This is a genomic window from Haloferula rosea, from assembly GCF_016595525.1.
GTDB classification, from domain to species: Bacteria; Verrucomicrobiota; Verrucomicrobiia; order Verrucomicrobiales; family Akkermansiaceae; genus Haloferula; species Haloferula rosea.
Genome location: NZ_JAENII010000014.1, coordinates 56313 through 110315, shown reverse-complemented (window position 1 = coordinate 110315; position 54003 = coordinate 56313). Strand labels below are relative to the sequence as shown.

The window sequence follows — 54003 nt, the reverse complement described above, 5'->3', positions numbered from 1 at the left end:
ATCATGACCCGCAGGGAGACACGCTGTATGGCGCGGAGGTTTATGTGGATCCCGAGATGCGCGGCCGGGGGATCGGCAAGGCGCTGTATGAGGCGCGACGTGACCTGTGCCGCCGGCTGAATCTGCGTCGCATCCTGGCGGGGGGACGACTGGCGAACTACGTGGACCACGCGAGTCGATTGACGCCGGAGGAGTATGTCTGGCAGGTGCAGGAAGGGAAGATCAAGGACCCGGTCCTGGGCTTTCAGATCGCGCAAGGGTTCGCGGTGAGGGGGGTGATGCCGAACTACATCCGGGATCCGAGATCAAAGGACTATGCGTCACTGATCGAGTGGTTGAATCCTGACTACCAGCCTCAGGAGCAGGGTGGTGCGAAAGTGCGGATTGCTTGCGTGCAGTATCAGATGCGTCGACTGGATGGGTTCGATGATTTCGCCCAGCAGGTGCGCTATTTCGTCGAGACGGCGGGGGAGGATTATGGTGCGGAGTTCGTGCTGTTCCCCGAGTTTCTCAGTGTCCAGCTCCTGAGTGGTCTGCCGCCGATGGGTTCGCGCGAGGGGATCAGGAAATTGGCGGAATACACTGACCAATTCGTGGAACTGATGGCGACCCTGGCGAGGGAGCAGGGACTCTACCTGATCGCGGGTTCGCATCCGGTGGCGCAGTCGGATGGTCGGCTGCTCAATACGGCGATGGTCTTCCGGCCGGACGGGAGTTTCGTGTCCCAGCCGAAACTTCACATCACCCCGTCGGAACGGACGTGGTGGGGTATTTCCGGAGGGGATTCTCTGGTGGTGGTGCAGACGCCCAAGGCGCGGATCGGGATCCTCATCTGCTACGATGTCGAATTCCCGGAAGCCGCCCGCTACCTCGCGGACCGCGGGGTTGAGATCCTTTTCGTGCCGTATTGCACCGACAATCGACAGGGGCACATGCGGGTCAGCACCTGTGCGGCGGCGAGGGCCATTGAAAACCAGATCTATGTTGCTACGGCAGGCGTCGTAGGAAATCTGCCGGATGTGCCGGCGATGGACATCCACTACGGGCGGGCGTCGGTTTTCACCCCGTGTGACTTCGAGTTCGCCCGCGACGGCATCCATGCGCAGGCGGATGCGAATGTGGAAACGATGCTGGTGACGGACCTGGACATCTCGGATCTGTATCGCTCCCGCTCCAGCGGGGCGGTGACTCCGATCAGTGATCGCAGAACGGATTTGTTCGAGTTCAACCACAAGCTCTCGAACGAGATGATCGGGCGGGGAGTGGAAGAGGGAACGATCGAGGAGGAATGAGGGAGCCAGGTCAGCTTGGTTTGCGGTCCCTTACTTCAAAGATGCCGGAGGATCCTTTCCGGAGCTCGAAGAGGTGGCTTCGCTCGAGAAGGTCGCTCAGGCGGGAGAAACCGTAGTTGCGGGGAAGGAAGTCGGGCCAGGCATTCCGCACTTTGGATCCGAGGGGGCCGAGGCGAGCCCAGCCATCGTCGTCCGAGATGTCGGCGATGGTTTCACGGATGGCCTTGATCAGTCCGGCGTTGCCATTGAACTGCTTCATGAGCTCGGTCCGACGTTTCTCCAGACGTTGTTCCGGGTTTTCGGTCTTGTTCGTGGACTTGCTCGCGTTCTGGGAATCCAGATACACGAAGGTGGTGCAGGCGTTGCGGAAGGGGGCGGGCGTCTTGCGTGCGCCGAAACCGTACACGTCGAGGCCGTCTTCGCGGATGCGGGACGCGAGTCGGGTGAAGTCGCTGTCGCTGGTCACAAGGCAGAATGCATCGAAGCGACCCGTGTAGAGCAGGTCCATGGCATCGATGATCATGGCGCTGTCGGTCGAATTCTTCCGGGTCGTGTGGGCGAATTGCTGGATGGGCTGGATCGCGTATTCCGGCAGATCTTTCTTCCAGCCTTTGAGCTGGTCGGTGGTCCAGTCGCCATAAATCCGGCGAACGAAGGCGGTGCCGAATTTCGCGATCTCTCCGAACAGGTCGGCGACCTGCTTTGGAGAGGCGTTGTCGGCGTCGATGAGGACGGCAAGTTTCTGCTGATTCTCGCTCATCGGCTTCGAGGGTGGATCAGGGTGGGTTTCAATTGTCGACCAGGGCGAACTTCAGCTCGGCTTCCGAGGCGGTTTCGCCATTGACGAGGCATCGGCACTTGGCGGTGCCGATGGAGCCACGGGACTTGGTCATTTCGGCCTGAATGTAGAGCGCATCGCCGGGCAGGACCGGGCGACGCCACTTCACTTTGTCGGCGCTCATGAAGTAGCCGATCTTGCCGGCGTTCTCGGGTTTGCGAAGCATGAGGACGGACGACACCTGGGCCATCGCCTCGAGCTGCAGCACACCGGGCATGATCGGGTGATCCGGGAAGTGGCCGGGGAAGAAGGGTTCGTTCATGGTCACGTTCTTCAGTCCGGTGCACTTGTTGTCGCCCTCGAAGTCGACGATGCGGTCGACGAGCAGGAAGGGGTGACGGTGGGGAAGGAGCTTCATGATATCGTTGATATCGAGAATGGCTTCGCCTTGTGGGATTTCGAATGGCGCCGCAAGGGAGCGCATCCGCGAATATTCCTTCTTGAGGGTTGCGGCGAGCTGGGTGTTCGGGCCGTGGCCGGGTTTCACCGCGATCACGTGGCCAAGGATCCGCTTTCCGCAAAGCATCAGGTCGCCGATCAGGTCGAGCGCCTTGTGGCGGGCGAATTCGTTGTCGAACCGGACCGGCTCTTTCGACATGACCTGATCGCCTCGAACGACGACGGCATTCTCGAGTGAGCCCCCTTTGATCAGTCCCTTGTCGAGCAGGGGCTTCACGTCTTCGTAGTAGACGAAGGTGCGGGCGCGGGCGATTTCGCGTTCGTAGATCTCAGGAGTGACCTCGGATGAGAAGTATTGGGCGAAGCGGCCGTCGGGGCCGACGTTGGTCACCGAGACTCGGAAGGTCTTGCACGGGACGATGGTGAGGAGCGATCCGTCGCCGCACTCCAGGTGGATGGGTTCGCGGATCTCCCAAGTCTTTCGGGGGGCATCCTGAGCGACGATGCCGGCCTTCTTGATGAGTTCGACGAATGGCTGCGCCGAACCATCTCCGATCGGTGGTTCGTTGGCGTCCATTTCGACGATGGCGTTGTCGACGCCCATTCCGGTCAGTGCGGAGATGACGTGCTCGACGGTGTGCACTTTGACCGAGCCTTCGGCCAAGGTGGTGGCGCGTTCGACCGTCTGGACTTTTTCGACATCGGCATCGATGAAAGGTTGGTCCGGGATGTCGACCCGGCGGAATTTGAAGCCGTGGTCTTCAGGAGCTGGTTTGAGGGTCAGCGTCACCTTCTCGCCGGTGTGGAGGGAGGTTCCTTCGAGGGTGGCAGCGGCGGCCAGGGTGTGTTGCGCGTCGGCGGGCATGCGGGAAAGAGACCAGAGTTCAGAATCCGGATGCCAGACAAAAGCGTGACGAATCCTGTATGTCAGGCGACGCTCGCGGAGTGTCGACGCAACTGGACTTCACCGTGATCGATGAGACCGCGGAGTGGATCGTGGTCGAGAAGCCGGCTCCGTTGGTGGTTCATCCGACGGGGGAGAAGGATGAGCCGACCCTTCTGGGTGGATTGCAGGCATTGCTGGCTTGTGAGTTGGCGGGAGGCGGGACCTTGTCGATCCTAACGAGGCTCGACCGCGAGACGAGCGGAGTGGTGTTGGTGGCCAAAACGCGACCTGTGGCTCACGCGCTGTCCCTTCAATTCGAGAAGCGGGAGGTGAGGAAGGAGTATCTGGCCATGGTTCATGGTTGGCCTGAATGGGAGCAAACGGTCTGCAATCGACCAATCCTAAGAACCGGTGAGGTTCAAGAGTGCCCGATCTGGGTTCGGCAGCGTGTTCATCCCGAGGGAAAGCCCTGCACAACGGGATTTCGGGTCGAGGATCGTTTCCAGAGGCCGGAGGGGAGGTTCTCGAGCATTCGATGTTTTCCGGAATCTGGGCGGATGCACCAGATTCGGGTGCATCTGGAGGCGCTGGGTCACCCGATCGTCGGGGACAAGATTTATGGTGGCGGTGGGGAAGCCTACTTGGAGCAGGTGCGAGGTGAACTGAGTGAGGATTCGGTGGCGAGGATGATTTTGCCCCGACAAGCACTCCACTGCACTGAGTTGAGCGTGCGTTGGGCCGGGGAGTGGCGGGTCTGGAAGTCGCCGAGGCCTTCCGAATTCGCTCGGTTTTCGTCCGGTAGCCCCGTAGGGGTCTGGCATGGCTGACTTGGGAGCAATTTGCCAATTTCTCGAACAATCCCTGAAGACTTCTGAAATCGCGGACTACTCGGGGGCCGTCAATGGGCTTCAACTGGAGAATCCGGGTCCGGTCACCAAGGTTGCAGCAGCCGTGGACGCTTCCTTGCCTGTGATCGAAAAAGCGATCGCTGCAGGTGCGGACCTGATGCTCGTGCACCATGGGCTTTTCTGGCAGGGCGCCCAACCGATGACCGGGGCAAACTATCGAAAAATCAAGGCTGCCATGGACGCCGGGATGGCGATCTATTCGTCACACCTCCCTCTGGACGTTCATCCGGAATGGGGAAACAACGTTGGTTTGGCGCGTGCGATGGGTTTGGCCGATTGGCAGCCTTTCATGGACTGGAAGGGAATGGCCATGGGTTTGAGGGCGGAGGTGGATTGGTCGAGGGACGAGTTGGTGGAGCGGGTCAAGAATGCAGTCGGGGCCAGAGTCCATCACTGCCCGGGAGGTCCGGAGCGCATAGGATCCGTAGGAATCGTTACCGGAGGCGCGGGTTCTCAGGTGGCTGATGCGGCGGCGGCCGGCGTGGAAGCTTTCGTCACCGGTGAGGGGCCTCATTGGAGCTACCCGTTGGCTGAAGAACTGGGAATCAATCTGGTCTATGGAGGTCACTACGCGACGGAAACCTTCGGGGTGAAAGCCTTGGCTGAGGAATTGGCGAGGACTTTCCAGCTCGAGTGGGAGTTTGTGGATCATCCGACCGGATTGTGATCGATCTGCATCCTGAGGGAGGGATGCATGCAGCCCAATTATGTGCCACGGCCTGCGATTTCCCGCGGATGCGACCATTTTTTCGCAGAGAGCAGTTCAAACGAACGGTCTTTTTAGAGTGAAAATCGTAAAAAATGGAGCGGGTGATGGGAATCGAACCCACGTATCGAGCTTGGGAAGCTCGCGTTCTACCATTGAACTACACCCGCTTTCTGTGTGGCGCGGCGCTGGCCTACGTTCGGTGGATGGGCAATGCAATCCCAAAATGTGATGGGCTCGAGGCGCGCAAACCTTGATAAATTCTAGGAAAAAAGCCTTGCCGGGGGGTGGATCAGATTGATAGCAATCATCACGCAGACGCGGGTATAGCTTAGTGGTAAAGCTCTAGCCTTCCAAGCTAGCTATGCGGGTTCGATTCCCGCTACCCGCTCCACGCCCTTTTCTTAACCCTATATTGTCATGAAAAACACTCTACGATTCGCTCTCGGAGTACTGGTTCTTGGAATCAGTTCGAATGCGGTTTTGGCCGATACGGACTGTCTCAAGCTTTCAGTGGAAGTGAAGCACGCGGCCACCGCGAAGCCAGAAGCTGTTCTTGAGTTGGTCGAACGCCAGGTTTCGGCAAACCCCTCCTGCGCGTGCGAGATCGTGAAGGCGGCAATCGAAGCCACCAAGGCAGATGCGAAGACAGTCGCAGCAATTGTCGAGACCGTTGCCCAGGTTGTCCCGGACCAAATGCGGCTCGTGTCACAATGCGCTGTGGCGGTTGCTCCGGACGCACTCACCGAAGTCCAAATGGTGATGGCCCGACTTGAGCCCGGCCAAGGTGAGTCCGATTACAGCGGCAAGAGTGCCAAGAGCCCGAAGGCTCCTGTCGACGTGAAGCCCGCTTGGAATCCGCTGGATTTCCCCGGTCAGGGCATTGGCCCGAATCCTGGTGGCCCCGGTGGTTATCCATGGATGCCACCCACGGTCATCCCTCCAGGCGGTGGTCCTCCAATCATCCTACCAGGACTTCCACCCGTTATCGAGCCGCCGGTTGCGACCCCAACCGATTTTGACATGACACCTGTGCCCCGCTGAGTGACTCAGGAATCCATTCACCCCAGCAAATCATGAAATCAAAAATTTTCACCCTCTTGGCCGCTGCGGCAGCCGTTTCTTCGGCGTCCGCCGCCGAGGGTCTTTACTACGTTGGTTCCGAGGCTCAGGAAAGCCTGCCCTTGAAGTGGACCGTCGGAACCAATCTCACTTGGGATGACAATCCAACTCCCACCTCGGGAACGATCATCAACCCAGCAACGGGTTTGCCATTCAAGGACGACTCGGTGCTGAGCTTGGGTGGCTACGCAGGCCTCTCGTTCGTCAACATTTCTCCGCAGTCGACCCTGGATGTCTACGCACGCGTCGGGGCGATTTACTACTTTGACAAGCCGGCAGCCCAGCAGGACGACTGGACTCCCGAAGTGCGGGTTGGAGTAAATTGGACTCGACGTTTCACCGAACGTCTGCGTTTTAGCACTCGTAATTTCTTCGCCTATGAGATGGAGCCGAATTACGCTTATGGCTTCGCGACAACCCGCCAGACAGATCCGTATCTCTACTGGCAGACTAACAACTCGATCGGTTACCGCTGGACGGAGCGTTTCGCCACCTACACGGGTTTCAGTATCACGGGTCTTGACTACGACAACACCGTTCGCAATTCGGATCGTTTGACTCTCGGGCTCTATCAGCAGTTCCGTTACCAGTTGAATCCTCGTTCGGTGCTCACTTTTGAGTATCGCTACAGCCAGACGGAAGCTGACGGACTTGCAGCTGATTCATCGTCGCATTACCTCCTCGCTGGTATTGAGCATCGCTTCAGCCCGAATACGATCCTGATCGCCCGGGCTGGTGCACAGATTCGTCGTTCCGATGCAGTCTTCGGTTCAGATGGAACGAATCCGTTCGTGGAACTCGCGTTGCGCTCACAGATCAATTCGCAGTTCTCGGTTCGGGCATTTGCCCGCTACTCCGCGGAGGTTTACGATACAACCCGGACCGTTGCGACCCTTGGTGGTGCCGGCCTGTATGACTTCGACGACCGCCGGACACTCCGCCTTGGTATTAGCTCGGAGTATTCGATTTCTCCAATGTTCTCGCTCTTCGGAGGTATCGACTACATCCCTGCATCGTTTGACGATGGCCGCCTCGTAGGAGTAACTGCAGGAGCCCCTGCCTTGACGGCTGGCGGAATCGATGAGGATATTTGGAACGCGTACGTCGGAGTCTCAGTGAAATTCACTGACTACCTCTACGGCACTCTTTCCTACAACTACACCGACAGCACCTCTGACTTCATCGGTTACAACTACGACCGGAACCGAGTCAGTCTGGGTCTCCGTGCTGAATTCTGAGAAGCGGATGCTTCACTGAATTTTCACAAGAAAAGGATACTCAACACCTGAGCTTCCATACTATCTACTTCTCCCGCAATGGTGATCCATTGCGGGAGTTTTTCGTTTGAAAAGGACGAAAGCCCGGTGAATAAGACTTCTCCCAAGCGCATCCATGAATCCTCAAGAATCCAATCCTTCGGAAGCCTCCCTGCACGCCATCGATTACTGGCAGGTGATCAAGAACCGTTACGGCATTATCCTGCTCACTTTTCTGCTCGTCTTCATGACGGCTCTGGTCATCACCTATGTGACGCCAAAGAAGTATCAATCGACTGCCACCATGCAGGTGCGGCCCCGTGTTGCTTCGGTGGAGGTGCTTCCTGGTGTGGTTTCTGGCAGCGCAGGGGGAATGACCCAATCGTTCTTCCCGACCGAGTTCGAGGTCATCAAGTCGCAGAAGACCCTGGACCTCGTGATCGACGATCTCAATCTCACCAACCATTGGGGCAAGGATCGCGAAACGGTGAGGCGTACTCTACGAGGAATCATCGATGCTCAGAATATCCGTGGCACGGACCTGATCGAAGTTCGAGTCAGGGCGGGTAGTGCTTCGGACGCACGGATGATCGCTGAGCGGGTCGCAACGGCCTACAGGATGCGCCGGACCGAACTTGAGAATCAGCGGTCTGACCAAGCTCTCGTTGAATTGCGGGATGCAGTGCTCGCCCAAGAGGACCTAGTTGAGGAGAAGCGGAAAGTCCTTACCCAACTGATCCGAAATGAGAAGGTGATGTATACGCCCTCAGGATCAGGCATGGGTCAACTCGGTGGATACACACCTGAGCAGGAGGCTCAGGATGCGGCGCGCCGCTATGCAGACCTCGAGGCGGAAAAGATCAAGTTGGAGAGTCAGATCGAAACCTTGCTTCGCTACGACGGTGACCAGTTGATGACCTACGCGGCGGGACTCAATCTCCCGGAGAACATCATCAAGTCCCTGCACCCGCAGTTTCTGGAAGCAAAACGCCAATTGGATGCCTTGGCACTTGGTGGATTGGGAGAAAATCACCCGAATGTGAAGCAACAGAAGGAGATTTTGGCGGGTTTACGCCGGGATTTGGATCAAGGGGTTGTGGCTCTGCGCGAAACCCTGCTGGCGCAGCTTGAACTCATCAAGGAGCAGTCCCGCCGTCTTAAGATCGAGTCGGATGAGCAGGAGGAAGAAGCCATTACTTCGGGAATCGCCCGCCATAGTTTCGAGGATGCCCGGACGGATTTCGAAACTTCGCAACGCCTGCTTGAACAGCTCAAGATCAAGCAGATCGGTGAGGAAATGCAGCGGCGGATTTCGGAGGACCCGATCATCGTTCACGCCGACCCGGTGGAGTCGCAGGTGCCGGTCAGTCCCAATGTGAAGCTGAATCTGGCGCTGGGCGCCGTCGTGGGCCTTGTGTTCGGTGTGGGTATCGCCTTCTTCCTCGAGTATCTCGACACCTCGGTGAAGACGCTGGAAGACGTTGAGCGCTACCTTCAGGTTCCGGTTCTCGCGGTCATTCCGAAGGATGTCGGGGTTCTCTACAAGCAGAGCGGCATGAGCCCCGATGCCGAGGCCTATCGAATTTTACGAACGAACATCGAGTTCAATCGCAAGAATCCAGAAGACAACGCGATCACTGTCGTGTCTGGTGGTGCGGGTGAAGGTAAGTCCACCACGCTGGTGAACCTGGCGTACATCTGTGCTCAGGGTGGCTACACGACCTTGATGATCGATGCTGACCTTCGGCGCCCAAGGCTTCACACCTTCTTTGACATCAACAACTCGGTGGGTTTGACCAACTACCTGACGACCGACCTGATGCTTGAGGATGTGATCCTCCAAACGCCGGTGGACAACCTGTATTTCATGCCGTCCGGGATCCTTCCTGCGGATGCAGCTGGAATCCTGAACTCACGCCGGATGTCGGAGTTGATCCAGGATGTGAAGCAGCGCTTCGACCTCGTTCTCATCGACTCGCCGCCGATCTTGGGTGTCAGTGATGCTTCGGTGCTGGCAAGTGAGGTCGACCTTACGATGATTGTCGTTCAACACCGGAAGCTGCCGCGTAACATGCTGATGCGTGTGAAGTCCGCGGTTGAAGGGGTTGGCGGGCATGTGATCGGCGTGGTGCTGAACAATGTGGACGTACGCAGCGATAGCCAGTATCAATATTACACCAGCTACTACACCTACTACGCCCCGACGGAGAATGTTCCGGCTGCGTCACCGAGAAAGACCGAAGAACCGTCTAAGGGCGCTTCCAAGGCAACGGGCTCAGCTACTCAGGACGACCTCTACTGAGCTGGTTTGCCAGACGGGACGAACCCAACGACCTCAAATTCATGAAAACCTTACTCCTACTTCTGCTCACTTTGATTCCGATGATTTCCTCAGCCCAGAGCACGATTCGGGCAGGGCGAGCGATCGAGATCCGCATCCAAGGCGTTCCTACCGAGGAGATGGCCCGGGTGAACAACACCTACCCGGTTTCGGATGGTGGTTTCATTCGGATGCCCTTCATCGGTTCCGTGAAGGCTGCTGGCCTGACCGGCAACTCTTTGGCTCAGAGCATTGAATCCCGCTACCGCTCGGCCAAGATCTACACCAATCCAACGATTCAGGTGATCACCAGCGATGGTGATTCGATCGAGCAATTCGTGGTGACCGTCGGTGGCTTTGTCAGGGCTCCTGGCCCCAAACCGTTCAATCGAGGGCTGACTCTGTACAGCGCCGTGCAGTCTGCAGGTGGAGCCACCGAATTCGGCAGCATGTATCGGGTGAAATTGATTCGAAACGGGAGGCTCCGACAGGTGGACCTCACCAAGACCGAAAACAAGACGATCCTCGTGCAGCCGAATGACACCATCGAAGTTCCGCAAAAGAACCTTCTTGGTCGGTAGTTCATCCGATTCCGATTTGGACGAATGAAAAGCATCGCTCGGCTTGTTCTTGGGGTCTTCGTCGGCGGCATTGGCCTTGCCGGACCGGTTCTTGGTCAGGTTGAGCCCCCCGTGGAACTCGTTGCAGGTCTCTCTGCGGAGTCGTATCCGGAGCGGGTTGCAGCTGAGAATGCGCTTCGTCAATGGGCGATGGAGCAAGGCGAGGCGGCATGGCCGTGGTTGTTGGCACGTTCGAAAGGTGACCCCTCTCCCGAGGTCCAGGAGCGATCGCTTTCGGTCCTGAAAGCATCGGTGCTCAGGTCGCTTTCCGACCAGCGTCCTGGCTTCGTCGGGATCACGATGGCTCCGACAGATGTCGAGTTGGGTGACGAAGAAGGTTTCGGCATTCAAATCCGCATGGTGAGTCCCGATTCTCCTGCGGAGAAAGCGGGTCTTTTGCCTCAGGATGTGGTGACGGAGCTCAATGGAGAGGGTTGGGATGGTCTGGATGCGGCGGATTCTTTCGCCGCGAGAGTGGGCAAGATGGCACCAGGGACCCGGATCACGCTGGGGATCCTCAGGGCCGGTGAGAAGCAGGAGGTGGAGCTGGAGCTCGGTGCGAGACCTTGGTCTGCTGGAGAGTATGGCGAGCAACGTCGCATGTTCATGCAGCGGGGCGGAGGATTGATGTTTGTGCCGAACGACGAGGAGACCGCCCGTGACAAGGCATTTCAGGAGTGGCTCGATGCACGGGACCTGGAAGCGGCAGACGCGGTGGAGTCTGCTGCGGACTGAGTCGAGGTGGGTGTGGTCTTGCTCCGGTGTTGACGGAGCTTTTCGTTCGACATCCCTAGGGGGTGTGCGACCCTTCCGACCCAAATTTCATCCCGATGCAAGGTAAGTTGATAAAGACGATCAAGTGCAAGGCTGCGGCGGTTGCAGTGTTGTGTGCTGCGAGTACACAGGTTGCCTGCGGACAGCAGGCAGACTTCAACCAAGTGGGATGCCAAATGGCGATCATGCTTCAGAACAGTCACTTCGACCGTTCGAGGCAGCCGTTCAAGGAACTCAGCGACGACTTTCTCGCCACCTACCTCCGCGATCTGGACTACGGGCGCGTCTACTTCACCCAGTCGGACATCGATCGGTTTGACAAGGAGTACGGGGACCGCCTGTCCCAGATGTTGCTTGAGAAGGACAGTATGAGAGCCGCTCTCGATATCTATAAGACCTTCGTTGAGCGAGTTGAGAAGCGGGTTGCGGATGGGCAGGAGATGCTGAAGAACGATGCATTCGACTTCACCAAGGAGGAGAGTGTGATGAGGTCGAGGAAGGAGGCTGCGTGGCCGAAGGATGAAGCCGAAGCCACCGAACTCTGGCGCAAGCAGATCAAGGAAGCGCTCCTATCCGAGACGCTGCGTCGCGAGATGGTGGTGAAGCTCGCCAAGGAGCAGAACAAGGAAGACCTTTTCAAGGATGAGCGGGACCCGAAGGAGAAGATCCTGCTTCGCTATGAGCGCTTCCTCCACAGTGTCAAGGATGTGGACGATGCGGACATCGCGGCCTACTTCCTCAGTGCGGTGGCCAAGACCTTTGATCCTCATACCGACTACCTGAGCTTTCGTCAGATGGAGCGTTTCCGTGATGGAATGAGGAACCAGCTCGTGGGAATCGGCGCGCTGCTGCAGGCCGAAGAAGACGGTGCCACAAAGATCATGGGTATTGTTGTTGGTGGTCCGGCCGACCGTGCCGGCGAACTGAAGCTGAATGATCGAGTGGTGGCAGTGGATCCTCTCAACAGCGGGCGACCCGAGGATCTCGTCGACATCATGTTCATGAAGATCGACAAGGTGGTCGAACTCATCCGGGGAAAGGAGAATACGGAGGTCCGCCTGAAGGTCGAGCCTGCTGGTGGTTTGCCAGGGGAAACGACCATGGTGGTGATCAAGCGCGGCAAGGTTGAACTCAAGGATGAACAAGCGTCCGCGGAGTTGATTGAACGGACGGGGCCGGATGGCTCCAAGCAGCGGATTGGCGTGATCACGCTTCCTTCATTCTATGCCGATTTCGACGGAGGGACGACGCGGTGCTCGCTGGATATTGAAAAGCTGCTTCGTCGTCTGATGGTCGAAAAGATCGATGGACTGATCCTCGACTTGCGCAGCAACGGGGGTGGAGCCTTGGAAGAGGTGCGGAGGATGACCGGTTTCTTCACGAAGCGCCAGCCGGTGGTGCAGGTGAAGAATACGCTGGGTCAGGTGCAAGTGAAGGAGTCGGAGAACCGCCGGCCGATCTATGACGGCCCGATGGTGGTGATGACTGACAAAAGCAGCGCCTCGGCCAGTGAGATCTTGGCTGGAGCGCTTCAGGACGAGAACCGCGCGGTGATCGTCGGTGAGTCCTCGACCTTCGGAAAGGGAACGGTGCAACAGCCGATGGACATCGGGCGTCAGATGCCTTTCTTCGCCGATCGGGAAAAGGCGGGCAACCTGAAGGTGACGATCCAGAAGTTCTACCGGCCCTCCGGGTCCTCGACCCAGAATCTGGGTGTGGTGCCGGACGTGATTCTTCCCAGCCTCACCGACGCGTTGGAGATTGGCGAAAGCTATCTCGATCATGCGCTGGATCACGACATCATCCGACCTGCTCCCGGGTTCGACCCACTGCCCAAGGCAAACCTGTTCCTTCCCCGCTTGAAGGAGCTCAGCAGTGAGCGTTTGGATAAATCCAAAGACTTCGCCTACATCATCGAAGACGTTTCCAAGGAGCGCAGCCGTCGCCGTGAGAATCAGGTTTCCCTGAACCTCGAGAAGCGTCGAACCGAGTTGGAAGACGCAGATGAGCGCCAGCGTGTGCGCAACGAGGAGCGCCGCAAGCGCTTCGCTGAGGTTGCCAAGCGCGACGCCAGCCAAATGAAGTTCTACGAGCTCAGTTTGGACGCTGTGGAAGCTCAGGCCCCGCTCAAGCAAGTGGATCCTTCCGACGAGAAAAGCGACTACATGCGCCGCGCGAAGGACAAGACCGCAGAACTCGACACGACGCCGGAGTGGCCGAGCCGCCTTGACCCATTCAAACGGGAGGCTCTTGCGGTCACCGCGGATCTCGTCGAGATCACCCGGAACGCCAAGATGGCGGGCATGCTCAAGTCTTCGGAGTCTCGCTGATGAACACTTCTGCCGATCGTTTGGTCGGCATCCAGGATCGGATTCGGAACGCTTGTGAGCGTGCTGGACGGGATGCTTCGGATGTCTGCCTCCTCGCGGTCTCGAAGCGGTTTCCACCGGCCATGATCGAGCCGGTTGTGGCCGCCGGACAGTTGGACCTTGGTGAAAGCCGACAGCAGGAGGCTGCTGAGAAGGTGGCGGTGATGTCACCCGACATTCGCTGGCACTTCATCGGAAAGCTCCAGCGAAACAAGGCACGTAAGGTGTTGGAGGATTTCGAGGTGATTCACAGTGTGGACTCACTCAAGCTGGCAGGGCACCTGAATCGAATCGCTGGCGAGCTTGGAAAGCGTCCGAAGGTTTACTTCGAGGTGAATCAAGCAGGCGAAGAGAGGAAGGGAGGCTTCCCGGAAGAGGAGTTTCGACGGGTGTTTGGAGAACTTATGGCGCTTGAGCACCTCGAAGTGCTCGGACTGATGACCATTCCGCCACAGGTCGATTCCGCTGAGTTGGTGAGGCCATGGTTTGCGAAGCTCAGGAACTTGAGGGATCAACTCGCAGCAGAACACAGATGTTCTCTGCCAGGGCTGAGCATGGGGATGAGTCACGACTTCGAAATCGCGGTCGAGGAAGGATCCACTGTGGTCCGAGTGGGATCTGCCATTTTCGGGCAACGCCCGAGCGAAGTATGAGTGAAGATATGACGATTGCGGTCGTGGGGAACGAACTCGCCATTGCCTTTGGTGACGGCTCCGAAGTATTTCTGGCTCTCGACCTCCTGCGGCGCGCCTGCCCGTGCGCTGCCTGTCAGGGAGAACCCGACGCGATGGGGCGGGTGATCCGTCCCGACGTGCACATCGGTGAATTCGGTTTCGAGTTGCGGAGGATGGAAAAGGTCGGTGGTTATGCCCTCCAGCTATTCTGGGGCGATGGCCACTCGACCGGCATCTACAGCTTTGACTATCTGAAGCGGCTGGCTGCGGCTCAGTCGTCGTAACCGTCGGCAGTTGCTGACGTCGCCGGTTCCTCGCTTCCCATGCCGCTGTCGGTGGGAAGAATCTCGTTCACGAGGCGGTCGATGCCGGATTGGGCCATCTCACTGCGCGGGTAGATCGAGCGGGCCTTGAGATACCATGACAGGGCGGAACCCACTTGTTTGTCGCGGCGGTCTTCCAAGGTGCGTGCCCGATCGAGGGCCTTGGTGAAGTCTGCGACTTCGGGAGCGAGCTGCTCGAGTTGGCGGCCCAGCTTCGGGTCGTCCGGGAATTCCTCGCGCAGGGTGGCGAGTTGCTCCCACGCAGCGTAGGATTGCCCCATTTTCGAGAACTCGGTGGCTTTCTCAAGTGCGCCATCGATACGGAAGATGTTGGTGATGATCTGCTTGAAGGCGTCTTCGCGGATTTCATCTCCCTGAATGGCCGGGGCGATCTCATACTGGCGTTTGAAGATCTCCCGGTAGTTGTTCTCGCTGAGCAGGCGGTCGAAGTCGTTTTTGGCGCGCACGAGGCTACCTCCCTGCGCGACGAGTTGATCAAACTCGGCGAGTTTCGGGTTCTGCGGCCAGACCTCCATGGCCTTCTGGATCTCGGCCGCCGCCTTGTCGTTGTCGCCGTTAGCGGCCGCAAGTTTGGCAGAGTCGATGTGCATGTTGCTGACCCGGGTGTAGGTCGCAATGGCGGCTCGGGCCTTGGTGGCATCGAAGTCGCCGGCTTCCTCGGTCAGCTTGTCGACCAGTTGGCTGGCGGTGGCGTAGTCCTTGGAATCGATCGCGGCGATGAGCTTGTAGGATTCCCTGACGAAAAGCAGTACCCGGCGTTTCTCTTCGCGTGGGAGAGTCTGGATGGCGGGCATGAATTCACCCACCATGTAGGACTCACTCAGGCGCTTGGCGGCGCTCTCCAACTCGCCCCGTTCAGAGAGGAACTTGAATGCCTCGACACCCTTGTTGACGTCGCGGATGGCTTCACTGGCCAAGGAGTCCAGCGCGGCGACCGTGGGGCTGGTGCCGAAGGTTTCGCTGATCATCTTGGAAACGTCCGACTTCTTGTCGATGCGTAGCTTGTTGTCTCCGTCGGTGAAGATCTGATGGTAGAAACGAGCTGCCATCATGACGTGCTCGAACCGACGTTGGACGAAGAACTGAATCATCAGCGCCTGGTATTGGACCTTCGCTTGGACCAATTGCACTTCGTTCTTGGCGGTGTTCGTTTTCTTGAGTGCTTCGATCTCAGCCACGCGGCGAATGGCATCTTTGTACTCGAGGGACTGGGTGCCACGCCCCGGATTCTGGGCAGGCTGACGATTGGTGGCCTGACGGTTTCCTCCGCCGTTGTTTCCGCCACCGCCACCGCCACCTTGAGGACCTTGGCGCAAGGCGGGATCGGTTTCCTGAGCGGCTTTCCAGTCGTACTTGCGCACCAAGCGTTGCTTCTCGCCCTCCATCGCTTCGTTGAGCGCGCGAGTGGAGTTGACGTCCTTTTTCGCGAGGACCGCAGCGTAGATGGCTTGAGAGAGTGAGTCGCAGAGTTTGGCGTCGCCCGGGAAACTGGATGCACGAGGAAGCAGTTTGACCGCAGCGGCGAAGTCAGGGCCTCCGGGGTGGTGGGGGGAGACAAAGTCGAGGATCTCCTCGATCGTGTCGCGATACTCCTGAGCGGCCTCGGAATCGTCCTCAGGCTCGTTCAGATAGCGTTCGAAGCGGGCGGCCATCAAGCGGTTGTCGGTGGCAGCCCAGGTGCTTCCATTCCAAGAAACCATCTCACTATTGGGATCCATGAAGGGCAACTCACTGCCGAGGAAGGGAGAGTCGTTCTTCTTTTCAGGCTGACGCTGAATGACCGTGTCGCCGCCTCCAGAGTCAGAACCACGTGTCGAGCCGCCGTCGGATGGTGGTGGCGTATAGACTTGGGCCGATGCGATGCCAGCGAGGAGAAAAAGGGGAGCGATGCGGTTGGCAATCATGATGAAAGGGCGTGTTTGGGTTTAGAGCCGGGTGATCTCCTCGGCTACAGCGATGCCGCCTTGGCGGAAGCGGACTTTGAATGCGTAGGTTTGCTCGCGCTCGATATTGACGGCGGAAAGGTTGGGTGGGATCTCGATCGCGAGGAAGTCCGGGCCGCTTCCTTCGTCCACCTTGAGAGAAATCACCTGCCCCATGTCGGGCGTCCAGCGTAGCTTCTCATCGATCTTTCCTTCGACCACGTATTGGTTGCCCCGCAGGGAATTGGCGTTCTCGGTGACAGCCCGCATTTCAAGGCTGGTGCCTGAGATGGGTTTGCCACTTTTTCCGCCGAGGACGAGCTTTCCTCCGAAGAAGGCTACAGCAAGGGCGGCGGCGACTCCGATGAGGAGGCCGGGTTTGGGTCCAGAACTAGCGCGACGTGCCATGGTAGATTGGTGAGAAGACAGTGTTTCAGAGGAATGCCAAGAATCAAGGGCTCAGCTTCAATCCCATTGGTGACGCCGTGCACCGATCCAGGCGGCGATCAACCCCACGCCGATGTGGAACAGCAGCGTGTAGAGGCACACGTTTTGTGGGGTGAGTGAGGTGTCGATGACCGATTTGACCGCGTAGAGGACCTTGCTTTCCAAGGCATCCACGCTGCCTGACCAAGCCCAGTAGGCTGAAATGAATGGCCGGGTGAACTTTTCGATATGCTCGGGCAGGGCGAGGACCGCGCCGGACAGGGGTAGCTGGAATCCGACGAGGTAGATGGAAAGCAGGGAGGCCTGCTCGGCCGTCCGCATCAATGCGGAGATCCCCAGGCAGATGGCCGTCATGGCTCCATTGATCAGCAGCAGGAAGAGGAGGTGCTGGGGAAATTCACCGCGGAATACCCCGAAGAAGTTGACGAAGACCCCCATCCAGATCGACTGGGCGAGGACGAGACAGGCGAGAAAGGCGAGTTTGCTCGCCAGATAGGCGCTGGGTCGGAGTCCCCCGAACTTCTCCTTCTCGAAGATCTGCCGTTCACCCGCAATCTCGCGGGCCGAGTTGTTCGAACCCATCAGGGACAGCAGGATCACCTGAAACATGATGATTCCGCTGACCGCCGATCCGACCTTGACCTGTTCTTGGCGGACCATCTGCCGCTCTTGGATCTCTTCGAGGATGTTGTCTTGTTTCGCATCCGACAGGCTGGCAATCGGTCCCTCGGCCTTGTCCGAGAACAGGGTGACAAGGATGGGGAAACAGAGAATGATCGCGAGCTGGAGGAACACCTGTCCTTTGTCGCGGAAGAAGATCCTCCATCGACGTGACAACAGGGTGCCGAGTTGGGTGAAGAAGCCGGGGGCCTTGACTGAAGCGGCTTGTTCCGGTTTCTCCTCCTGATCCTCGTCGGACACCTCTTCCTCGTGTTTTTCAGGAACATGCAGTGTCCCTGCATCGATGGCGCGCTGGCGGCTGCGCTCGAGCTTCCCGTAGTAGGCTTCCTGGTGCTTCAGCCACGATCCCTGCCAGCGTTCACTCGGTTGGGTGGCGAGCTTCGGATAGACCTCTTCGGTATCATGGACGGAGAAGTAGTGCGTCACCAGATCGGGTGGTCCGTGGTAGGCGACGCGACCTTCATGAAGAACGAGGATGGAGTCGTAGAGCTCGAGGTGGGCGAGCGAGTGCGTCACCGAGAGGACGATCCGTCCGTCACGTCGTGACAGGTCGTGAAGCAGTCGGACGATCTCCCGCTCCGAGCGTGGATCGAGTCCGCTGGTGACCTCATCGCAAAGAAGGAGCTTGGGGTCGGAGACCAACTCCATGGCGAGTCCCAGACGGCGTTTTTGTCCGCCGGAGAGCACCTTCACGTGGCGATCGGCGATCGCCGTCAGCCCGGTTTCCTCAAGGACGCGATCAATCCGGTGATCCAGATCCTCGGCATCGCGAGTGCGCACACGAAGTCGGGTGGCGGCCTCGATGGATTCGTCGACGGTCAGCGGATCGTAGGCGATGGAGAACTGCGGCACGTAGCCGATCTCCGCCGGCTCGAAATCCCCTTCCTCGGAGAGATTGCGACCTTCCCAGAACAGGGCGCCATCGGATTCGGGGTTCAAGCCCGCGATGGTCTTGAGCAGCGTGGTTTTACCGCATCCGGAAGGTCCGACGATTGCCATGAAATGACCACGTGGGATCTGAATGGAGGCGGAATCGATGAGATTCACGCTTTCGCCATCTTTCTGGATGGTGAAACAGACGTCTTTGAGTTCGAGCACGGCGTTTTGGTAAAGCTACGGAGGACAGGAAACCGCCACGGCCTTTCTTGCAGGACGCGAAATCACTCTAATGGCGGTACAAGGAACGTTACAGCTAGAGAAGGGGGCGATCTTGCAGTCGGCGAGCAAGAAAATCAGGGAATCTGCGATGAGCTTTGGTGACATTTTCGTAACTCACCCGGTGACTTCAAACTGGCTTCCGTAGATCTACGCATATCAGCCCAATCTGGATAGCAAATGCAAATTGCACCGCATCCCTTTGGTTTTCACAAGTGATTTGCGATCAGTGCATTAACTTCAGTTCCGGGAGGGGTGAAATCGGGCTGGATTGTATTCCGCAATTCTTATCGTTGCAGTAATCACAGTGTAATTACGAATTGAGGATTCGATTTTGGGAATAAATAGGCGTCCTGTGTCGTTTAACAGACAAGGAACCGAACGAATCGAGTTTCTAACCGCCCCCAGGGCACCAATCCTATGGCTATTGAAAACGACTCCAGTCTCAAACTCTATCTCCGCGAGATCTCTCGGACGCCTTTGCTGACCCCAGCTGATGAGGTCGAGCTGGCGGCGAAGATCAAGGCAGGAGACAAGGAAGCCAGGACGCGAATGATCAATGCGAACCTCCGTTTGGTGGTGAAGATCGCCCAAGACTACTCCGGTTACGGACTTCCCCTGCCGGATTTGATTTCTGAAGGAAACATCGGCCTGATGAAGGCCGTTGAGCGATTCGATCCCGAAAAGGGAGGAAAGCTTTCGACCTACGCCGCCTGGTGGATCAAGCAATCGATCAAGCGTGCTTTGGCCAACCAGAGCAAAACGATCCGGTTGCCCGTGCACATGGTGGACAAGATTGCCAAGATGCGGCGGATCTCATCCATGCTGGCCGAGGCACTCGGGCGCGAACCCACCGACGACGAGTTGGCCGAGGAAATCGGTCTTCCACGCCGCAAGCTTGCGATGCTCAAGCAGGCATCCCAGCGGCCGACTTCGCTGGATGCGCCGATCAACGACGGTGAGGCCACGCAATACAGCGAGATCATTGGCGATGAGAGCGCCGAGGACCCCTTGATGGCTCTCAGCGACAAGAACCTCCATGGTGAACTCGACGACCTGCTTGCGGTGCTCGACCAGCGCGAGCGCCAGATCATCGACGAACGTTTCGGTCTCAGCGGGCGCAAGCCGCTCACGCTGGAGGAAGTCGGTCGCGAATTCGGAGTGACGCGCGAGCGCATCCGTCAGTTGCAGAATGTGGCGCTGACCAAGATGCGGAAAGCGCTGCGCCGGAAAGAGCTGCCGCTGCCCAAGGCAGCTGACGGCCTCGCCGCTTCCTGATACGGGGGCGGACGCTAGATTCAGGTGAGCTACTGCATTCGCAGTGGCTCACCTTTTTTCGGCCTACGAGGCGAGTTCGCGCGAGACGATTGCCAGTGAGTGATCGTCCGGGGTGACGAAGAAGCGTTCCAGTCCGGATGATGGAGCTCGGACCACCCATGCGGACCCTCCGCTGTCGCGGTTGACGAAGGCCATGCCTCCATGCTCGAGGACGTCGATGCGTGCCTGCTTGCCTTGCGGGCTGACCCAGAATAGCTCGACGATCTCGTGGAGTGCGTTGGCGACCACCACGGTGTGGGGTGCACCTTCACTTCCTTCCTCGGGAGTCAGGGCGGTTTCCCCGGGTGGGGTCCAAGTCACTTCCGAGCGTCCGGACACCTTGCAGAGCGTTTCCAGATCGCTTTCGGATAGGGACGCCCGGTTCCACGCCTTGCGGAACTGGAGGGGAGTCCACGAGAAGGCCTTGTTGAAGGAGCGGATGAATTGCTCCCGGCTGTTGAAGCCGGCGGCTTTGGCAACTTCGCGGACCGACTGGTCGGAGCGCATCAGGAGCGAGCGCGCCAAGGTGAGCCGGTGCATCGTCAGGTGCTCGGCGAATCCTGCGCCGGTCGTTTCCTTGAGGATGCGGATGAGTTGGCGCGGGCTCTTGTCGAAGCGCTTGGCCGCATCGGCAAGTTTGACCGAGTTGCCGAGGTTGGGCCGCAGCCACTCATGAAGTTGGGTCACCAATTGATCCTTTTTCGGCGAGCGCTTGCCACCGCGTTCCGGGGCAGCGGCTGCGGTGGCGGCTTCCAAGGTCAGTGTGGCCATCCTCATGCTGCCTGCGATGAGCGACATGCTCGTATTCCAACTCGAAAGCCCCTGCGCGATGGCATTCTGGGCCTCGGTCACCAGTTCCGCGATCTGCTGATAGATCGCGGGAGACAGGGCCCCAATGATTTGCGGGTCCCGTCCGGGGATGTGGACGCGGATGGTGCCGCGCCCCACCTCGATGACCATCAGTCTGGAAAGACCGGGAGCGATGCTGGTGGTTCCAGAGGGGATGAAGGCAACGTTGACCTGGGAGCCCTCGATTTCCCAACGGTAGCAGAAGGCTGGACCTTCGACCTGGAGCGCCAGTTCGTGGTCGCTGGGTTGCAGCGTTTCGGCTTTCCAGACCCGGTCACTCATCCATTCCGGGCCAGCAAGCTTCAGGAGCTCGATGAGGTCTTGTTCAGAGCTGGATGGGGAATGGGTCATTGGATCAAATCGGGCAGGCCGCAGATCCAACCAATTTCTGTGGGAGGCTGGCAATCCTCCATTTGGACATGAACCTCATTTTTTGGTTCGTGTCGGTGTTGTGCAGGTGGTGAAAGCGCTCGAAAAATGCACTTAACGGGCCGCTGGAGCTGCGCAGATGAGCATAGGCGTCACCTGTGGGGGAAGGATCAGTCCTTGTCCTCGTTGTCGGAGCCGGAAGCTTGGGTTCCGGTCGTCATGCCGATGCCCGGGATGACCTTGCGTACCAGTTTCTTGAGGCCGTTCTCTCCGGCTTCGATTTCCGTCTCGGCCTGCCGGACCGCTTTTTCCCAAGCGGGGGCGAAACCGGGGGCCTGCTCGCGCATCTGGCGCACGGCGGCTTCCATCACCTGGTACTGGCGGACTTCGGCGCGTCCTGGTTTGCTCTGCAGGGTGGCCATCGAGACCCGCATGTTCTCGTTCTGCTCGCGGAGGGTTTCGAGCTCCTGCTGAAGCTGTTGGTTGCCTTGCGAGTTGATCTTGAGCTGGGTATTCAGGTGCCCTTGAAGATCGCGGAGTTCGTTCTCAAGTCGGCGCACATCCTTCGAGAGCCGAAGCTTGTTCGAGAGGCCGGATTTCCAAGTGAAAATGGTGAGGGCGAGGCCGATGGCGAGGCCCCAAACGAAGGGCTCCTTGATGATGTTGAGGAATGTTTCCATGAGGGGTCAGTTGTCTTCGTCGGAGGTCTCCGCGATGGTTTGTCCCATGGCGGAGAGCACGTCGTTAGTGATGTCGTCGGATGGCTTTGAGTAAAGGACGAATGGGAGGCCGGTGTTGGTTTTTCCCGACACATCGATGACCCAATCGTAGCCGTTCTTCTGTCCCAGAGTGTCCGCCTTCTGACGAATCTCGGTGAGGATGGCCTCCATACGAGAGACCATTTCCCGGTCTATCTTCTTCGTCTCCTTGCGCTGAAACTCTTCGAACTCACGCTTGAGGGTCAGTGCTTCCTGACGTTTCAGGTTGAACTTCTGCATCAATCGTTGGCGCGTGGCGCGATCATGATCGGCGACTTTGATCAGTCCCTTTTGAAGTGCCTCAAGGTCGCCAAAGGCCTCCCGGTAGGCTGCAAGCCGTGGGTCCCTGAGCAAGGCCTGGCGTTTCGCCGTGATGTCGGCGTTCATTTCCTTGGTCTTGTCCAGTTCGCGATAAACGTCTCCGACACGAATACTGGCGATTTTTGGCGCAGCCACGGCCGCGCTGGTGGCGAGCAGGCAGAGGATCAGGAGTGCGGCGCGAATCATCTGCCGCCAAGATGTACCCGGGATGTGCCCCTGTCGAGTCCCGGCGATTGCGACTCATTGGTGAGGGATTTCTGAGCAGATTCGCAAGACCGCATGAGTAGTTTATTCGTGATGCAGGAAGCGCGAAATCGGGTGGTCGTCGTCGGCGGGGGCGTCATTGGACTGGCCACGGCGTATTACGCGCTGCGGGCCGGGCTGGAAGTGACGGTGCTGGAAAGGGAGCCCGAGGGCGGGGACAGTTGCTCGGTGGGGAATGCGGGCATGGTGGTGCCGAGCCATTTCATCCCGCTGGCAGCTCCGGGCATGATTGCGAAGGGGCTACGCTGGATGCTCGATCCGGAGAGTCCGTTTTATGTCAAACCTCGCTTGAGTCTGGATCTGATGCGGTGGGGCTGGCTCTTTTACCGCAAGTCGACTCCCGCTCACGTCGCGGCCTCGCGCGGCTTGCTGCGGGATCTGAACCTCGAAAGTCGGCGGCTTTTTGCCGAGCTGGCGAGCGAGGATGATTTCGGTTGGTGCGAGAAAGGTCTGTTGATGCTTTGTGATTCCGCCAAGGGGCTTGAGGCCGAAGCGGAGGTGGCGCAGGAGGCTGAGGAGATCGGGGTGCGGGCAGAGGTGCTGGATGCCGCGGGGGCGGCGGCCATGGATCCCGATGTGACCATGCGGGTCGAGGGAGCGGTGCACTACCGGCAGGATTGCCATCTGGATCCGTCCCGTTTCATGGGGCGGCTGCGTGAGCGGGTGGTTGAACTCGGAGGGCGGATCGAATATGGGGTGCCGGTGGATGAGGTCGTGTCGTCCGGTGGACGAGTGATGGCTGTGCGGTCGGGTGAGCGGGCGTTTGAGGGAGGGCGCTTCGTGGTTGCCGGTGGAGTGTGGACCGCGGGCCTGCTGCGCCAGGTCGGACTGAAGCTCCCGCTACAGGCGGGCAAGGGGTATTCGCTGACCTTGAACGACCCCGTTGAACTGCCCCGGCTCTGCTCGATTTTCGCCGAAGCCAAAGTGGCCATCACGCCGATGGGTAAGTCGTTGAGGTTCGCAGGCACGATGGAAGTGGGTGGCGACCGGTTGTCGATCAACCGCCAACGCGTGCACGGGATCATCAAGTCGATCTCCCGCTATTTCCCACGCTTCTCCGAGGAGGATTTCGATGGCGTCGAGCCGTGGGCCGGGCTGAGGCCGGTCTCGCCGGACGGGATGCCGTATCTGGGTGCGGTGGATGGGATGGAGAACCTCTACGCGGCGACCGGCCACGCCATGATGGGCCTCAGCCTCGGGCCGGTCACGGGTCGCTTGATGGCGGATCTGCTGACGGGTCGCAAGCCGTTCACTCCGATCGGGGATCTGGCGGTCGGTCGGTTCGGGTGAGCTTCTCAGCTGGCTTCCATCTTCTTCCGGTAGGCCAGCGGGCTGACGCCGACGGCCTGCTTGAACTGCCTGGAAAACGCCGATTGATCGGAGTAGCCGCAGCTCAAGGCGATCTGGGCAATGGCATCTTTTGTGCTGGCGAGCAGTTCGCAGGCGGAATCGATGCGCACCTTGACCAGATACTGCCCGGCGGTGACGTGGAAAAGGGCGCGAATGCGCTGGTCGAACTGATAGACCGAAAGGCCAGCCATTTCGGCAAGCTGGGGAAGTCGCAGGGGTTCGTCGAAGTGACGGTGGATGTAGTCGACGGTTTTCGACAGTGCCTCGTAGTTCTTGTCCTTGTCGCTGACGGCGTGGAGATCCCGGGACATGCCGCAGATGCCGATCACGGTCCCGTCCTTTCCGCGGATGGGCTCCTTGCATGTGACGCACCAGCCGCTGCGCCCACCGGGATACAGGTGGAGTTCGAGGCGGTCGTGGAAACCCACACCGGTGAGGAGGATTTCCCGGTCCTGCTCGATGAATGCCTCGGCGAGGGGCTCGGGGTAGAGCTCGCGGGCGGTGTGGCCGATGGCGGAAAGCTTGTCGGCCAGACCACAGCGTGAGGCGAAGCTCGCACTGACGGCGACGTAGCGGAAACTGCGGTCTTTCACGAAGACGAGGATGTCCGGGACGTTATCAAACAGGTCGGCAATCGGCAGGAGGCCGTCGATTGACTCACCGAATTGTTTGCGGAACAGGGCAGCGGCTTGGTGAAGTTGCATGGCGCGTTGACTTCACGTTCCTAGACAGATTCGGCGGCTGCCGCTAGCGATTTCCCCAAGACCGTGAAGGTTATCTTCATGGGAGTCGCATGAAGCTAGCAGTGATCGATTCCCATACCGAAGGAGAGCCCACCCGAGTCGTGGTTGAGGGTCCGATTGATCTCGGCCCGGGAACGGTCGCGGAGCGAGCCGTGAGATTCCGGAAAGAGTATGACTGGGTACGCAGCTCGGTGTGCAACGAGCCCCGGGGTCATGACGCCATGGTCGGGGCGTTGCTTTGTGAGTCGGACCTGGAGTCGTGTGAGTGCGGCGTGATTTTCTTCAATAACGTGGGCACGCTGAACATGTGCATTCACGGAACGATCGGCCTGGTCGCGACGCTGGTGCACATGGGCCGAATCGGCGCCGGGACGCACGGGATCGAGACGCCGGTGGGGGTCGTCACGGCGGAAGTCGGTGAAGGCGGGCGGGTGACGGTTGAAAATGTGCCGAGCTATCGGGCGGAGGCATCCGTTGCCATTCACGTCGATGGCTGGGGCGAGGTCACGGGGGACATCGCGTGGGGCGGGAACTGGTTTTTCCTGATCGATGGGCAGGGGCCGTCGGTGGTTCCGGAAAATCTTGAGGAGCTGACCCGTTTCGGGCGCTCGGTGCGGGCGGCACTGGAGGCGGCGGAGATCCGCGGTGCGGATGGCGGGGAGATCGATCACATCGAGGTGTTCGGGCCGCCGACGGATCAGGCGACCTCGGATAGCCGGAATTTCGTGCTGTGTCCGGGCAGTGCCTATGACCGGTCTCCGTGTGGGACCGGGACGAGCGCCAAGCTGGCTTGCCTTCATGCGGACGGGAAACTGTCGGCGGGTGACTTGTGGAGACAGGCAGGCATCCTCGATACCGTCTTCGAGGGGCGGGTGCGGGACCTCGGCGAGGGGAAGGTCCTGCCTCTGGTCAGTGGGCGCGCCTGGGTGACCGGTGAGTCGGCCTATGAATTCCATGACGACGATCCCTTTCGATACGGGATTCCTAGTATCTGAAGCCCATCGGCATCCCGGTCGCGAGGCCGACACATTTTTCGGGTGCAAACCATCCAGATTCGTTCTTTTCTCAAACTGAAACCACCAATTCTCCCAATCTCATGAGCTACACCATCCAAGGCAAATCCATCATCGGCTATTCACGAAGCGGGGGCGGTGGGTCCACCAGTTCCGCCGTGAATCCAGCCAGCGGTCAGAAACTCGATCCTGAGTTCCATGCTCCCAGCGAGTCGGAGGTCGAGCAGGCCGTTCTTCTCGCCGAGCGAGCCTTCCCGGTGTTCTCATCCATGTCGGGTAAAAAGAGGGCGGGCTTCCTGCGGGCGATCGCGGCTGAGATCGAATCGGCGGTGGATCAGATTGCCGAGCGGGGACCGTTGGAAACCGGTCTCCCTGAAGCCCGCATGAGGGGCGAGACGGCTCGGACGACCGGCCAGCTGAGGATGTTCGCCGATTTGATCGAAGAGGGATCGTGGGTGGACGCACGCATCGAGCATGCCCAGCCGGACCGCGCTCCGTTGCCGAAGCCCGACTTGCGATCCATGCAGCGCCCGCTGGGGCCGGTAGCGGTGTTCTGCGCCAGCAACTTTCCCTTGGCCTTCTCCGTGGCGGGCGGGGATACGGCTGCGGCTCTGGCAGCGGGATGTCCGGTGCTGGTGAAGGCTCACTCGTCGCATCCGGGCATCGCTGAAATCGTGGGAGACTGCGTGGTTCGTGCTGCCCAGGCCACCGACATGCCCGAGGGCGTCTTCTCGCTGCTCTACGGCTCGGGTCGCGACGTGGGGATGTCGCTGGTCAAGCACCCGGTGGTGCAGGCGGTGGGATTCACGGGCTCCCGAAGTGGGGGGCTCGCCTTGATGGATGCCGCGGCCAATCGGCCGCAACCGATCCCGGTTTACGCGGAGATGAGCTCGGTGAATCCCGTCGTGCTCATGCCGAAGGCGGTCGATGCTCGTGGCGAGGCACTGGCGGAGGGCTTGTTCGGATCCCTGACTCTGGGAGCAGGACAATTCTGCACGAATCCCGGTTTGGTTTTCCTGCCCGACGGGCATGGTGAGGCCTTCCTGGCGAAGTTGAAGGAGTTGATCGAAGTCGCACCGTCCGCGGTGATGCTGAATTCGGGAATTTGCCAGGCTTTCAAGGACGCGACGGAATCCTTCGGCGAGACCGAGGGGGTGGAAACCGTCGCGCACGCGTTCACCAAGCAGGTCGAGGAGCGGGCGGTTCCGGTGGTCTTCTCAGTCAATGTCCGACGCTTCCTCGAGGAAGCCCGGTTGCATGGGGAGATGTTCGGTCCCGGCACCCTGATCGTTCGTGGGTCAATGGATGAGATCGAGGCGACCATTCCGGAGTTGGAAGGTCAGCTGACGGCCACCGTGCATGGGACCGAAGAGGAAATCGCCGAGCGTCCCGGCCTGATCGGGGCGTTGGAACGTCGGGCCGGACGCCTGATCTTCAACGGCTTCCCGACCGGTGTCGAGGTGTGCCCGTCGATGGTTCACGGAGGGCCGTTCCCGTCGACTTCGGATGGGCGTAGTACTTCCGTCGGAACCATGGCGATCCATCGGTTCTGCCGGCCTGTGGCCTGGCAGGGATTCCCCGCGGCGGCGCTCCCCGAGGAGCTGCGCGACGGCAATCCGCTGGGAATCCAGCGCATGGTGGACGGCGAGTTCGCCCGCTGAAATCAGTCGATCTTCGACAGGGCCTTCAGGTCCAGTTCCCGGACGATGGCGACGAGATCCTTCTCGGTCGCCTCGCCGATGGCATTGGCTTCCAGATAGATCCGGTCGCTGAGGATCATCTGGAGTTTTTTGTCTCCATCCATCACCGCGGTCTTGCCGGAAATCTTGTGGGTTTCCCGGTTGCCGAGGGCGAGCAGCTGGGGATTGGCGATGAGGGGGGCGAGCTTCTGCATCAGTGGGGAGTCCTTGATGACCTTGATCTCGACCTTGCGCTTGCCGGTGGCATAGACGCGGGAGAGCGACGTGCCGCCGCCCATGACGGCGAGGTCCTCGCGCGTCAGTTCGCCACCTTTCCAGTAGTCGATCTGGTCGGGCAGGACTTCGACCACCTTCTCGGTGCTCTTCTCCTCCATCATCTTGAGTAGCTCGCGAAGTTTCTCGGTGACTTCGGCTTCCTTGCCCTGCTTGTAGAGTTCCCACGTTTCACGGATGCCCGCTTCGAAGGGGTCCTTCTTGTCCTGGGCGGCTGCAAACGGAAGGGCGAGGAGGAGAGTGAGGAGGATGGTTTTCATGGTGGTTTGGATGGCTCTACTGCTCTTTACGCCTTTGGTGACCGGCAAGGTTACATGGAGGCGGCAGTTTGGTTCTTCAGCGCTTCTTGGAATTGTCGATGGCCTCCTTGATCGGGCGCTTGATCGCGTAGCCACTCTCAACCTCTTGGCCGCCGGTGGTAACCGTGCGTTTGACCAGGCAGCTGGAGAGCAGCGAGCTCGCGAGGATGAGGATGGACGTGAGTCGGAATGAAATTCTCATGGGTGAAACTGGCAAATCGGCTGTCGATTCAGCAAGGATCTCCTACGCCAATCGATCATCGGCATCGCGGAGCAGGGATTGGATGCGCCCGGCGGCGGCGAGTTGCTCGGTCCACTGCTGCGGAAAGGCCCCGAGCCCGTGGCGTGCCCCCAGAAGCAGGCCAAGCAGGAGTCCGCGCGCTGCGGAGTCGCCTCCCAGCATGGCATTCCTGGAAAGTCCGGCGACGGGGTCGTCCTCGAACTTGAGGGCGAGGGCCAAGGTGAGCGGGACGGCATCCGGAGCGTGGCAGGTGAGGCCGAGCTTGCCGGCTTCCTGGTCGAGGTCCCCCTCGCTGGCGGCACGTCCGGCATTCAGCCAGTCGATCGCGGGGAGGCTGTCGTAGGGGTGGGCGGCGGCTTCGTCGAGAGCCTCACCAAGCCCCGCTCCTGCGAGGAGTGCGGTGGCGGCGCGGGCAAAAAACTCGGCGGAGTCAATGACTTGAGGGTCACCGTGGGTGAGGGCGGTCTGGGCTCGTGCGGCCTCGATCAGGGCGTCTCCGGTGAAGCGGGCAAACAGACCGATGAATCGGGACGCTCCGGCAAGGTCGTTGGAGTCGGACGGAGTCGTGAGACCCGCTTCGATGTTCTCGAGGGTCCGGGTGGTGGCTCCGTCCTTGTAGGCGGTGGTCTGTCGTGCCCAGTCGGCCCAGTCGCTGCGCCATGCGCTCTGGTCCCAGTTCCCGGGGTGGGCTGTGAGCGAGTCGAGGAGGGCGAGTGCCTGATCTCCGTAGTGGGTTTGGTCACCGGCCTTCTTTTCCGGGTGGTACGATGATTTCGGGTCGTCGTAGTCGAGGATGCCTCCGGGATAGAGTTGCTCGATCTTCGAGGCATCATAGATCCAATGAGGCCCCAGCGAGAGGGCATCACCAATGAGGGCGGGAAGAATCAGGTCGCGTGAGGTCATGAGTGCTTCAACCCTCTTTCATGAGCCGGGGGATCGCCAATGGAAATCCGGGGGGATGTCGAGTTCGCTGGCTACTCGGTTGACCATCCGGCACGGGGCTGGAACGCTGAGGCGGTGACGCAGGAGCATCAGGAGAAGTTGGGTCGTGGACTGGCCCTGTTTGATTTCGATGGGACGCTGGTGCCCTGGGACACCCAGGTGCTGTTCTCGGATTTCGTGATCCGGCAGGAGCCGATCCGGCGCAGCTTCCTTCCGCTCTTCGCAGCCTTCGCACCTTGCTACAAGATCCTCGGGGACGAGGGCCTGAAGCGGGTATTCCTGAGCTACTTGTGGAAGGCGCACCGATCGCAGATCGAGGTGTGGGCGCGCGAGTTCGTGGAGCAGAGGTTGGTCGGCATGTGCTACCCCGGGTTGTTAGATCGCTTGAAGCGGCATCAGGAGGCGGGCGAATTGACCGTGTTGGCATCGGCGAGTCCGGATTTGTACATCCGCGAAGTCGGGAGGGTGTTGGGCTTCGATATCGCTCTGGGGACCGAGGTCGAGTTTGGTGATACGATGCCCTTGTTTCCGGATCTGCGGAATCACAAGGGTGAGGAGAAGGTGGTCAGGCTGAGTCGCTTGCTCGGAGCCCCACCGAATGGAGTTTGGCCGCGGAGTCACGGCTACACGGACAGCACGGCGGATTTGCCGATGATGCGCTGCTGTGAGCAGGGGACTCTGGTGAACCCATCGCCCCGGCTCACGGAGATCGGCGAAGAGAAGGGCTGGGAGATTCTCAGACCGCAGGTACCGTGGAAAGGAAAGGCGGACAAGCTTGGGCAGATCTTGCGATTCACTGCCGCGATCTGACCTTGCGCTTCCACTGTGCGGGCTCCGGGGGTAGTTGGCCCTTGTGAAACTTCATCGCGTCCTTTCGCTTGGCTTGGTTCTTCTTTCTCTTCCAGCCCGGGCCGAGGAGGTGGTTCCGCCAAAAGAGAACCAAGGGGGCGACTGGTGTCTGACGATTCCGGCGGATGTCGGGGTGCTGGTCGACAATCCGGACGCGGCGACCGTGCAGCGATTCCAGATCGGGGCCTATGCGCACTTCCACTCGGCTTTCGTCGACGGTGAGGCGGGGGGGCAGGATTTCTGGTATGGACGTGGTGCCGATTGGCGTCGGGCCCGGATCACGGCCAAGGCCCAGGTCTTCGATGCATTGAGTTTCCTGACCCATATCAACATGGTCCGCGATGAGGGGAGAAGCGGGGGTGGGGTGGAATTCGATTACTTCGGTCTGTTCCTCGCATGGGCTGATCTGGATCTGAAGAAGATCACCGGGACGGATTTCCTCGACTCGTGGACGGTCAGCTACGGCAAGCGGAAGCTGAAGGAACTCAACGAGGAGATGGATACTTCGATCAATGCGATCCTCACGGTCGAGAGGTCGTCGTTTGCGGCCCAACTGGTGCCCTTCCGTGCCGGGACGGGCACGACCGGGGCGTGGATGCAGGGGAGCCGTGGAAAGGACTCCTTCTCGATCGGGCTGTATACGACCGATGCCTCGGAGGAGTTCGGGAATTGGGCGGATGGCACCTTGGTGGTGGGAGCATGGAAGCATGATTTCGCCGAGGCGTGGAACCTTGATGAGGCGGCCTTGTCGCTTGGCGGCGGGATCCAGGATGTGGGCCGGGGAGATGAGGTTTATGCACCTTGGAAATGGGTCTTCACCCCTTGGGTGAAATTCAAAAAGGGTCCCTGGATGCTGAGGATCAGTGGGGCGATCGGTGAAAACGAAGGGCCCTCGGTGACGACCGGCGGTGCCTTCTATGGAGCGTCGATCACACCGGAATACGACATCGTTCCGGATCGTTTGCAGGCAGTGGCGCGCTATACGATCATGGGATCCGAGGGGCCGCGAGGGGTGCGCCTGACTTCCCGCTATGCGCGTGAAGCGGGGCTGCCTGCCAACGAGGGCATTCCCAGCCTCGCCAACGGGCGGGGTGATTTCCACCACTCGATCTACGGTGGTCTGGTGTGGTGGGTCTGTCCGAAGCGGATGTCCATCCTCGCCGGTCTTGAGTGGGAGCGCCTCACTTCGCGGGATACGAAGGTGTACGCGGGTCTGACCGGCTGGTTTTCGACCCGCCTGATGTTCTGAGCCCGACTAGAACGGGAGCAGGGCTTCCTCGCGTACAGGGTTCGAGCTTTTGGGCTTGGCCAGAAGCGCGTCGATCGTGGTCAATTCGTCGAGCGATGGCGCGAGTTCGTTGTCCAGCACCTGTCTGAGCCACTTCGCCCAGTATTCCCTCGTGTGGCCTTCGCGCTGGGCGAGGAGCATGGAAAGCTCGGTGAGCCGACCGCTCGGAGCCAGTTGCTTGCGCGTGCGGCGCAGCCAGCTGGCGAGGAAAGGGCGGTCGGGTTTCGGGGGAGCCACGCCGGTGGTGTAGCTCATCCGGGCCGCGAGAAGAAGCCAATTCAGGCTTCCTTGACCAAGGCGACGGCCATGGCGGCGATGCCTTCCTTGCGTCCGACGAATCCCATCAACTCGTTGGTGGTTGCCTTGATGCCGATGCGTTCCGGGGCAAGGCCAAGTGCCTTGCCGATGTTCTGCTGCATGGCTTCGCGGTGAGGCAGCACTTTGGGAGCCTCGGCGACGAGGGTGGAATCGATGTTCACGAGTTCGTATCCTTTCTCCCGGATCAGCTCGGCGGCCTTCTCGAGGATTTTAAGCGAGTTGATGTCCTTGCAGCTCGGGTCGCCGGGCGGGAACCAGTGGCCGATGTCCGGCAGGCCGAGAGTTCCGAGCACGGCATCCGCCACGGCATGGGCCAGCACATCGGCATCCGAATGCCCGTCCAGTCCGTGGGAGTGAGGAATTTCCACCCCACCCAGAATCAACGGACGTCCCTCGGCAAAGCGGTGCACGTCATATCCAAAACCAATCACGGCGGGAGACTGGAGGATCGGGCATCAGAGGTCCACCCCGGAAACCTGGGGGGTGGCATCGGCGCGGATCAGGCGGACTCGTCCCACTCGAGGGAGGGATGGAGGATGCCCGGAGCGGCGTATTCGAAATGGATGATCCGTCGACGGGAGGGAGCCGTCGAGCGACTCGAGGCATGAAGGATGAGTGGGGACATCTCGAGGATGTCGCCTGGCTCACATTCGCACACGTGTTCCGGTGCGGGGATTGCCTCGCGGCTTGTCCGCCCCACCAGGTGGGACCGGGGAACGACCCGGAGTGCTCCATTGCCGGCCGGAGTGTCGTCGAGGTGGATCCGCAATGTCCTCATGTGGCGGAGGAGCTCTTCGGGTGGTTGCACATGGACGGTGCCATCCTTCACGGACCACGGCCCGTAGCCCGGGACATCCTGCTGTCGGGTCACGGTGATGGTGAGGTCCTGATGCCAGGCAACCGGCCAGTTCTCTTCCGGGGTCTTGTCGAAGAGGATGCTGCGCACGACGTGAAACCCGGAGGGGAGGAGCGAAAGCAGTCGCTCGTGGTGGGCCAGAGCATGCAGGCGTTCCGACTTCTTCCGAATGTGGCGGACACACGCGCTTCCCGCCTGCGCGGCGAGCTGGTCGCACTCGATCCGGAGTGCCTCGACTTCTCCGGCTGAGAGGACGCCGCGGTGGATGCGGAATCCCGGGTCGTGCTGGATTTCCTCCGGAGGGGTCATGAAATGAGGGCGGGCAACTCAGAGGATCTCCTCGATCGGGATCCGTCCGTTGGTGGCGACGATGGCCCAGGTATCGGCATTTCCCTCGGAGGGTTCGAGGTCGACCTTGCCGCCGCCGGCCTCGACGAGAAGCTTGCCCGCGGCGATGTCCCAGAGGGAAATACGAGATTCGATGTAGGCATCGAGTCGGCCGGTGGCGATGTAGGCGAGGCCGAGTGCGGCGGAGCCCATCATGCGCATCTTCCGTGCCCGGAGTGATGCCTTGCGAAAGCGCTCGAGCCCGATCTTCAGGGCTTCCTCGTCCTTGCCGCAGCCGATGAACAGCGCGCACTCCTCGAGCTGGTCGCGCTTGCTGCACGAGATGGGCTTTCCGTCGAGCATCGGTGTGCCACCCTTCTCGACCGTCCAGGTTTCCCCGACAATGGGATCGTGGATCACGCCGAGGACGACTTCATCGTCGATCCGGAGGGCAATGGAGATGCAGAAGTGGGGGATGCCGTAGAAGAAGTTTACGGTGCCGTCGATCGGATCGACGATCCATTGACGGTTGGATTCCTGATTTCCTCCGATTCCTTCCTCCCCGTAGAAGGCGTCATCGGGGCGTGCTCCGAGAAGGATGCCTTCGATCAGGTTCTGCGACTCCTTGTCGAGAGCGAGCTTGATGTCGTGGTGAAGGGCTTCGTCGACCACGGCTTCGGATCCGAAGTTGGCCTTCAGGAGTTGTCCGGCTTCGTGGGCGGCCTGGATGGTGAGTTCGAGATCAGTCATGATAGGGAAAGCTGGGGCCAGTCAGGCGGGTCCGTCTGGGGCTGGCAAGCCCACAGGACCGCTGCCGGGACGATGTGGGATGAACTTGCGTGAGTCGATGACAGGCTCCAGCGTGCGGGCGTGAAGATTTTGCTGTTTCTGCTGCTCATGATCCCGGTCGCCTTCGGGCAGTCATTCAAGCCGGCGAGGGAGCGTCCCCCGATGCCGGCGCGGGAGTTCCGCGGTGCCTGGGTGGCGGTGGTTCACAATATCGATTGGCCGAGCCGAAAGGGACTCAGCGCGGGCGCCCAGCAGGCAGAACTGCGCTCGCTGTTGGACCGGATGGCATCGCTCAACATGAACGCGATGATTTTCCAGGTGCGTCCCCACTGCGACGCCGTCTATGCCTCCTCGCGGGAGCCATGGAGTCCGTGGCTGACCGGGACCATGGGCAAGTCACCCGGCTACGACCCGCTGAAATTCTGCATCGATGAAGCCCACCGCCGCGGGATCGAGGTCCACGCATGGTTCAACCCTTTCCGGGCCCTCTCGAACGTGGAGCATGGGACGAGTGCCAATCACGTCTGTCGTGCCGCGCCGCACATCACGAAACGCTATGGGAGCTTGGTGTGGTGTGATCCGGCTCACCGGGAGACCCGTGAGCGGGCGATGGGGGCGATCCTCGATGTGGTCCGCCGCTACAACGTGGACGGGGTGCATCTGGACGACTATTTTTATCCCTATCCCAAACCGGGACTGAGCTTCAAGGACGGCCGTAGCCCGGCCCAGCGGCGGGAGGTTGTCGATGGCTTCGTCGAGGGTCTCTACAAGCAGGTGAAGGCGACCAAGCCGTGGGTGCGGGTCGGGATTTCTCCGTTCGGGATCTGGAGGCCGGGCGTGCCTGCGGGGATTGAAGCCGGTCTGGATGCCTACGACGACCTCGGCGCGGATGCCCGCAAGTGGCTGGCCAAGGGCTGGGTGGACTACCTCGCTCCCCAGCTTTACTGGCGCGACCAACCCCGGAAGCAGAGTTTTTCCGCGCTGCTGGAATGGTGGCGAGATCAAGGCAGCCGGCCGGTTTGGCCCGGCATCGCCACCTCAAGGATCGACAGCAGCGAAGACCCGGGCCGGCCAGCCAGCGAGATTCTCAAGCAGGTCGGATTGTCCCGCACGGTGGACCGAAACTGGGTGGGGCACATCCACTGGAGCATTTCCGGGCTCCGGCAGAATCGTGGCGGAATATCGACCGCATTGGCCAAGAGCGCCTACTCCGAACCTGCCCTGGTGCCACCGATGCCGTGGATGGGAAAACGTGAGGTTGCGCGGCCGTCGGTGGAAGTCAACGGGGAGGGTCGGGACCTGAGAATTCGCTGGAGAAAGGGGGATGCGCACACCTCGGTCATTGCGGTGATGGGGCGCTTCGGCAGCAAGTGGCACATGCTGCGCGTGCTTCCGGGAGGTGGCAGCGATGCCCTCATCAAGGCGGGAAGCAAGGGGATGCCGGACGCGGTGTCGGTCAGCGCCGCCGACCGCTTCGGCAACCTGAGTGGGCCGGTCGTTCTGGCCCGCTGACGCGCAAGTCACTGACTGTGCATGATTTGCTTGGTCCGGATAATGCTTTACTTCGGTTAGTGGGTCGGGTTTGACTCCGCGCGTCCCACCCTGAGGAACTTCCATTCACGGAAGCATCCCGAGAATGTGATGAAAGTTCGTATCTTTGTTTCTGGTTCGGCCGCGGTTTTCGCGGGGTGGTTGGGGCTCACCTTCGTGCGCGAGGTTCCGCGCGAGAGCTACCCGGAACTCGGCCGTGGCCCGTTGACTGCCTCTGTGGAGTCGGATGTGGCTGAGGTTGAGGTCATTCCTGAAGAGATTGCGGCTGAGTCTGCGATCGTGATGGACTGAGGATTCTCCAGTTGATTCAGCATTGGCGGAATCCCGCCATTGGTCCATGGTGCTTCCATGGCAGAAGAACCGATTGTTTGTGATACCAAGCCGATGGCGGTCGAAGTGGAGCCCGGAAAGCATTTCTGGTGTTCCTGCGGACGTTCATCGAGTCAGCCCTTTTGCGATGGCAGCCACAAGGGGACGGGTCTTCAACCGGTCATGATCGAAGTCGACGAGAAGAAGACGCTTCATTTCTGCCAGTGCAAGCAGACGGGGAACCCTCCGCTGTGCGATGGCAGCCACAAGGCGCTGCAGGGGTGAATCGCCGGGTTATCCGGCTGGGGGATCAGCGACGGCGGCTCTTGAAGCGCGTCCGTGGATCATCCTCGGGGGTCTCCTTGTCGCGGTAGCGGAGGATTCCCTGCTGCTTCAGGTTGCGGATGAAGGTTTTGGCGTCATCCGAAACTTCCTCATCGTACGCAAGCGTCCCGAGTAGTCCCTTGCCTCCCTCGACGTGGTCGAGGGTTTCGGCTGCCTTGTCTGCAGCTCGGGACAGCGAGGAGACGGCGGAGGGAATCTCTTTCAAGGCTGGCTCAAGCTCCTCGATCCGGACCGTGGCTTCCGCGAAGGTGGTGCGGGCTTCCGCAGCAGCGGATTCGATGCTTTGAATGGCCTGTCGGGCATCGGCAAGCGTTGGGTCGAGCCCCGCGCTCGCCTGTTCGAGATTGGCGAGAGTCGTTTCGATCCGCCCCATGTTTTCCTCGGTGAGAATGCCCTCGTTCACCTTCTGAAGGGTGGTCGTCAGCTCGCCGGTGGCGGTGCGGATGTCTCCGATCGCGCCGTCGATCTGCTTCATGGTCTTGGCGGCATCCACGAGCAACTGACGGGCGTCCCGGGAAACGGCTTCGGCGTTGTTCTGGAGGGCATCGAGACCGGAGGGTCCCGCACCGGCAATGGTCGTGCCGGCTTCGATGAATTCACCGGTCGACGTGGCCGGCGGGGTGATGACGATGAGCTTGTCGCCAAGGATGGACGCTGAAGAGATCTGGAAGGCGGACCCTTCCGGGATGCGGATGCGTTCATCGATGTCGACCTGCACCTCGACTTTCACATTTTCATTCAGGGCCGGATGGGTGGCCACCTTGCCGATCTTCGCCCCTCCCATCCGCACTTCGGAACCCCGGATCAAGCCGGCAGCATCGTCGAAGACCACGGTCACCGCGTATTTTCCGATGAAACGATCTCCGAAGCGACCGAATTGGACGATGAGGATACCGAGCAGGGCGAGGCCGACAAAAATGAACAGCCCGACCATGGCTTCGGTTTTGCGGGGAGACTCGCTCATGCTGAGTTACGGTTAGCGGGAAATCCCGTGAAATCAAAGGGCGAAAGCTCGCGGGGCCATCAACCTGGGGTCTTCCATGGGATTCCCGAGTCGCCATTGACGAAGGCCCGGAGTTCCGGGTCCGAGGTGTCGCGGAGCTCCTTGGCGGTGCCCTCCCAGTGGATCTTCCCGTCCTTGAGGAAGATCACCCGGTCGGCGATGTGGAAGACGGAACGCATTTCGTGGGTCACCACCACGTTGGTCATTCCGTGGTCTTCCTGAAGACACTTGATCATGTGGTCGATGGTATCCGCGGTCACCGGGTCCAGCCCCGCGTGAGGTTCGTCGTAGAGGACACAAGCGGGGCGATCGACGACGGCGCGTGCGAGTGCGACGCGCTTCCTCATGCCGCCGGATAGGTCGGCGGGCATCTTCGACTCCTGCCCATCGAGCTTCACGATGGCGAGCGCGGCGGTCACCCGCTTCCCGATTTCCTCTTCATCTGTCACTCCGGATTCCCGCAGGGGAAAGGCCACATTGTCCCCGACGCTCATGAAATCGAACAGGGCGCCGCCTTGGAACATGATGCCGACCTTTCTCCGGATTGGTCCGAGTTCCCGCTCGTTCAGGCAGGAAATCTCGGTGCCATCCACGGTCACGGTCCCTTCCGCCGGGCACATCAGCCCCGGCAAGTGCTTGAGAAGCACTGACTTGCCCGCGCCGGATCCCCCGAGGAGCACGAGCGTCTCACCACGGTGGATATCGAGGTTCAGTCCCTTCAGGACGTGATTGTCCCCGAAGCGCTGGTGCAGCTCACGAACGCGGATGAAGGGCTCGGACATGGCTGGAGTGTGACGGGGGATGGGTCGCGTGGAAAGTCAGGTCTGACGGGTGAGCTCGGAGAATCCGCAGAACAGCCTCGAATTTTCGGACGGCAGCGAGGGGACCGGATCGTTGTGATCAAGGAAAGTACGGCAGATGTCGTAAAACTCCTCCTGGCTCTTGCATCGCCTGAGCTGGAACTCGAAATCCGGATCATGACCCTGGGTCACGAAGACCATCGTCTTCTTCATCTGCTGGACATGGAGCTTGGGATCAAAGTGGGGTGTATGGGAAGCGATGGTCTGGTAGAGCGAATCGATGTAGCCCAACAGCTCTCGGCCCGTCGGTGGATGGGGTGGCTTGCCCAGGAAGGCGGAGCGCAGTTGTTCGAACAGCCACGGATTGCGGATTGCTCCCCGTCCGATCATCAGGCCCGCGCAGCCGGTCCGGGCATGGTAGGCGCGGCCGGTTTCCACGTCGACGACGTTGCCGTTGGCGATCACGGGGCACTTCAGCGTCTCGACGGCCTGACGGACACAGTCGGTGTGAACCGGTGTCTGGTAGCGTTCGACAACCGTCCTCCCGTGAATGGCGAGCGCATCGATGGCGTGGCGTGCGAATAATGCGAGGAGTTCATCGAATTCCTCGTGCGAGTGGTATCCCACGCGGGTTTTCACGGTGAATCGCCCGGGAATGGCATCGCGCAGGGAGCCGAGAATACGATCCACCTTCGGGAGGTTCCGCAGCAGGCCGCCGCCTGCTTCCTTGCGGCACACGACCGGCGCGGGGCAGCCGAGATTGAGGTCGATGCCGGCGATCGGGTGCACGGCCAGCTCGCCGGCAGTGCGGATCAGGGCGTCGATATCCTGACCGATCATTTGCGCGAAGATCGGCCTGCCGGTCGGGTTCTCATCAATCGACCGCAGGATCCAGGGGTCTGGTCGTGAGTCGCTGTGGACGCGGAAATACTCGGTCACATAAATGTCCGCGTCGCCATAGCGGTGGAGGACCTCGAGGAACGAGAGGTTGGTGACATCCTGCATCGGCGCGAGGAAGAGCGCCGGTCGGTCGGTTGGAAGGAGGTCGATCAATGGACGCTATTCCGGTCGGGGAAGCTCAAACAGCTTGTCTGTGTGGCAGTACCAGTCCGGCGAACCCATGCGTCCTGGCGGGGTGTGCATCTCCTGTCGGATCCTCAGGGTGTCGGCATCGATCAACTCATCCTGCACATGCACGCGGTGGACGATGCCGAGCACAATGCGGTTCTGTCCGATCCGTTGGATCGAGTGGACCTTGCACTCCAGGGCGGCCGGTGCCTTGGCCAGACGGGGCGGGGCAATCGTGGACGAGGGGAGGGTTTCGAGTTGTTCCCGGTCGGCTTCGCTTTCTCCCGGCGGGAGTGATGCCGCAGTGCGAACCATGGCGTTCGTCAGCTCCGGAGAGACGAGGTTGACGACGAACTCACCGGTTCGCTGGGCATTCCGGGCAGTGTCCTTCTCCCTTCCATCGGGGTGGTTCCCCGGCGCAAAGATGACCAGCGGTGGGCGGGACCCGAAGACATTGAAGTACGAGAAGGGTGCGAGATTGACGGCTCCGTCTTCTTCCGCCGTGCTGACCCATGCGATGGGGCGCGGGGTGATCAGGCTGGAAAGAACGGGGTAGGCCCGGTCGGCGTGCGCTCCTAAGAGATCGAGTTCCATGAGGTGAGGATGGGGGCGGGGCGGGCGTCGCGCAAGAGAGCTTGCTTGACATTCAATATGTCTGGTGAAAGCTACGACATCATTTCTATGGAAAGGAGGCATGGTGCATAATAACGACTTGCTGCACACGGAGAAGATCCTGGCAGATCGGAAGACATTCTTTCTCGATCTGAAGGAAAACCAGCGGGGTATGGTGGTGAAAATCACCGAAGACGTCGGAGGAAACCGGGACACCATCATGGTGCCGGCGGACATCCTCGGCGACTTCATTGCTGCGTTGAGTGATATCAAGGCGACGGCGGACAGCCGCTGAGCTTGATTCATCTCTGAAAGCACGCGCATGGTTTGCATGCGCTCGTCACGGTGGCTCCAGCCATCGGGGCTAGAGCAGCGACCCTGACTCCTTCCCGGAGGTCGCGTGATTTGTTGGCGGGGACTTGCGCTCCATTCTCTGCTGGATTCCGGTCTTTAAAGTTTCGGAATTCCTGATAGTAAAGCCGCCATGAGTCGAGGATCTGGTGGCTGGTGGGCCAAGCGTCTGGTGATTTTGGCGCTGGTTGTGGGCGCGGCAGCATGGGGTTTCATCAAGGGAATGCCTCAAGAGGAGGTGGCGGCTGTCGAGCAGGCCAAGGAGCTGAAGAAGTTGACGGTGAAGAACTTCGCGGCGGCGATCGCGGCGGAGGATGTTCTGGTGGTGGTGAATTTGAAGAAGAAGCGGTCGGAGGAGTCGAAGAGCCTCGAGGCGTTCTTTGAGGAACTCAAGAAGCGGGATGTTTACAGCGATCAGGTGCTCTTTGCCGAGGTGGATGGAGATGCGAATCCCGAGCTGGCCGCGCAGATGGGAGCGGATCCCAAGGAAGAGTCCAAGGGCTTTGTCGGATTCTACGCTGGCGGCAAGAAGCTCGGTGAGCTGGTAGGCGAGACGGACCGGAAGGTGGTCCAGTCCGAGATCGAACGTCATTTGAAGGGTCTCATCATGCGGACGGGACCGGGCTGGCTGCCGGAGGTGGAGGGGATGACCCCGATCTCGTCAGGTCGCTGAACTCCTCAAGATTTGATCATGAATTCCAAGCGCATTCTCCTCTGCCTCTGTGGGCTTGTTCCAGCCGTTCTCCTGCTTGTCCAGTGTGACAAGATTCCGAAATTCGGTGAGGCGGGCGGGACCACCGTGAACGATTCCGGGGAGCAGGTTCGTGATATCGAGGCGACGGATTTTGATTCATTCACCGCCATCAAGGGCAAGTTGGTGGTGGTGGACTTCCACGCTGACTGGTGCGGCCCGTGCAAAACGCTGGGGCCGAAGCTCAAGACGATCTCGGCTGAATTCGGCGACGATGTCGTGGTCGGGAAAATCAACGTTGACGATGCCAAGAACCTCGCTTCGAGGCTCGGAGTGAGCGGTATCCCCGACGTCCGACTCTTTCGGGACGGCAGTCAGGTGGACCGATTTGTCGGCGACATTCCCGGAACCTTGATCCGCTCAAAGTTTCAAGCGCAGGTGACCCTGCTGGAAATGGCTGAGAAGCGGTCTGAGGATCCCGACGCCGAGGCTCCCGCCGAAGAGCCGATCCAGCGGATGAACAAGGATTGGATGCCCGAGGGTTTGGAGAAGCGCTGATTCCCCCGCCCACGGCCTGGCTTATTCGAGCAAGGCCTGCAGTTCCCAGGTTTTCTTGTCTCGTGGGGTGCCCGGTCCGTTGTAGCCGAGCATCCTGAAGCCTTTGGTTTCCAGTCCCTTGTGCTCGATGACAGCTTCCAGAGCCTCGCGTGCGACGGCGACGTTCTTGTTCGAATCGGAACCCTGCCACGCGTAGCTCAGTGCCTTGGTTGATGGCACGTCCCGGACTTCCACCTTGGCTCCGTCGGGTCCGGTCGCACCGACCTTCCCGTTCTGGTAGAGGAAGGCCATGCCTTTCTGTTCGAGTTCCCCATCCCGGTCCTCATCGGTCATCGCCATTTCGACCGGGGCCGTCATCGGGATGTCGTTCTTCTTGATGTGCATGAAGAGCGTCCAGAAAGCTCCGCGCTCGCCCTTCCCATTGGTGAAGGCTGCGCGGTAGGACGGGTAGGTTTTCTCGGCAACCTGATTGTAGGGCCCGGGGGCCGGCCAGTTCTCAGGAAGGGGAGCTTCGTTGACGTATTTTGGAGCTTCGCCGGACTTGTCGTCGGCCTGCAAGCTGCAGGCCGCCATCAGGGCGAAAAGTGGAAACCATTGTTTTTTCACCCCGGAAGGACGTTTGGATCCGGGAAGTCGCAAGGGAAATCATTCTTCGAAGAGCTCGGAGAAGAAATCCTGCATGTGTCGCCATGACCGCTCATCGGCCTTTTTCTGGTAGGCGGCTCCCTTGCTCGGATCATCGCCGGCCATCGGCTGGGTGAAGGCGTGAACGGCGTCGCTGTAGGCGATGAATTGCCAGTCGGCTCCGGCTTCCGTCATCTCGCGCTGGAAGCCGGCGACTTCCTCGTCCGAAACATGGGGGTCCACGGCGCCGTGGCAGACGAGGATGGAGGCTTGGATGTCTCCTTTGCCGGCTGCCATGCCGTCGGCCGCGCCGAGGCCGCCGTGAAAGGAGACGACACCGTCGATCGCCGCTCCGGAGCGGGCGAGCTCGAGGACGCCGGTGCCGCCGAAGCAGTATCCGATCGCCGCGATGTTCTCCGGGTCCGTCCGGGAGTCGCCTTTGAGCACGTCCAGGCCGGCATGCAGTCGCTCACGGAACAGCTTGCGGTTGCCCTTGTATTTGCCGGCTTCCTTGCCGGAAGCGGGAGGTTGTGGGCGGATGCCCTTGCCGTAGATGTCGAGGGCGAAGACATTGTAGCCGAGCTCCGCGAGCATTCGGGCACGCCGCTTTTCGTAGTCCGTCAGGCCGGTCCATTGATGGACGATGAGGATGCCGGGGCGCTTGCCATCGGTGGCGGTGTCGTAGGCGTGGAATCCGAGCAGTGTCGTATCCTTGTGCTGATATTCCACGTCACGTTCGATGACTTCTGCGAAGCTTGCGGTGATGAGGGAAAGAATGAGAGCGATGACTTTCATGACCATCCAGAAAAGCGCAGCCTGTCGAGGAGTCAACCAGTGATGATGAGCGATCGAAGGAGGGGGAACGGACGAACATGGATGATGGGCCTGCTGGTCATCCTGCCGGTGGCTTTTGTCATCGGGCATGTGCTCGGGCGGGATGCGGTGTGGAACCACCAAACGGGGGAGTTGTTCAGTCCGTTGACGAACTGGGTCAGTGACTATGCGTATCGTAGTCCGGCGTGGCCGTGGTTCATCGCCTGCATGGATCTGTTCGCGCTGGTGCTGGCGGCGCTGTCGTATCGGGTCTTCACTCGGCTCAAGGGACCGCGGGCGGTGGTTTGGCTGATGGCGATCCTGCTCGCCTACGCATCGCTGAAGCTGGTGGAGGTCGCGGTGTTCCCGGTCAAACCACCGGAGGTGACGGTCGGGGAATTGCAGGCGCGTCTCGACCGCGGGGTGTTTGAGCAAATCCGGGACGAGATCGAGGATGTGTATCGCGAGGTGCGTGGCCAGGTCGCTCCCGAGCGCGATTCGGCATGGGATGTCGTCCGTGTCTTTCAATCCAACATGGGCCACATGATCGGCATCCGTGGTGTCATCATCGCGGTGGTCCTGACGATGGCCCTGGGCGTGGCCCTGCCGCTGGGGCGGCGCTGGCAGGTGCTGAGTGTGCTCCTCCTCGTGGCGACCCTGGCCGCCATGTTCCACTCCCGGGGCGAGAACTTCGGGCTCTACCAGAGGTTGGCCTTCTTCTCGATCTATCTGTGGATGTGGCTCGCGACGCTGACCTGGTTCCGGCCATCCGGCAGGGCAGGTCGTGTTTGAGGCGAAGCTCTGAAGTCGCGGGACGCGATCAGAGCTTTTCGATGCGGAAGACGACCGGGCTGCTGTTGACGCAGTCGAGGCCTTCGATCTCGGTGAGTGTCTCCTGAAGGAGGCCGAACGGGCAGCTGTGGAGCTGGAACACCATGTCGACAAAGTCGGCGTCCGGGGTCTCAGGATTGACCGGCGAGTGGGTGCCGGAAATGCCGATGCCTGCGGCTGCGAGTTTGGCCGCGATTTCCGCGACCACACCGGGGCGATCGGTCACATCGAAACGGACGTAGTAGGCGGTGGTGGTTTCTTCCACCGGCACGAGGGCTCCGGCCTCCTTGTAGGGGAGGAACCCGCGATGGCCGTCCGGCTGACGCAGCGAGCGCGCGGCCTCCACCAGGTCGGCGACAGCGGATGAGGCGGTCGGGTCCTGGCCGGCCCCACTTCCATAGAAGAGGGACTCCCCGGCGGCATCGCCATGGACGGCGACGGCATTGAAGACGCCGTGCACGCTCGCGAGGATGTGGCTTTTGGGGATGAAGGACGGCTGAACGCGCACCTCGATGGATCCGTCGTCATGCTCACGCACGACGGCCAGTAGCTTGACGACGTAGCCCAGGCGTGTGGCGAACTCGATGTCGATCGGGCGGACTTGCTCGATCCCGGCCACGTAGACCTTGGTGGGATCGATGGAGAATCCGTAGGCGAGGGTGGCAAGCAGGATGGCCTTGTGGGCGGCATCCCAGCCATTGACGTCGAGGGCGGGGTCGGCTTCCGCGTAGCCAAGGTCCTGGGCTTCCTTGAGGGCTTCACTGAATTCCAGGCCGGCGTTGGCCATCCGCTCGAGAATGTAGTTCGAGGTGCCGTTGATGATGCCGGTCATCGAAAGGATCCGGTTACCGACAAAGGACTCCTGGACGGTCTTGATGATCGGGATGCCTCCGGCCACCGCCGCTTCGAAATGAATCGGGGTGTCGTGCTCCTTGGACAGGGCGAAGAGTTCGGTGCCGCGTTCCGCGAGCAGCGCCTTGTTTCCGGTGACGACCGGTTTCCCGGCTTTCAGGGCGGCGGCGACGATGTCGAAGGCGGTATCGGTGCCGCCGATGAGCTCGACGACGATATCGACCGCCGGGTCGGCGACGAGTTCCTGCCAGTCCGTGGTGATGGCATCCGCGGGCAGGTCCGCTGCCCGGGCCTTGGCCGGGTTGCGAACGAGAGCCTTGGCAACCTTGAGCCGCACCGTGCCGCCGGTGCGGTCGGTGATGAGGTCACTGTTGCGTTGGAGTGCGAGGACGACCCCGGAACCAACGGTTCCGAGGCCAGCGAGGCCGATGCCGAGCGTGGAGCATTTCACGCGCCGAGCCTCATCTCTCCCCGCGGGCGGGGAAAGTGCAAACCGAGTCAGGAAGTCAGTTGTTTTTCGGCGGCTGCCCAGTCACCCGCGCTGTCGCCGGGGATTCCCTTGGCACAGCGCTCAAGGTAGCAGTAATACGCGCGCTCCGCGATCTCATGATGCAACGGGGCTGCCTTGGCCGCCGGCTTCTTCTTCGCGACCTTCTTGGCCGCAGCCTTTTTGGCAGGTGCCTTCTTCGCCGCCTTCTTCACGATTTTCTTGGTGACCTTCTTGGCTGCCTTCTTCGCGGTCGTTTTCGTGACCTTCTTGGCGGCTTTCTTGGCTGACTTCTTGGTAGCTTTCTTCGCAGGCATAATGTGGGGCGCGCGCAGTGGAGCAGTGTCGATGCCAAGGCAAGCGGAATTCGACAACAAGCCGATGATTGTAACGAGTCGGTTGTATCGTATGATCTCCTTGTGAGCGAAGGCTACTCATGGAGCGACATGCGTGATGAAGGGCCGTCCCGGTTACCCGGGCCGGACCATCTGGGCTGGTGGGCCGGCGTCGCGCTGCTGGTCGCCATCGTGCTCCATGCGGCGGCCTTTCTGGCACTTGGTCAGATCAAGGTGGCGCTTGGTTTCACGGAGGCGGAGGAAATCCGGACCGCTCCGATCAATGTGGATCAGGTCGAGGTGCTGCCCCCGACGATGCAGGATGTGCCGGTGGATGCGGTGGTGGAGGAGATCCCGGATGCCGCGTCGTTGCTGGACGAGATCGACGTGCTGGCCCAACTGCCGGAAGACATGGAACTCGACATCACTCCGGACACGATCGATCCGGAGTTCGCAATCAAGCCTCAGCAACCTCTTCCCGATGGCGCCCCGCAGTCGATCGAGCTGGATGCCGCATCCGACTTCGATCTCGCCAGCGAACTCCCCGACATGGGGCGCACCGAGGAGCCGCTGCCCCTGGCGGCTGAGGGGCAGGTGATCGTCGACCCCGGCGAGGTGACGGTGGCCGACCCGGCGATGGATGAGTTCACCGAGGAGATCCTGAAGAATGGGGCCGGTGGCAAGGCGCCCGAGGGATCGCTGGATGGTGTGGTGACGCTCGATGATTTGGTCGGCTTGCCCGAGAATGTGCTGGTCGGGAAGAAGACCATGCTGCCGAGCGACCTGCTGTTTGAATACAACAGCGCTGAACTCAGGGAGAGCGCCCGGGTTGGGTTGATGAAGTTGGCCCTGCTGGTGGAGCGGAATCCCGGCCTGTTCTGTTGGATCGAAGGGCATACCGATCTCTACGGGGGGGACTCCTTCAATCTGGAGCTTTCGCAGCGCCGGTCCGAGGCAGTGAAGGGTTATCTGGTCGAGTCGCTTCGTTTGCCGGAGGAAAAGATCATCACCCGTGGATACGGCGAATCCCGTCCCTTGATCGCGGCGGGAACCGTTGAGCAACAGGGCCCGAACCGACGGGTGGAAATCAAGATGCGTCGGACAACGCCGCCGAAGGATGAACCGGTGGTCCCACGACCGCAACCGGTCGAACCGGAGCCCGAACCGATGCCTGCTCCGCCGGTGGAGCCGCCCGCTCCCCGTGCCGTGCCTGTGCCCGAACCTGAGCCAGAGCCTGCTCCACCGAAGGCGGTGCCGGTGCCCGAGCCCGCTCCCCGGGCGGTGCCTGTGCCGGAGCCGGTGCCGCGTGCTGTCCCGGTGCCTGAGTGAAGGATTGGCAAGGCTGCATATTGGCTCGTCCCGCCCGAAACCCGAATGCTATTGTCAGACCGTGCGCGCCTTGGACCTGCCTGAGAACCCGGAGTGGGTGCTTTCCTTCGACTTCGACGGGACACTCCACGACCCGGCGTCGTCATCTCCGGTCGACAGCGAATTCTTCGACCTCATCTCCAATCTCCGCCGGCGGGATTGCGTGGTCTGGGGCATCAATACCGGGCGTTCGATGGAACATGTGATCGAAGGTCTGATCGAGAGCCGGTTTCCCTTCTCGCCCGACTGGGTCGTCGCCCGTGAGCGTGAGATCTGGTACCCGAACCCATACGGACGATGGGTCGGTGACATCAAGTGGAACAAGACCTGCGACCGTGACCACAAGCGCTTCTTCAAGAAGATCCGCAAACTCCTCCTGCTGATCCGTGCGGAGGTCGAGGAACACACCGGTGCGACATGGGTCGAACAGAAGGGGGATCTGGCGGGGTTGATCGCCCGGACGGATGAGGAGATGGAATGGATCCTTGGCAGGGTCAGGACCCACGCTGCGGCCGAACCGCTGCTGGGTTGGCAGCGCAATTCAATTTATCTCCGATTCGGTCACAAGAACTACCAGAAAGGTAGTAGTTTGCGCCAGGTCGCGTCGGGATACGGGTTGGGTCCGGAGCGATGCTTCGCGATCGGTGACAGCCACAATGATTTCGAGATGCTTTCACCCGATGCTGCGGCGCGGATCGCCTGTCCGGGGAATGCGGTGGACGAAGTCCGCACCCATGTGGGGACGGTTGGTGGCTACATCTGTTCCGCGGCCCACAGTGCGGGCTGCGTCGAGGCGCTGGAGCACTACTTCTCGGCATCATGACGGTCGACGGAGCACCGGCTCCGTGGTGGCGGAGTCTCATCAATGAGAAACGCTCCGTGGTTTACGGACTCACTTTCGGGATCTGGGGCCTCGTGTTTTTCTACTGCGCGTTGCACGACCAATATCTCGTGCGTCTGGCTCCCGAGCATTTCACTGTCTATCACCCGGAGTTGTGGGGGATCGAGAATGAGTCCCTGCTCGCGCTGGCATGGGCGTTCAGGGCGTCCATCGGACCGGGTATCCTGCTCGGGTTGGCGGCGACCTTCGTGGGTCGCGGTGGCAGGCTTCCCAAGATGCCCCTGAAGCCGATGTTTGCCGCCGTCGCGACGGGGCTGGTGATCACCGAGTGCTGCGGACTTGCGGCGGGTGCTTACTCGTGGTTCACCGGTCGCACGGTCTATCCGGAGATCATTTACCCGGAGCTCACCCGCCCGCTCATCACCAGTCAATCGATCCAGTTGACCTGCTACCTGATTGGAGGCGTGGTGGGGGTGGTCTTCCTCATCTGGATCCGCCGCTGGCGCCGCCGGGCGGAAAACCCGGCTTAGGGTTTCTCCATCGGGTGGTCCTTGAGGAGTTCTTCGGTGGTCCAGAAGGTGGAGCGTTTCGAGTGGGCCTTGCGCACTTCCTTCACGTCCTTTTTGTTGATGGCGGGCCCCTTGTTCCCCCAGCTGTTGCGGACATAGGTCAGCACGGCGGCGACTTCCTTGTCGTCGAGCAACTCGGCAAAACGGGTCATCGGCGGCACTCCCTTGTTGGGGTCGTAGTGGACGCCCTTGACGGTGATCGGTCCCCACAGGCCGTGAAGGGTGAGCTTGATCAGACGTTCGTCGCTGCCTTGGACCCACTCGCTGCCGGCGAGCGGAGGGTAGGCGGGGGCGAGTCCCTTGCCATCCGCCTGGTGGCAGGTCACGCAGTGGGCCTCGCGCATGAAGACCCGGGCTCCGAGTTCGTAGGCTTTCCCTTCCTCGCGAGTGAGGTGCGCGGGCACCTTCACCTTGGCTTTCCTTTCCCTCCCGGCCGGGATGGCCTTGCCCTTGGTGGGATCGGCGGGTCCCCAGAAATGCTTCACCGTGGCGGCATTGATGCGGACGTGTGGGTCGGGTGAGGTGAGCACGGCTTCGAGAAGCGCTTCGTTCTTCACGTTGTGCTGCTGATGGACCCAGAGTGCTTCAAGCAGCGGCAGGCCGTCTTCTTTGCGGCTCGGGTCGAACTTCTTCACCCACTTGGCGACTTCGGCCATGACCTCGCGGGTACCCCGTTCGCTCAACTCCACACGGGTGCGGTGGCGCACCCCGTCGACCGGGTGTTCGAGGTTCTTGAGCAGGGCGGCGACCGGTTCGCCGTCGATCTTCACCTTCTCCTGCAGTGGGCGGTCCTTGTAGACCATGCGGTAGATGCGGCCGTGCTTCTTGTCGCGCTGGGGGTCGCGGATGTTGTGTTGCATGTGGCCGATGATGACATTGTGCCAATCGGAAACGTAGAGGGCGCCATCTTCCCCGAAGACCGCATCGGTCGGGCGGAAGTTCTTGTCCTCGGACTGCAGGAACGGGTCGGTCGGAGTGCCCCAGATCTCGCCCTGTTTGTAGTCGACGTCGCCTTCGGAGAATCCGTCGCGGTGGAGGTCGTAGCGCTTGATGCCGAGATAGCCGATGACGTTGAGGAGCATGAAGTCCTGCTGGATCTCATCCGGGAAATTGGTGCTGGAGATGATGGCATCCGCGGTGACCGGGCGGACCTCCTTCTTCACAAGCGGGAACATCTTGAAGGAGTCGCCGTGGGGGCGCACCTGATAGGAACGCCCGCCGGTGCCGTCGTTGGCGAAGTGGTAGCCCCAGCGGTCAAAGCTGCTGCCGTGGGGATTCGGGCTGTTGTTGGCGTGATGGGTGATGGTGTAGCGCCGCGGGTCGAAGCGATACATGGCGGACGAGCCGCTGGAAAGCGGGGGACCCCACGGGTGCTCGTGGGCATTCCTGAGGAAGACGCCACTTTGCCAGTAGATGCCGCCGTCCGGGCCGTAGAGCAGGTTGTTCGCCGCGTGGTGGGTGTCCGCGGAGCCGATGCCTTGGAGCAGCACGATGCGGACGTCGGCCTTGTCATCACCGTCGGTGTCCTTGAGGAAAAGGATGTCCGGCTGCGAGGTCACGATGACGCCTCCGTTCCAGAATTCGAAGCCGAGCGGGCTGTGGACCTTGGCGAACTCGACGGCGCGGTCGGCCACTCCGTCTCCATCGTCATCGGGAAAGATCATGAGGCGATCGTTCATCGGCTTGAGGGGTTCCCACTTCGGGTAGGTCCCCCAGCAGGCGGCCCACAGGCGGCCCTTGGTGTCGACCTGCATTTGCACGGGATTCGCCAGCTCAGGGAAGCGGCTTTCGTCGGCGAAGAGGTTCAGCTCGAAGCCCTCGGGCACCTTGATTGTCGAGATGGACTCCTTGGCGTCGAGATAGGTGGTGGAACCTTCCTTCGCCGCGCTGGAGCTTTTGCTGCCGCCTCCCACATTGGAGATCACCTTGACCGGTGGCGGCACGTTGGAGTCGTCGATCTCGAACTTCTCGCCCTTCACCGCAGCCCAGATTCCGGCATCCCGGTTCTGGGTCATCACGTCGAGCATGGTGAGTTCGTGCACGAGCACATCGCTGTTCTTCTGGCCGTCGACGAAGGCCAGTTTGGAGCGCCCGCCCCAGATGTCGTTGCCGTCGATCGCGCGGTAGCGGTTGTGCCAGGTCCAGTTCTTTTCGAGCACCGCTTGGCGCACGGGTTCGAGATCCTTGCCGGCCTTGGCTTGCTTGCCGGTCAGGGCGCTGGCGATGACTCCTGCGAGCTGGCGGTTGCCTTCGGGAAGCAGGTGGATGCCATTGAGAGTCAGCGGGGATTCGGCGGATTCGTAGAGTTCCTGAGTAGGGTGGAAGAGGTCGACGAATCCGACCTTCTTCTCCTCGGCGACCTCAGCGAGCGCCCGGGTGTAGAGCTCGAGGTTGGCATTGTTGGCGGAGCCATCCGGCAGGTTCGGGTCGTTCAGGTTTTCGTGGGCGATGGGGCTGAACAAGACAAAGCGTGCAGGGGTCTCGCCGTTGAATTTAACCATGCGGTATTTGTCGATCATCGACGCCATGCTCTTCTTGAACTTCGGCACGCCGGACTCACCCGCGAAGGATTCGTTGTAGCCGAAGAAGACGAAAATCACGTCCGCCTTGCAGTCTTCAAGATAGCGCTCGTGGGGTGTGAATCCTTGACTGCGCGGGCGTGAATCCACGGTGTCCCCGGAGTACGAGAGATTGCGGAACCGAAGCTGGTGGTCCGGATGGGTCTTCTGAATCAGGGACTCGACCCAGCCATCGTGCTGCATGCGGTCGCCCAGACCGTTGCCGATCAGGCAGACGACGTCGTCTTTCTCCAGTGTCAATTGGCCGGTGGCGCTTCCTGCCGTGGCGAGGAGGGCGAGAAATGAGATGCGGGCCAGGGAAGGCAAGGAAGGGAAAGTCATCAAAACGCGGGCAAAGTGCCCCGATGAGACGTTCGCGCCCGGCAGGTTCTATCGTTGGTCCACGACGAAGGGATCCGGCATCGCCATCAGAGAACCCCAAGCAGGACGCCTTCGTGAGTCAGCAACTGCTGCTTGATCTTCAAGCCACCGCCGAAGCCCGTCATCGAGCCATCGGCCCCGATCACCCGGTGGCAGGGGATGATGATGGAAATCGGGTTGCTGCCATTGGCCAGGCCGACCGCGCGAACCGCGCCCGGGTTCTCCAGCTTCCGCGCGATGTCCCCGTAACTCCACGTGGTGCCGAAGGGGATGGTCGAAAGCTGGGCCCAGACCTGCTCCTGAAAGTGGGTGCCCCGGGCGTCGAGCTCAATGTCGAACTCGGTTCGCTCCCCACGGAAATACTCGGCCAGTTGTTCCTCCGCAGCGTTCAGGTGCGGGTTGGTTGGATCATCGGTCGCGGTGGCCGTCTCCGGATAGCGATGACCGAAGAAGAGCCCTGCCAGACCTTTCGCGGAGGCGAGAAGGACCAGCTCACCGACGGGGCTGCCGACGCGGCGGGCGGCTGTGGCATGCTCGGGGAATCCCTTCATGCCTCAGTCTGGCATCCGATGGGGCTTCCGGCAAGTCGACCGTGCATTCCGGCCATGGCGACGGGGCGAGCCTGCGTCGCCAACCCGCGTCACATTTCCTGGAAGGCGATATCGAGTTCGCGTTCCAGGCGTGCGAGCGACTTCCGTTCGCGCGGATCGATCAGCGCGATGGAGATTCCCTTGAGCCCGGCACGGGCGGTGCGGCCGCTTCGGTGGGTGTAGTATTCCGTCTGATCCGGCAGCTGGTGGTGGATGACGAAGGCGAGTTGCTCGACGTCGATGCCCCGGGCGGCGACATCGGTGGCGATGAGCACCGAGAAGCGCTGCTTCTTGAAGGCACGCATCACCTTGTCCCGTTCCTTTTGGGTGAGGTCGCCTTGCAGGACGTCGACGGCGTGGCCCATGTTGGTGAGTTGCTTCGCCAGGGTGATGGCACCGGCTTTCGTGCGGCAGAAGATCAATCCACGGTCGTCCTTGTGCCGCCTGAGGAAGTTGGAAATGAACTCGTTCTTTTCATCCTTCCGGCAGATGGCGTAGCGATGGGAAATGTCGCGGTTCACGACGTGGCCGCGGTCGATCTTGATCGAGCGGGGGGTGTCGGCCATGCAATCCCGGACGAGCAGGTTGACGGAGTCCGGGAAAGTGGCGGAGAACAACCAGGTGCTCTTCCGCTGGTGGGCCAGAGCGAGGATCTTCGAGAGTTCTTTCTTGAAACCCATGCTCAGCATTTCGTCGGCCTCATCGAGAATCAGGTAGCGGACGTGCTCCAGCGTCAGGGCCTTGCGCTTGATCAGATCAAGGAGTCGGCCGGGCGTGGCGACCACAATCTGGGTTGGTCGCTGCAGAGCCCCGGCCTGGCGGTCGATATCGTCACCGCCACACAGCACCTCGGTGAAGACCTTGGCCGAGTATTTGGTGTAGCGGAAAAGTTGTTTGCCGATCTGCTTGGCGAGCTCGCGGGTGGGGGCGATGACCAGGCCCTGAATCTCCTTCGATTTCGGCTGGATCTTGGTCAGGAGCGGAAGACCGAATGCAGCCGTCTTGCCGGTGCCGGTCTGGGCTTGGGCAATCAGGTTGCCGCCGTCTTCGGTCAGGAAGGGAATCGCCTTCTCCTGGATCTCGGTGGGTCGGTGGATGCCGAGCTCCTCGATGCCCTTGATGAGGTCGGTCGGAATGCCTAGTGCTTGAAATGGATGAGCCATGAATGAATGCGAAAGCGTGTGGGGGCAGCTTGCGCCTTGGCTTTCGCCCTGACGAGCCTGATCCGAACGAGCTTTGGTCAAGGGAAGGGGTCGGGGAGCATGCCGTGACCGATGAAGAGGGCGGGGTGGCATGGAGACGGGATCTCGGCGGATTTCCGTGGGAAAGCGGCGGCTTGCGACGTATCCCGGAGTGTGCTGACACCCGGACTCTCACTCTCGATGATCGACGTGGATTGGTCGGAATGGTGGCTGACTTCGATCATGGCGGCCTCGTTTCTGGTGGTAGGTGCCGTCAGCGGCTTCCGATCGGGTGTGCGTGGGCAGAGCCTCCAGCACAGTTTTCTGCCGGCGGTGCGTGCGACGGTTTGCTTCGTCGTGCTCGCCTCCACGCTGGTGGCGGTGGTGCTTGCCTACTATTGGCTGTGGGATCTCGGATCTGACGAGAAATCCAACCAACTGCACCGTTACAGTTCCTACATCACGGCCCGACCTGAAGGGGCGATCCACGGGCTGGCGCTGGATTACCAAGGCTACTGGATCGATCTGAACTACGGCTGCGATTTCCACTACTGGTGCAGCTGTGCCAGATGCACCCCGCGGAGTCCGTTTGAGCTCGATGAGATCGTCAATCGAGCAATCGGCAACGGGGCGGCCTGGGCATTCCTCGCCCCGGTTTGGATGCTGTTCGGTTTGGTGCCGACCTTGGCGGCTGCGGGGGTCGCCCATCCGTTCGGGTTGAGGAAACGGGAGCGTCAGGCGCTGCCTCCGCGCTGAAGCGTGACAGGCCCGATGGCCCGACTGCAGGGCTCGGGAAGGGAATCGCCACGCTGATCAGATCGATTCATCAGGTTCCGCACATATTGACATCAAAACATAATTATGTTTTTATGCGTTTATGCGGACGACCTTGGATTTGCCGGATGCCTTGATGCGGGAAGTGAAGATTCGTGCGGCCCAGCAGGACCGGAAGCTCAAGGAGGTGGTGGAGGAGTTGCTGCGCCTTGGTTTGAAGGCAACCGGGGGGGCGCCAGAGAAGCGCCAGAGGCCGGTGGTCAAAGCGAGTCGCCCCGCGAGGGTCCAGGCCGAGGAGGGATCGGCCCGGAAGGTTCCTCAAACAGCCCGGAAGAAGGTGGCTGAGGAGGCCAAGCGGCCGGCGTCTTCATCACCGCCGTCCGATGCGTCGGTGATCGATTCCAGTTTTCCGCTCTAGTCGGCTCGGTCGGGATCCCGAGCGAGCGGGCTGGCGCGATTTCCCTCCATTTCCTGCCGGAGTTCGGAAGCCATAAGAAGTCGAGGGGGTCATGCCCCGGAGCCGGTCGCTTCGAATGGTCGTTGCGTCTTGGATCGTGATCCATGATGGTCCATTCATGAACAAGGATCCTCTGCATGGGATTACCCTGGAGCGCATGCTCACTGAACTGGTCGACGAGTTCGGCTGGGAGGATCTGGCCTATCGCATTCGGATCAACTGCTTCAGTCAGAACCCCAGCATCAAATCGAGTCTCAAGTTCCTGCGGCGCACCCCGTGGGCCCGGACGAAGGTGGAGGTGCTCTACAAACAGTTCCTGGGTCTTCAGGATCGCGAGCGGAGGATTTGAAGGAAGATCCCTACCTCGCCGGTCAGCAATCAAGCCGATCCTTGCGCATTGGCGGTGGCGGCTTATCGGTGATTGATGATCCGTGAAGGAACGAACGTAAGTTGGAGTTGGGGGAATGGAACGGCC

The 54003-nt window shown here is 60.6% G+C and carries 58 protein-coding genes and 2 tRNA genes (2 of these 60 running past the window's edge); 32 read left to right on the top strand and 28 right to left on the bottom strand.

Annotated features, from left to right (window positions below):
- Positions 1 to 1292, top strand: the 3' portion of a protein-coding gene (locus JIN81_RS16155; RefSeq protein WP_200282272.1) for a GNAT family N-acetyltransferase. Its footprint begins 301 nt before the window's first position; the window shows 1292 of its 1593 coding nt (coding positions 302-1593); its start codon lies beyond the left edge, outside the window; it ends in the stop codon at positions 1290 to 1292.
- Between the two features lie 10 nt (positions 1293 to 1302).
- Here the strand turns inward: JIN81_RS16155 and JIN81_RS16150 are convergent, their stop codons facing one another.
- Together JIN81_RS16150 and JIN81_RS16145 are read right to left on the bottom strand one after the other, a co-directional pair.
- Entirely contained in the window at positions 1303 to 2052 is a 750-nt protein-coding gene (locus tag JIN81_RS16150; RefSeq protein ID WP_200282271.1) for an NYN domain-containing protein, read from the bottom strand.
- A 28-nt stretch (positions 2053 to 2080) separates the two neighbouring features.
- On the bottom strand, positions 2081 to 3394 hold the full coding sequence (locus JIN81_RS16145) for a bifunctional UDP-3-O-[3-hydroxymyristoyl] N-acetylglucosamine deacetylase/3-hydroxyacyl-ACP dehydratase (protein WP_200282269.1): 1314 nt from the start codon (positions 3392 to 3394) through the stop codon (positions 2081 to 2083).
- 80 nt (positions 3395 to 3474) lie between these two features.
- On the opposite strand from JIN81_RS16145, the gene JIN81_RS16140 reads away from it, so the two are divergent.
- On the top strand, positions 3475 to 4242 hold the full coding sequence (locus JIN81_RS16140; protein WP_200282267.1) for an RluA family pseudouridine synthase: 768 nt from the start codon (positions 3475 to 3477) through the stop codon (positions 4240 to 4242).
- On the top strand, positions 4235 to 4990 hold the full coding sequence (locus JIN81_RS16135; protein ID WP_200282264.1) for a Nif3-like dinuclear metal center hexameric protein: 756 nt from the start codon (positions 4235 to 4237) through the stop codon (positions 4988 to 4990). The genes JIN81_RS16140 and JIN81_RS16135 overlap by 8 nt, the downstream gene beginning before the upstream one ends.
- 135 nt (positions 4991 to 5125) lie before the next feature.
- On the opposite strand, the gene JIN81_RS16130 is transcribed toward JIN81_RS16135, so the two are convergent.
- A tRNA-Gly gene (locus JIN81_RS16130) sits at positions 5126 to 5199 on the bottom strand.
- 150 nt (positions 5200 to 5349) lie between these two features.
- Between JIN81_RS16130 and JIN81_RS16125 the strand changes: the two genes are divergently transcribed.
- From JIN81_RS16125 to JIN81_RS16085, 9 genes are all read left to right on the top strand, one after another.
- Positions 5350 to 5423, top strand: a tRNA-Gly gene (locus JIN81_RS16125).
- A 26-nt stretch (positions 5424 to 5449) separates the two neighbouring features.
- The gene (locus JIN81_RS16120) at positions 5450 to 6073 is read left to right on the top strand and encodes a hypothetical protein (protein ID WP_200282255.1); all 624 of its coding nucleotides are present in this window, start codon (positions 5450 to 5452) and stop codon (positions 6071 to 6073) included.
- A 32-nt stretch (positions 6074 to 6105) separates the two neighbouring features.
- A complete protein-coding gene (locus JIN81_RS16115) occupies positions 6106 to 7389 on the top strand; it encodes a porin family protein (RefSeq protein ID WP_200282251.1) in 1284 nt (427 codons plus the stop codon).
- Between the two features lie 154 nt (positions 7390 to 7543).
- Entirely contained in the window at positions 7544 to 9709 is a 2166-nt protein-coding gene (locus tag JIN81_RS16110) for a GumC family protein (RefSeq protein WP_200282248.1), read from the top strand.
- 41 nt (positions 9710 to 9750) lie between these two features.
- Positions 9751 to 10308 (top strand): polysaccharide biosynthesis/export family protein, encoded by a 558-nt coding sequence (locus JIN81_RS16105; RefSeq protein WP_200282245.1) that lies wholly within the window; start codon positions 9751 to 9753, stop codon positions 10306 to 10308.
- Positions 10309 to 10332: 24 nt separating this feature from the next.
- A complete protein-coding gene (locus JIN81_RS16100; protein WP_200282242.1) occupies positions 10333 to 11082 on the top strand; it encodes a PDZ domain-containing protein in 750 nt (249 codons plus the stop codon).
- A 224-nt stretch (positions 11083 to 11306) separates the two neighbouring features.
- The gene (locus tag JIN81_RS16095) at positions 11307 to 13451 is read left to right on the top strand and encodes a carboxy terminal-processing peptidase (protein ID WP_234045089.1); all 2145 of its coding nucleotides are present in this window, start codon (positions 11307 to 11309) and stop codon (positions 13449 to 13451) included.
- The gene (locus tag JIN81_RS16090) at positions 13451 to 14143 is read left to right on the top strand and encodes a YggS family pyridoxal phosphate-dependent enzyme (protein ID WP_200282238.1); all 693 of its coding nucleotides are present in this window, start codon (positions 13451 to 13453) and stop codon (positions 14141 to 14143) included. The genes JIN81_RS16095 and JIN81_RS16090 overlap by 1 nt, the downstream gene beginning before the upstream one ends.
- Complete coding sequence (locus tag JIN81_RS16085) at positions 14140 to 14448, top strand: gamma-butyrobetaine hydroxylase-like domain-containing protein (protein ID WP_234045087.1); 309 nt, start codon at positions 14140 to 14142, stop codon at positions 14446 to 14448. The genes JIN81_RS16090 and JIN81_RS16085 overlap by 4 nt, the downstream gene beginning before the upstream one ends.
- Here the strand turns inward: JIN81_RS16085 and JIN81_RS16080 are convergent.
- Genes JIN81_RS16080 through JIN81_RS19530 form a run of 3 tightly spaced genes read right to left on the bottom strand, consistent with a single transcriptional unit; the run spans position 14436 to position 18656 of the window.
- Positions 14436 to 16412 (bottom strand): hypothetical protein, encoded by a 1977-nt coding sequence (locus tag JIN81_RS16080; RefSeq protein ID WP_200282236.1) that lies wholly within the window; start codon positions 16410 to 16412, stop codon positions 14436 to 14438. The two genes, JIN81_RS16085 and JIN81_RS16080, sit on opposite strands and share 13 nt — an antisense overlap.
- A gap of 21 nt (positions 16413 to 16433) precedes the next feature.
- On the bottom strand, positions 16434 to 16838 hold the full coding sequence (locus tag JIN81_RS16075) for a hypothetical protein (protein WP_200282234.1): 405 nt from the start codon (positions 16836 to 16838) through the stop codon (positions 16434 to 16436).
- Between the two features lie 57 nt (positions 16839 to 16895).
- Positions 16896 to 18656: an ATP-binding cassette domain-containing protein gene (locus tag JIN81_RS19530; RefSeq protein WP_200282232.1), complete on the bottom strand. Its 1761-nt coding sequence runs from the start codon at positions 18654 to 18656 to the stop codon at positions 16896 to 16898.
- Between the two features lie 477 nt (positions 18657 to 19133).
- On the opposite strand from JIN81_RS19530, the gene JIN81_RS16065 reads away from it, so the two are divergent.
- Complete coding sequence (locus JIN81_RS16065) at positions 19134 to 19991, top strand: sigma-70 family RNA polymerase sigma factor (RefSeq protein WP_200282224.1); 858 nt, start codon at positions 19134 to 19136, stop codon at positions 19989 to 19991.
- Positions 19992 to 20054: 63 nt separating this feature from the next.
- On the opposite strand, the gene JIN81_RS16060 is transcribed toward JIN81_RS16065, so the two are convergent.
- The 3 genes from JIN81_RS16060 to JIN81_RS16050 all read right to left on the bottom strand — a co-directional run bounded on the left by JIN81_RS16060 (position 20055) and on the right by JIN81_RS16050 (position 22513).
- Positions 20055 to 21230, bottom strand: a complete 1176-nt coding sequence (locus tag JIN81_RS16060; RefSeq protein WP_200282221.1) for an AraC family transcriptional regulator — start codon at positions 21228 to 21230, stop codon at positions 20055 to 20057.
- A gap of 188 nt (positions 21231 to 21418) precedes the next feature.
- On the bottom strand, positions 21419 to 21928 hold the full coding sequence (locus tag JIN81_RS16055; protein ID WP_200282219.1) for a hypothetical protein: 510 nt from the start codon (positions 21926 to 21928) through the stop codon (positions 21419 to 21421).
- Positions 21929 to 21934: 6 nt separating this feature from the next.
- The gene (locus JIN81_RS16050) at positions 21935 to 22513 is read right to left on the bottom strand and encodes an OmpH/Skp family outer membrane protein (protein WP_200282216.1); all 579 of its coding nucleotides are present in this window, start codon (positions 22511 to 22513) and stop codon (positions 21935 to 21937) included.
- Positions 22514 to 22606: 93 nt separating this feature from the next.
- On the opposite strand from JIN81_RS16050, the gene JIN81_RS16045 reads away from it, so the two are divergent.
- Complete coding sequence (locus JIN81_RS16045) at positions 22607 to 23881, top strand: NAD(P)/FAD-dependent oxidoreductase (protein WP_234045085.1); 1275 nt, start codon at positions 22607 to 22609, stop codon at positions 23879 to 23881.
- A 5-nt stretch (positions 23882 to 23886) separates the two neighbouring features.
- Here JIN81_RS16045 and JIN81_RS16040 read toward each other — a convergent pair whose 3' ends face one another.
- On the bottom strand, positions 23887 to 24645 hold the full coding sequence (locus JIN81_RS16040) for an AraC family transcriptional regulator (RefSeq protein ID WP_200282214.1): 759 nt from the start codon (positions 24643 to 24645) through the stop codon (positions 23887 to 23889).
- Between the two features lie 89 nt (positions 24646 to 24734).
- On the opposite strand from JIN81_RS16040, the gene JIN81_RS16035 reads away from it, so the two are divergent.
- Both JIN81_RS16035 and JIN81_RS16030 read left to right on the top strand, forming a co-directional pair.
- Positions 24735 to 25679, top strand: coding sequence for a proline racemase family protein (locus JIN81_RS16035; protein ID WP_200282212.1), 945 nt, complete (start codon positions 24735 to 24737; stop codon positions 25677 to 25679).
- Positions 25680 to 25780: 101 nt separating this feature from the next.
- The gene (locus JIN81_RS16030) at positions 25781 to 27358 is read left to right on the top strand and encodes an aldehyde dehydrogenase (NADP(+)) (RefSeq protein WP_200282210.1); all 1578 of its coding nucleotides are present in this window, start codon (positions 25781 to 25783) and stop codon (positions 27356 to 27358) included.
- Between the two features lie 2 nt (positions 27359 to 27360).
- Here JIN81_RS16030 and JIN81_RS16025 read toward each other — a convergent pair whose 3' ends face one another.
- The 3 genes from JIN81_RS16025 to JIN81_RS16015 all read right to left on the bottom strand — a co-directional run bounded on the left by JIN81_RS16025 (position 27361) and on the right by JIN81_RS16015 (position 29113).
- Positions 27361 to 27930 carry a hypothetical protein gene (locus JIN81_RS16025; RefSeq protein ID WP_200282208.1) on the bottom strand — a complete coding sequence of 190 codons (570 nt, stop codon included), beginning with the start codon at positions 27928 to 27930 and terminating at the stop codon, positions 27361 to 27363.
- 76 nt (positions 27931 to 28006) lie between these two features.
- On the bottom strand, positions 28007 to 28171 hold the full coding sequence (locus JIN81_RS16020) for a hypothetical protein (protein WP_200282206.1): 165 nt from the start codon (positions 28169 to 28171) through the stop codon (positions 28007 to 28009).
- 42 nt (positions 28172 to 28213) lie between these two features.
- Positions 28214 to 29113, bottom strand: a complete 900-nt coding sequence (locus JIN81_RS16015; RefSeq protein WP_200282204.1) for an ADP-ribosylglycohydrolase family protein — start codon at positions 29111 to 29113, stop codon at positions 28214 to 28216.
- Positions 29114 to 29152: 39 nt separating this feature from the next.
- Here JIN81_RS16015 and JIN81_RS16010 point away from each other — a divergent pair, with 39 nt between their 5' ends.
- Together JIN81_RS16010 and JIN81_RS16005 are read left to right on the top strand one after the other, a co-directional pair.
- On the top strand, positions 29153 to 29962 hold the full coding sequence (locus JIN81_RS16010) for an HAD family hydrolase (RefSeq protein WP_200282201.1): 810 nt from the start codon (positions 29153 to 29155) through the stop codon (positions 29960 to 29962).
- Positions 29963 to 30005: 43 nt separating this feature from the next.
- Entirely contained in the window at positions 30006 to 31250 is a 1245-nt protein-coding gene (locus JIN81_RS16005) for an OprO/OprP family phosphate-selective porin (RefSeq protein ID WP_234045081.1), read from the top strand.
- A gap of 6 nt (positions 31251 to 31256) precedes the next feature.
- On the opposite strand, the gene JIN81_RS16000 is transcribed toward JIN81_RS16005, so the two are convergent.
- The 4 genes from JIN81_RS16000 to JIN81_RS15985 all read right to left on the bottom strand — a co-directional run bounded on the left by JIN81_RS16000 (position 31257) and on the right by JIN81_RS15985 (position 33540).
- On the bottom strand, positions 31257 to 31544 hold the full coding sequence (locus tag JIN81_RS16000; protein WP_200282195.1) for a hypothetical protein: 288 nt from the start codon (positions 31542 to 31544) through the stop codon (positions 31257 to 31259).
- Positions 31545 to 31567: 23 nt separating this feature from the next.
- Positions 31568 to 32038: a 2-C-methyl-D-erythritol 2,4-cyclodiphosphate synthase gene (ispF, locus tag JIN81_RS15995; protein WP_200282192.1), complete on the bottom strand. Its 471-nt coding sequence runs from the start codon at positions 32036 to 32038 to the stop codon at positions 31568 to 31570.
- A gap of 68 nt (positions 32039 to 32106) precedes the next feature.
- Positions 32107 to 32772, bottom strand: a complete 666-nt coding sequence (locus JIN81_RS15990) for a phytanoyl-CoA dioxygenase family protein (protein WP_200282189.1) — start codon at positions 32770 to 32772, stop codon at positions 32107 to 32109.
- 18 nt (positions 32773 to 32790) lie between these two features.
- Positions 32791 to 33540 carry an inositol monophosphatase family protein gene (locus JIN81_RS15985; RefSeq protein WP_200282186.1) on the bottom strand — a complete coding sequence of 250 codons (750 nt, stop codon included), beginning with the start codon at positions 33538 to 33540 and terminating at the stop codon, positions 32791 to 32793.
- A gap of 120 nt (positions 33541 to 33660) precedes the next feature.
- On the opposite strand from JIN81_RS15985, the gene JIN81_RS15980 reads away from it, so the two are divergent.
- From JIN81_RS15980 to JIN81_RS15970, 3 genes are all read left to right on the top strand, one after another.
- A complete protein-coding gene (locus JIN81_RS15980; protein ID WP_325100900.1) occupies positions 33661 to 35091 on the top strand; it encodes a glycoside hydrolase family 10-like protein in 1431 nt (476 codons plus the stop codon).
- 129 nt (positions 35092 to 35220) lie between these two features.
- Positions 35221 to 35421: a hypothetical protein gene (locus tag JIN81_RS15975; protein WP_200282183.1), complete on the top strand. Its 201-nt coding sequence runs from the start codon at positions 35221 to 35223 to the stop codon at positions 35419 to 35421.
- Between the two features lie 57 nt (positions 35422 to 35478).
- Positions 35479 to 35724, top strand: coding sequence for a CDGSH iron-sulfur domain-containing protein (locus tag JIN81_RS15970; RefSeq protein WP_200282180.1), 246 nt, complete (start codon positions 35479 to 35481; stop codon positions 35722 to 35724).
- Positions 35725 to 35749: 25 nt separating this feature from the next.
- Here JIN81_RS15970 and JIN81_RS15965 read toward each other — a convergent pair whose 3' ends face one another.
- From JIN81_RS15965 to JIN81_RS15950, 4 genes are read right to left on the bottom strand one after another with little or no spacing between them, the layout of a single operon-like run.
- On the bottom strand, positions 35750 to 36748 hold the full coding sequence (locus JIN81_RS15965) for an MlaD family protein (protein ID WP_200282164.1): 999 nt from the start codon (positions 36746 to 36748) through the stop codon (positions 35750 to 35752).
- A 59-nt stretch (positions 36749 to 36807) separates the two neighbouring features.
- On the bottom strand, positions 36808 to 37569 hold the full coding sequence (locus tag JIN81_RS15960) for an ABC transporter ATP-binding protein (protein ID WP_200282161.1): 762 nt from the start codon (positions 37567 to 37569) through the stop codon (positions 36808 to 36810).
- Between the two features lie 36 nt (positions 37570 to 37605).
- Positions 37606 to 38640 (bottom strand): tRNA dihydrouridine synthase, encoded by a 1035-nt coding sequence (locus JIN81_RS15955; protein ID WP_234045078.1) that lies wholly within the window; start codon positions 38638 to 38640, stop codon positions 37606 to 37608.
- 6 nt (positions 38641 to 38646) lie between these two features.
- Positions 38647 to 39249, bottom strand: coding sequence for a flavin reductase family protein (locus tag JIN81_RS15950; RefSeq protein WP_200282158.1), 603 nt, complete (start codon positions 39247 to 39249; stop codon positions 38647 to 38649).
- Positions 39250 to 39313: 64 nt separating this feature from the next.
- On the opposite strand from JIN81_RS15950, the gene JIN81_RS15945 reads away from it, so the two are divergent.
- From JIN81_RS15945 to JIN81_RS15935, 3 genes are all read left to right on the top strand, one after another.
- Positions 39314 to 39562, top strand: coding sequence for an RNA-binding protein (locus tag JIN81_RS15945; protein ID WP_325100899.1), 249 nt, complete (start codon positions 39314 to 39316; stop codon positions 39560 to 39562).
- Between the two features lie 189 nt (positions 39563 to 39751).
- Entirely contained in the window at positions 39752 to 40291 is a 540-nt protein-coding gene (locus tag JIN81_RS15940) for a thioredoxin family protein (protein ID WP_200282154.1), read from the top strand.
- Between the two features lie 18 nt (positions 40292 to 40309).
- The gene (locus tag JIN81_RS15935) at positions 40310 to 40867 is read left to right on the top strand and encodes a thioredoxin family protein (protein WP_200282152.1); all 558 of its coding nucleotides are present in this window, start codon (positions 40310 to 40312) and stop codon (positions 40865 to 40867) included.
- A 21-nt stretch (positions 40868 to 40888) separates the two neighbouring features.
- Here the strand turns inward: JIN81_RS15935 and JIN81_RS15930 are convergent, their stop codons facing one another.
- Both JIN81_RS15930 and JIN81_RS15925 read right to left on the bottom strand, forming a co-directional pair.
- Positions 40889 to 41473, bottom strand: a complete 585-nt coding sequence (locus JIN81_RS15930) for a heme-binding protein (RefSeq protein WP_200282151.1) — start codon at positions 41471 to 41473, stop codon at positions 40889 to 40891.
- A 39-nt stretch (positions 41474 to 41512) separates the two neighbouring features.
- The gene (locus JIN81_RS15925; RefSeq protein WP_200282149.1) at positions 41513 to 42286 is read right to left on the bottom strand and encodes a dienelactone hydrolase family protein; all 774 of its coding nucleotides are present in this window, start codon (positions 42284 to 42286) and stop codon (positions 41513 to 41515) included.
- An 81-nt stretch (positions 42287 to 42367) separates the two neighbouring features.
- Between JIN81_RS15925 and JIN81_RS15920 the strand changes: the two genes are divergently transcribed.
- The gene (locus JIN81_RS15920; protein WP_200282147.1) at positions 42368 to 43096 is read left to right on the top strand and encodes a DUF998 domain-containing protein; all 729 of its coding nucleotides are present in this window, start codon (positions 42368 to 42370) and stop codon (positions 43094 to 43096) included.
- A gap of 28 nt (positions 43097 to 43124) precedes the next feature.
- On the opposite strand, the gene JIN81_RS15915 is transcribed toward JIN81_RS15920, so the two are convergent.
- Together JIN81_RS15915 and JIN81_RS15910 are read right to left on the bottom strand one after the other, a co-directional pair.
- Positions 43125 to 44438: a homoserine dehydrogenase gene (locus JIN81_RS15915; RefSeq protein WP_325100898.1), complete on the bottom strand. Its 1314-nt coding sequence runs from the start codon at positions 44436 to 44438 to the stop codon at positions 43125 to 43127.
- Between the two features lie 47 nt (positions 44439 to 44485).
- Entirely contained in the window at positions 44486 to 44791 is a 306-nt protein-coding gene (locus JIN81_RS15910; protein ID WP_200282144.1) for a hypothetical protein, read from the bottom strand.
- A 102-nt stretch (positions 44792 to 44893) separates the two neighbouring features.
- On the opposite strand from JIN81_RS15910, the gene JIN81_RS19525 reads away from it, so the two are divergent.
- The 3 genes from JIN81_RS19525 to JIN81_RS15895 all read left to right on the top strand — a co-directional run bounded on the left by JIN81_RS19525 (position 44894) and on the right by JIN81_RS15895 (position 47548).
- Positions 44894 to 46138 (top strand): OmpA family protein, encoded by a 1245-nt coding sequence (locus tag JIN81_RS19525; protein WP_200282141.1) that lies wholly within the window; start codon positions 44894 to 44896, stop codon positions 46136 to 46138.
- Positions 46139 to 46199: 61 nt separating this feature from the next.
- Positions 46200 to 47000, top strand: a complete 801-nt coding sequence (locus tag JIN81_RS15900; RefSeq protein WP_200282138.1) for an HAD family hydrolase — start codon at positions 46200 to 46202, stop codon at positions 46998 to 47000.
- A complete protein-coding gene (locus tag JIN81_RS15895) occupies positions 46997 to 47548 on the top strand; it encodes a hypothetical protein (protein ID WP_200282136.1) in 552 nt (183 codons plus the stop codon). Before JIN81_RS15900 ends, JIN81_RS15895 begins: the two co-directional genes overlap by 4 nt.
- Here the strand turns inward: JIN81_RS15895 and JIN81_RS15890 are convergent.
- From JIN81_RS15890 to JIN81_RS15880, 3 genes are all read right to left on the bottom strand, one after another.
- Positions 47545 to 50487: a PVC-type heme-binding CxxCH protein gene (locus JIN81_RS15890; RefSeq protein ID WP_234045076.1), complete on the bottom strand. Its 2943-nt coding sequence runs from the start codon at positions 50485 to 50487 to the stop codon at positions 47545 to 47547. The genes JIN81_RS15895 and JIN81_RS15890 overlap by 4 nt on opposite strands.
- An 86-nt stretch (positions 50488 to 50573) precedes the next feature.
- Entirely contained in the window at positions 50574 to 51077 is a 504-nt protein-coding gene (locus tag JIN81_RS15885; RefSeq protein ID WP_200282132.1) for a methylated-DNA--[protein]-cysteine S-methyltransferase, read from the bottom strand.
- A gap of 89 nt (positions 51078 to 51166) precedes the next feature.
- On the bottom strand, positions 51167 to 52279 hold the full coding sequence (locus JIN81_RS15880; RefSeq protein WP_200282131.1) for a DEAD/DEAH box helicase: 1113 nt from the start codon (positions 52277 to 52279) through the stop codon (positions 51167 to 51169).
- A gap of 111 nt (positions 52280 to 52390) precedes the next feature.
- Here JIN81_RS15880 and JIN81_RS15875 point away from each other — a divergent pair, with 111 nt between their 5' ends.
- The 4 genes from JIN81_RS15875 to JIN81_RS15860 all read left to right on the top strand — a co-directional run.
- Entirely contained in the window at positions 52391 to 53053 is a 663-nt protein-coding gene (locus JIN81_RS15875) for a hypothetical protein (RefSeq protein WP_200282129.1), read from the top strand.
- A 121-nt stretch (positions 53054 to 53174) separates the two neighbouring features.
- Positions 53175 to 53489 (top strand): hypothetical protein, encoded by a 315-nt coding sequence (locus tag JIN81_RS15870; RefSeq protein WP_200282127.1) that lies wholly within the window; start codon positions 53175 to 53177, stop codon positions 53487 to 53489.
- A gap of 157 nt (positions 53490 to 53646) precedes the next feature.
- The gene (locus tag JIN81_RS15865) at positions 53647 to 53877 is read left to right on the top strand and encodes a VF530 family protein (protein ID WP_200282125.1); all 231 of its coding nucleotides are present in this window, start codon (positions 53647 to 53649) and stop codon (positions 53875 to 53877) included.
- 75 nt (positions 53878 to 53952) lie between these two features.
- On the top strand, positions 53953 to 54003 hold the start of the coding sequence (locus JIN81_RS15860) for a hypervirulence associated TUDOR domain-containing protein (protein ID WP_200282122.1). The gene runs 171 nt beyond the window's last position; 51 of the gene's 222 nt are visible here — the first part of the coding sequence; its start codon is at positions 53953 to 53955; the stop codon falls past the right edge of the window.

What these genes read in the sequence shown, in the direction of transcription:
- JIN81_RS16150 (WP_200282271.1), bottom strand. Translation starts at nt 2,052, where the DNA reads ATGAGCGAGAATCAGCAGAAACTTGCCGTCCTCATCGACGCCGACAAC.
- JIN81_RS16145 (WP_200282269.1), bottom strand. Translation starts at nt 3,394, where the DNA reads ATGCCCGCCGACGCGCAACACACCCTGGCCGCCGCTGCCACCCTCGAA.
- JIN81_RS16135 (WP_200282264.1), top strand. Translation starts at nt 4,235, where the DNA reads ATGGCTGACTTGGGAGCAATTTGCCAATTTCTCGAACAATCCCTGAAG.
- JIN81_RS16120 (WP_200282255.1), top strand. Translation starts at nt 5,450, where the DNA reads ATGAAAAACACTCTACGATTCGCTCTCGGAGTACTGGTTCTTGGAATC.
- JIN81_RS16115 (WP_200282251.1), top strand. Translation starts at nt 6,106, where the DNA reads ATGAAATCAAAAATTTTCACCCTCTTGGCCGCTGCGGCAGCCGTTTCT.
- JIN81_RS16110 (WP_200282248.1), top strand. Translation starts at nt 7,544, where the DNA reads ATGAATCCTCAAGAATCCAATCCTTCGGAAGCCTCCCTGCACGCCATC.
- JIN81_RS16105 (WP_200282245.1), top strand. Translation starts at nt 9,751, where the DNA reads ATGAAAACCTTACTCCTACTTCTGCTCACTTTGATTCCGATGATTTCC.
- JIN81_RS16100 (WP_200282242.1), top strand. Translation starts at nt 10,333, where the DNA reads ATGAAAAGCATCGCTCGGCTTGTTCTTGGGGTCTTCGTCGGCGGCATT.
- JIN81_RS16095 (WP_234045089.1), top strand. Translation starts at nt 11,307, where the DNA reads ATGCTTCAGAACAGTCACTTCGACCGTTCGAGGCAGCCGTTCAAGGAA.
- JIN81_RS16090 (WP_200282238.1), top strand. Translation starts at nt 13,451, where the DNA reads ATGAACACTTCTGCCGATCGTTTGGTCGGCATCCAGGATCGGATTCGG.
- JIN81_RS16085 (WP_234045087.1), top strand. Translation starts at nt 14,140, where the DNA reads ATGAGTGAAGATATGACGATTGCGGTCGTGGGGAACGAACTCGCCATT.
- JIN81_RS16080 (WP_200282236.1), bottom strand. Translation starts at nt 16,412, where the DNA reads ATGATTGCCAACCGCATCGCTCCCCTTTTTCTCCTCGCTGGCATCGCA.
- JIN81_RS16075 (WP_200282234.1), bottom strand. Translation starts at nt 16,838, where the DNA reads ATGGCACGTCGCGCTAGTTCTGGACCCAAACCCGGCCTCCTCATCGGA.
- JIN81_RS16065 (WP_200282224.1), top strand. Translation starts at nt 19,134, where the DNA reads ATGGCTATTGAAAACGACTCCAGTCTCAAACTCTATCTCCGCGAGATC.
- JIN81_RS16060 (WP_200282221.1), bottom strand. Translation starts at nt 21,230, where the DNA reads ATGACCCATTCCCCATCCAGCTCTGAACAAGACCTCATCGAGCTCCTG.
- JIN81_RS16055 (WP_200282219.1), bottom strand. Translation starts at nt 21,928, where the DNA reads ATGGAAACATTCCTCAACATCATCAAGGAGCCCTTCGTTTGGGGCCTC.
- JIN81_RS16050 (WP_200282216.1), bottom strand. Translation starts at nt 22,513, where the DNA reads ATGATTCGCGCCGCACTCCTGATCCTCTGCCTGCTCGCCACCAGCGCG.
- JIN81_RS16045 (WP_234045085.1), top strand. Translation starts at nt 22,607, where the DNA reads ATGAGTAGTTTATTCGTGATGCAGGAAGCGCGAAATCGGGTGGTCGTC.
- JIN81_RS16040 (WP_200282214.1), bottom strand. Translation starts at nt 24,645, where the DNA reads ATGCAACTTCACCAAGCCGCTGCCCTGTTCCGCAAACAATTCGGTGAG.
- JIN81_RS16035 (WP_200282212.1), top strand. Translation starts at nt 24,735, where the DNA reads ATGAAGCTAGCAGTGATCGATTCCCATACCGAAGGAGAGCCCACCCGA.
- JIN81_RS16030 (WP_200282210.1), top strand. Translation starts at nt 25,781, where the DNA reads ATGAGCTACACCATCCAAGGCAAATCCATCATCGGCTATTCACGAAGC.
- JIN81_RS16025 (WP_200282208.1), bottom strand. Translation starts at nt 27,930, where the DNA reads ATGAAAACCATCCTCCTCACTCTCCTCCTCGCCCTTCCGTTTGCAGCC.
- JIN81_RS16020 (WP_200282206.1), bottom strand. Translation starts at nt 28,171, where the DNA reads ATGAGAATTTCATTCCGACTCACGTCCATCCTCATCCTCGCGAGCTCG.
- JIN81_RS16015 (WP_200282204.1), bottom strand. Translation starts at nt 29,113, where the DNA reads ATGACCTCACGCGACCTGATTCTTCCCGCCCTCATTGGTGATGCCCTC.
- JIN81_RS16010 (WP_200282201.1), top strand. Translation starts at nt 29,153, where the DNA reads ATGGAAATCCGGGGGGATGTCGAGTTCGCTGGCTACTCGGTTGACCAT.
- JIN81_RS16000 (WP_200282195.1), bottom strand. Translation starts at nt 31,544, where the DNA reads ATGAGCTACACCACCGGCGTGGCTCCCCCGAAACCCGACCGCCCTTTC.
- JIN81_RS15990 (WP_200282189.1), bottom strand. Translation starts at nt 32,772, where the DNA reads ATGACCCCTCCGGAGGAAATCCAGCACGACCCGGGATTCCGCATCCAC.
- JIN81_RS15985 (WP_200282186.1), bottom strand. Translation starts at nt 33,540, where the DNA reads ATGACTGATCTCGAACTCACCATCCAGGCCGCCCACGAAGCCGGACAA.
- JIN81_RS15975 (WP_200282183.1), top strand. Translation starts at nt 35,221, where the DNA reads ATGAAAGTTCGTATCTTTGTTTCTGGTTCGGCCGCGGTTTTCGCGGGG.
- JIN81_RS15970 (WP_200282180.1), top strand. Translation starts at nt 35,479, where the DNA reads ATGGCAGAAGAACCGATTGTTTGTGATACCAAGCCGATGGCGGTCGAA.
- JIN81_RS15965 (WP_200282164.1), bottom strand. Translation starts at nt 36,748, where the DNA reads ATGAGCGAGTCTCCCCGCAAAACCGAAGCCATGGTCGGGCTGTTCATT.
- JIN81_RS15960 (WP_200282161.1), bottom strand. Translation starts at nt 37,569, where the DNA reads ATGTCCGAGCCCTTCATCCGCGTTCGTGAGCTGCACCAGCGCTTCGGG.
- JIN81_RS15950 (WP_200282158.1), bottom strand. Translation starts at nt 39,249, where the DNA reads ATGGAACTCGATCTCTTAGGAGCGCACGCCGACCGGGCCTACCCCGTT.
- JIN81_RS15940 (WP_200282154.1), top strand. Translation starts at nt 39,752, where the DNA reads ATGAGTCGAGGATCTGGTGGCTGGTGGGCCAAGCGTCTGGTGATTTTG.
- JIN81_RS15935 (WP_200282152.1), top strand. Translation starts at nt 40,310, where the DNA reads ATGAATTCCAAGCGCATTCTCCTCTGCCTCTGTGGGCTTGTTCCAGCC.
- JIN81_RS15925 (WP_200282149.1), bottom strand. Translation starts at nt 42,286, where the DNA reads ATGAAAGTCATCGCTCTCATTCTTTCCCTCATCACCGCAAGCTTCGCA.
- JIN81_RS15920 (WP_200282147.1), top strand. Translation starts at nt 42,368, where the DNA reads ATGATGGGCCTGCTGGTCATCCTGCCGGTGGCTTTTGTCATCGGGCAT.
- JIN81_RS15910 (WP_200282144.1), bottom strand. Translation starts at nt 44,791, where the DNA reads ATGCCTGCGAAGAAAGCTACCAAGAAGTCAGCCAAGAAAGCCGCCAAG.
- JIN81_RS15895 (WP_200282136.1), top strand. Translation starts at nt 46,997, where the DNA reads ATGACGGTCGACGGAGCACCGGCTCCGTGGTGGCGGAGTCTCATCAAT.
- JIN81_RS15890 (WP_234045076.1), bottom strand. Translation starts at nt 50,487, where the DNA reads ATGACTTTCCCTTCCTTGCCTTCCCTGGCCCGCATCTCATTTCTCGCC.
- JIN81_RS15885 (WP_200282132.1), bottom strand. Translation starts at nt 51,077, where the DNA reads ATGAAGGGATTCCCCGAGCATGCCACAGCCGCCCGCCGCGTCGGCAGC.
- JIN81_RS15880 (WP_200282131.1), bottom strand. Translation starts at nt 52,279, where the DNA reads ATGGCTCATCCATTTCAAGCACTAGGCATTCCGACCGACCTCATCAAG.
- JIN81_RS15875 (WP_200282129.1), top strand. Translation starts at nt 52,391, where the DNA reads ATGAAGAGGGCGGGGTGGCATGGAGACGGGATCTCGGCGGATTTCCGT.
- JIN81_RS15870 (WP_200282127.1), top strand. Translation starts at nt 53,175, where the DNA reads ATGCGGACGACCTTGGATTTGCCGGATGCCTTGATGCGGGAAGTGAAG.
- JIN81_RS15865 (WP_200282125.1), top strand. Translation starts at nt 53,647, where the DNA reads ATGAACAAGGATCCTCTGCATGGGATTACCCTGGAGCGCATGCTCACT.